Below are 55,079 nucleotides of genomic sequence, written 5' to 3'. Positions count from 1 at the left end.
TTGGACGACTGCCCCGCCTGCATCGCGCGCACGGCCTCCTCAAACTGCAGGAAGCCCGAACGCAGCGCCGATAGCCCGGCCTCACCCTCGGGCGTCAGCTCAAGCCCCTTGGTCGTGCGGCGAAACAGCACGGTGCCGAGCGTATCCTCAAGCGCGCGAATCTGTTGTCCGACCGCCGCCGGCGTCACCGCCAGCTCATCGGCGGCGCGGGTGAAGCTCAAATGACGGGCCGCGGCATCGAGCACGCGCAGCCCATTGAGCGGCAAATGCGTCCGCTTCATCCCATCACCGCCGGGGCGATCAGGGCAAATTTTGGGATATCGACGTCGAAGCCCGATCCGTCACTGCCCATCATGTGATAGCTGCCCTGCATTGAACCCGCCGGGGTCGATAGCGGGCAGCCCGAGACATAATCGAAGCTCGCGCCTGGCTCGATCAGCGGTTGTTCGCCGACCACGCCCTCACCCTCCACCGAATGCCGCTGACCGCGCCCGTCAGTGATGATCCAGTGGCGCGTCAGCAGCTGCACAGCGAACGGCCCCTCATTCTCCAGCCGGATGTGATAGGCCCAGAACCAGCGCCCCCGGGCCGGATCAGATTGTTCGGGCAGATAGCTGACCGATACTCTGACGATCACCCCCCGCGTCTCGGCGACATTGGGGAACAGCGCCTTCATGGCAACCTGCCCCGTTTTGCTCCTGCGCAGGCAGGAGCCCTGGGTCGCGGGTGTCGCGCGTTATTACGCGGCGCTCCTGCCTTCGCAGGAGCACAAGGAGGCAGCATCCTCACAGCCCCACCGTCGTCAATGCCTGGTCGAGATCGTCGATCACGTCGGCGGGGTCCTCCAGCCCGACATTCAGCCGGAGCAGATTTTCGGTCACGCCCATTTCGATCCGCTTCTCCTCGGCCACGCCATAATGCGTCGTGGAGGCCGGATGCGTCATCAGCGATCGCGAATCGCCGATATTGTTTGAGATATCGACGAGCGCCAGCGCATCGAGCAAGCCGTGCGCCTGCGGGCGACCACCGGCCACTTCGAACGCGAAGATCGGCCCGCATGCCGACATCTGGCTCATCGCCAGATTATGCTGCGGGTGGCTGGGCAGGCCCGGGTGAAGGATGCGGGGCACTCGCGCTTCCAGAAACTTGCCCACCTTCAGCGCATTCTCGCTCTGCCGCCGGATGCGCAGGTCAAGTGTTTCCAGCCCCTTGAGCACCACCCAGGCGTTGAACGCGCTGAGCGTTGGTCCCGTGTTGCGGGTGAAGGGCAGCAAAGTGTTGTTGATCCACTCAGCCGTCCCGCACACGGCGCCTGCCAGCACGCGGCCCTGCCCGTCCATCATCTTGGTCGCCGAATAGGCAACGACGTCCGCACCATATTCCATCGGCCGCTGCAGCGCGGGCGTAGCAAAGGCATTGTCCACCACCGAGGTAATGCCGTTGGCGCGCGCGATATCGCAGACCGCCTGCAGATCGACGATATCCATCGTCGGGTTTGCCGGAGTTTCGAAGAAGAACACTTTGGTATTGGGCCGCCGAGCATCCTCAAACGCTTGCGGATCGCGCGCATCGACCACCGTCGTCGCGATGCCGAACTTGGGCAGCAACGTGTCGACCAGCCAGCGGCACGACCCGAACGCCGCCCGCCCCGCTACGACATGATCACCCTGTTGAAGCTGGCAGAGCATTGCCGCCGTCATCGCCGCCATGCCGGTCGCCATCGTCCGGCATGCCTCCGCCCCCTCCATCAGCGCGATCCGCTCTTCGAGCATTTCGACCGTGGGGTTCTGCAGGCGGGAATAGGTCATGCCCTGCTGTTCACCGGCAAAGCGCGCAGCGGCATCGGCCGCACAATCATAGGCATAGCCAGAGGTGAGGAACAGCGCCTCCGACGTTTCGCCCCATTCCGATCGAGCGGTGCCACCCCGCACGGCCTGGGTAGCCGGGCGCCAATGGCGGGTGATTTCGCGATCTTGTCCGGTCCGGCGTTTCATGACCAATGCTTTGCCGGGCGGGGGCACTCCCCGTCAATGGGGCGTAGGCCTTGAACGACCGTTTCGAAGGTGGAAAGGACGGGCTATGAGCCTCGAATCGCGCGCCTCCCGCCCCTGGGCAACCGCCACCGGCATCGGCCTGGCCGCTGCGCTCCTGTTTTTGATCAACATCACCCGCCCCCTCAAGCTGGTATTCGATGAGACGCATTATGTGCCGGCGGCACGCTATCTGCTGACGCTGGCAAGGCCGATCAACACCGAACATCCGCTGCTCGGTAAGGAAATTATCGCGCTCGGTATCCTGTTGTTCGGCGACAACAGCCTGGGCTGGCGTTTCTTTTCCGCAGTTGCGGCGACGGCGGTGGTGGTTGGCGTATTTGCGATTGCCTGGCTGCTGCTCGGCCGACTTCGCCCGGCGATCTTCGCTGCCCTGTTCACGATGCTGAACTTCACCGTGTTTGTGCAGGCGCGGATCGGCATGCTCGATGGGTTTATGGCGGCGTTTGTGGTCACCGGCATCGCTGCAATGATCTGGGCAATGCAGGGGAACGGGCCGCAGCTGATCCACCGGATCGCGCTGGCGGCGGTGCTGTTCGGGCTGGCCGTTGGCACCAAATGGGCGGCGGTGCCCTATGTCGGCCTGGCCGGCCTGGCGATCCTGCTGGCGGACAATCGTGTAGCGCCGGCGCTGGGCGGGCAGCGCGTTTTGGCGGCCGCCTTGTTCGCTGGCGTTAGCCTGCTGACCTATTTCCTCACCTTCCTGCCCGCATTTTTCTACGCCAACGATCCGCTGACCCTGGCCACATTGCTGCCCTTTCAAGCGGCGATGTTCGCGCAGCAAACCTTGCCGCTGCCGCCACACACTTATCAATCGAGCTGGTGGAGCTGGCCGCTCGACATGCGGCCGATTTGGTATCTCTATGAACCCGTTGACGGGGCACAGCGCGGCATATTGCTGATTGGCAATCCGGCAATCCTGTGGGGCGGGCTGATCGCGGTGGCGGCCTGCCTCTATGCGTGGTGGCGAGATCGCGCCGTCGCTGTCGGGGCGATCGCCGGGCTGTGGATCGCCGCCTATCTGCCGTGGATCATCATCCCGAAAAAAATCGGCTTTTTCTATTATTATTATCTGCCGAGCATCTTCCTCTGTCTCGCGCTCGCCGCCGCGTTCGACCATTTCGGCAAGGGCCGACTGCGCCATGCCGACGCCTGGTTCGCAGGGCTGGCGGGGGTATTGTTCATCTATTTCTACCCGATCCTGTCGGCAGCACCGCTCGCCGGGCCAATGAGCTTCCTGAACTGGATGTGGTTCTTCAGCTGGAGATAATCGGGCGGCTAGAGCGTGAAGACGTTAGGTCGCTTCAACCTCATAGCCGTTCGGGCTGAGCGAAGTCGAAGCCCACGCGCTTCGCATGCCCTTCGACTTCGCTCAGGGCGAACGGGGTTTGGGTTGATCCAATCCAAAGTCATCAGACTCTAATACCGCCCCCAAGTGAAGCGCGATGACAGCGCATAGTTCCACACCGCGCCAACCAGCACGCCGACCAACGCCGATGCCGCCCAGGTGCCGCTTTGCACATCATGCAGAAAACCGGCCACGCCGATATTGGCGACCAGCCCGACCGAGCACACCACGCAAAATGATACCCAGCCATCAAGCAGCGGCCTGAAACCCCGCAATCGCCGGTCGCGATAAGTGAGCGCGTTATTGAGGAAGAAGTTCATCGTCATCGCGGCAAAGGCAGCAACAATCTGCCCGCCCAAAAACTCGGCGCCTATCGCCAGCATGATCGCCAAAACCGCCATATGCGCGGCAACGCCGATCGCACCGATCACCGAAAACAGCGCAAAGCGCACGGGCACGTAACGGCCCAACATCCGATCATATAGCGCGATCAGAAATTCCATCGCGACGACATGATCAAGCTTGCTCTCGCCAATCGCGCGGGTGCGAAATGTATAAGGCAGCTCCAGAAAGGTCAGCGGTTTGCGGCTGCCGGTCATGATATCCAGCAATATCTTGAAGCCGATCGCTGCCAGATTTGGCGCGAGCGCGCGCACCAGATCAGTGCGGATCATGAAGAAGCCACTCATCGGATCGCTGAGATCAGCCTTGAGCACGAAGCGCGACAACCGGGTGGCAAAGGCCGATTTGGCGACCCGGTCGCTATCCCACTCGCCCGTTCCGCCATCCCCGGTAAAACGCGACCCGATCACGACATCGAGCGCGGCATCGCGCTGCAACGCGTCGAGCATTTGCGGCAACAACGTCTCGTCATGCTGGAGATCGCCATCGATCACGGCGACCAACGGCGCGGCGGTTGCGCACATCCCCTCGATACAGGCCGACGACAGTCCACGCCGCCCAATCCGCTGGATCACGCGGACCCGGCTGTCGCTGCGGGCAATGGCGCGAGCGGCATTGGCAGTGCCATCGGGGCTGTCGTCATCGACGAAGATCGCCTCCCAGCCGTGCCCCGCCAGCGCAGCGTCAAGCCGCGCCACCAGTAGCGGCACATTTGCCGCCTCGTTAAAGGTCGGGATGACGACCGCCAGTTCAAGCATGTCCGTCTTTGTCGTCAACGCCGGTCCCCGAGCCGCTATTGGCTCGATTCGCCTAGGCGAGGGCTAACCCCTTACGCAACCGCTCTCTTGAGGCGATCGATCAGGCGCGTCCGCGATGTCAGCGCTTCACGACGCCTGTCAACCAGCACGTTGCGCTCCAGAAAATGGCCGGTAATGGCGAGACCGGCCAGAATATCGGGCCAATCGGTCGGCCCGCCGATCCGCAAAAAGGCAGGTAAGGGCAATAATCGCGCTGCATGATCGCCCGCTGCCGCACGGCTCACCGCGCCACCGCTGCGCGGGCTGACAAAGGCAAGATCATCGGCCGATCCCGTCACCACGCAGCTCTCCAGATCAAGGCCAAAACCCAGCTCGGCGAGCAACAATAACTCATAGCGCACCAGGGCGGACGCCCAACCGCGCGCGGCGGGTGCTGCTTCAACCGCCTCAAACAGCCCGGTCAGCGCGTCATGCAACATGGCAAAGGGTTGCGCCTCTGGCAAAGCCGCGGTCGTCAGCACCGTCGCCCAATCAAGCAGCGCGGCGGGCAGCGGCTCTGCAAATAACGGCGCGCGGCTGTGGATCAGCTCCACCGTCAGGCTGCTCAATTGCTCTTCGGTGCGGGCGCGCCATTCCCCCAGCACCAGATTGGCGGGTTGCAGGATTGGTCGCACGCGACGCGACCTGCCGCCGCGCACATATCCAGGCTGTACCCCGTGCGCGCGGGTGAGCGCGCGCACGACGGCGCCATGTTCGCCATGCGCGCGGATCGACAGAATCAGGGCTTCGGCTCGAATATGCACGCCCGCGCTATAGCGGTTGCGCGACCGACGACGAAATCAGCGCCGCAGCCGCCGCGCGACCTTTTGCAACCCCAGCCGATTGGTCGCCCGCTTGCCCAGCGCCATGCTTCGATCAAAGGTGCCCAGCGCGACGGTCGTCAGCCGATTGACGAGTGAAGCGCGCAGCAACAGCATATCGATGCAGGCAACGCCACCGGTCGCGAACTGGCGCTTGTGCTGGCCATCGCCCTCAGTGAAATCGAAGCGCGTCAAATTGCCCTCGGCAAACAGATCGCGGAGCGCCTCCATCTGCAGAACGCCGCCAGGCGACAGATCGTTGAACGCCGGATCATGGCCGACATGATCATAGCGCACGGTCCCCGCACGGACCGTCAGATAGAGATAGGCCGCTGGCTCACCGGCGACATAGAGCAACCAGGCGCGCACCGAGCCGGCCGCCGCCGCGCTATACATCTGGCGCAGAAAAGCTTCGTCGTCGGGCAGACCGCTGCCGAGCAGCCGCTCCTGATAGGTGCGCAGCGAGATGCGCCGCGCGGTATCATGAAACTCGGTCAGCTCGTCCGGAGTGCGGAAGCGGCGCACGTCGAGCATGCCGCCCGATACCGTCGTTACCTTGCGCGCCTTGCGCCGCATCGCCGACCGGGTGTTGGCGGATAACGACGCCTCATAGGCTTCGAACCCCGTCGTCAGGTCAATGAAGTGGCGGGTATAATGCTGACGGACAAAGGCGATCATCCCACCGCCAGCGAAAGCCATCGCATCACGTCGATCGGCAGGGAGCGACGTAATCGCATAGCCATGGGCGGTTCGATCGAGTGGCGGCAGGACCGGCAAGCGCCCCTCCATCGCCTCTTCGAGCGATAGCGGTACCCGCACCAGCTGGCGCTGCACAGCCATCAGCGTGCGCGCGCCAAGCTGGAAACGCAGGGGCAGCGGGGTCGCCGTCATAACGCCCGCTCCGAAACCATGTTCGACCAGAGCTGTTCGGCCTGCCGCCAGCGAAGCCGCGTCATATTGGGGCGCAACGGCGTGTCATCCTGCCCCAGGCGGAGCTCGGGGCGATCGGCAAAATGCTGCGTCGGCAGGACATCGCGGCGTTCGTCGAGCAGCGCGCACAGCATGTCGAAACGGCGAACATGCACCGCATTCGGACGCGTTCCGGCGCGATTGGCAAGTTCAAATCCATGGCTGACGATCGTCACTACGGCATGATCCTGGTCAACCGCATGATCCAGCGCCGCCCGCATCTCGTCGACTGATAGCGCGCAAATCTGGAAATGTCGCAAGGCTCCCTGGCGTTCTTCAATCAACGTTACCGGCACTTCGATCACCCCCCCCCGCGCAATTGGAGCAATCTGGCGCGCCGGCAGACCGATCCCGCTCGGATGCGGATGGACTGACCCATTATGGCTGGTGTCATAGTCAAAGCCAAGCGTGGCGAGCGCCGCCAATGTATCATCATTGCCGGCATAGTTGCCGCCCCGAAACGCAACTGGCGGCAAGGCGCCTGCCGCCACCAGCAAATCACGAGCTTTCTCGATCAACGACAATTGTTCGTTGAAATTATAATCGCTGAGATGAAATCGGCTGAGCGACCCCTGATGATCGCCGCTCGCAATATTCGTCCAATTGGGATGGAGGTGCAGATCAACGTGCTGCCCGGCTGACTGGATCGCATCGATCACGCGGCGAAACGGATCGAGCCCATAGATTAATGCCGGGATCGGATCGACAAAGAACGACCCCTTCAGATCGTGTCGGCGCAGCATTTCAAGTTGATAGGAAAGGCCCACACCCGCTGGTTCGAACGAGCGTTCGAACAAGGTCGCAGGATCGAGCCCGGCAGCATGGTGCCGCCACATAATCTCGACATCGACCGTCAAAAAGACCGGCGTTGGCATGGCACACGGTTTAGGCGCCCACGGTGAAGAAACTGCAAATAAGAGAAATTACATTTTATTGCTGGCAGTTAGTACATTCAACGCGCGTGGAAAAAATCATAAAGGCTCTGTGCCATTGCCGTAGAAACGCCGGGTGCTTTCTGCAGATCCTCAAGGCTTGCATTGCGGACAGCGCGGGCCGTGCCGAAATGCATCAGCAGCGCCTTTTTGCGTGCCGGCCCAATGCCCGGCACCTCATCCAACGGGCTCGCGCCGATTGCCTTGGCGCGTTTCGCGCGGTGCGCCCCGATCGCGAAACGATGCACTTCGTCGCGTAATCGCTGAAGATAGAACAGCACCGGGGCGTTGACCGGCAACTGGAATTCGCGCCCGTCCATCAGGTGGAACACTTCGCGCCCATCACGACCATGATGCGGCCCCTTGGCGATGCCAACCAGGCAGATATCCTCAATCCCCATTTCCTCCAGCGCCCGCCTGACGACATTAAGCTGCCCGCGCCCGCCATCGATCAAGACCAGATCAGGCCAGTCATCGCCATCGCGCTCGGCCACTTCATCCTGACCATTCGCGTCCGAATATTTGGCAAAGCGGCGTTGGAATACCTCGCGCATCATGCCGAAATCATCGCCAGCGATGGTTTCGGGCCGCTTGATGTTGAACTTGCGATACTGGCCCTTGCGGAAGCCCTCTGGCCCAGCGACGACCATTGCACCCAGCGCATTGGTGCCCTGAATATGGCTGTTGTCATAGATTTCTATCCGATCGGGCGGCTCGCCAAGATCGAACAGCTCGGCCACTTCGCGCAACAATTTCGCTTGGGTCGTGCTTTCAGCCAGCCGCCGATCCAGCGCCTCCTCGGCATTGCGCTTGGCCTGATCGAGCAATCGCCGTCGAACCCCGCGTTGCGGCGTCGACAGCGCCACCTTATGGCCAGCTGCGGTGCCCAGTGCCTCGCCCAGTAACGCCCCATCGGCAAGATCGCGATCAATGAAGATCGTTCGCGGCGGCGGCACTTCTTCATAAAACTGGCTGAGAAAACTCATCAGCACTTCGTCTTCGGGGACATCATTGGTATGCGCCGGGAAGAAGCTGCGATGCCCCCAATTCTGGCCGCCGCGAATGAAAAACGCCTGGATACCCATCACCCCGTCACGATTGGCCATCGCGAAGATATCGGCGTCGCCGACCCCATCGGCATTGATCGCCTGCGACCCCTGAATGAAGGTCAGTGCACGCAACCGATCGCGCAGGATTGCCGCCAGTTCAAAGTCCATCGCCTCGGCAGCCGCCTCCATCTGCTTGCCAAGCTTGGTCTGCACCTCGGTCGATTTACCCGCCAGGAACGCCTTGGCGTCATCGACCAGCTCAGCATAATCATCGGCACCGATCCGCCCTACGCACGGCGCGGAGCAACGCTTAATCTGGTAAAGCAGACACGGCCGATCGCGGTTCCGGAAGAAACTATCGCTGCAACTGCGAAGCAAGAACAGCTTTTGCAGCGCATTGAGCGTGGTGTTGACCGATCCCGCACTGGCAAACGGCCCATAATAATTGCCCTTGGCCCGCCGCGCGCCACGATGCTTCTGGATACGCGGAAAATCATGATCGGCACGCAGCAGGATGAAGGGGAAGCTTTTGTCGTCCCGCAGCAGCACATTATAGGCCGGCCGGTACCGCTTGATCAGCTGCGCCTCGAGCAGCAGCGCCTCTGCCTCATTATTGGTCGTCACGATCGTCATCGATCGCGTTTGGGCGACCATCCGCTGCAGGCGGCGCGGGAGCCGATCGACCTGGGTATAGTTGGTCACGCGGTTCTTCAGCGCGCGTGCCTTGCCGACATAGAGCGTGTCACCGCGCGCATCATTCATCCGGTAAACCCCCGGTCGCGCGGGCAAGGTCGCCAGAACATTACGGATTGCCGCAACCCCGGCATCAAGATCAGGCGCATCCGACCCACGAACCGTGTAGGTGGCCTTGTCTTCGTTGAAGCGATCGGGTTGGTTGGGGCCTGTCATTGGCTTCAGTTAGGACGCCGGGCAAGGCGCAACAACGGCTATATTGATCGACAAAGGGCAGAACCGCATGGATGTTAACGGCAAGACGGCCTTGGTGACCGGTGGCACCGATGGCATCGGCCTTGCGCTGGCACGCGCGCTGCGCGCCAAGGGGTGCCGCGTTATCGTCTGCGGCCGCGATCCCGGCCGCCTCGCCGCTGCCCATGCCGAGGGAATGGAAGCGATCGCCGCTGACCTCGCGACTGAAGCCGGCTGCGACAAGATCGTCGATGTCGTTCGGCAATGGCCGATCGACATCCTGGTCAACAATGCTGGCGCTGGGGCGACCTATGACATTGCTGAGTCCGTTGATCTCAACACCGTCGATCAGTGCATCGCACTGAACCTGACCGCGCCTATCCATCTAATCACGCGGTTGATTACCGGGCTACGCGCGCGCCCCGAAGCGATGATCGTCAACGTTACGTCGGGGTTGGCCATCGCGCCCAACAAGGGATCGCCCGTCTATTGCGCGACTAAGGCGGGCCTGCGCGGCTTCACAATGGCGCTGCGCGCGCAGCTTGCCGACACCAGGGTCCATGTCATGGAGGTGCTGCCGCCGGTGGTCGACACGCAGCTAACGGCAAGCCAAACGCGCAAGAAAATGCCCGTCAACGAATGCGCCCGGCAAATATTGGTGGCGATTGAGGCCAATCGCGCCGAAGCCAATATCGGCATGACCAAATTATTAAGCGTGGTGCACAATATCGCGCCGGTGATCGCGCGCAGACTGATGCTGCGATACTGAACAACGCGCCGTCAGCCGAATTGTCGGCAAACGGCGCGTTGCTAAAGCAATGGCTTACTTGATCGCGGCGAGACCGTCGGTGATCTTCTTGATCATCTCATCGGTGATCGCGCCACCCGAATAGGGCTGAACCTGCGCCAGGGTCATCGCTTTGAACTGGTCAAAGCTCGGATGCTGCGAGAGCCCAGGAATCGCGCCTTCAACAACCGCCTTGGCGGCAGGGCTGGCAACAAGCTGCTCAATCGGCGAATCAATGGACAACTTCGCCGGGGCAGTTGCGGCTGCGCCTGGCGTCGCTGGCGCGGGCGCTGCTGGCGTTGCGGGCATCGTCTGGGCAAGAACCGGAGTCGCAGTGAGCGTCAGCAGGGCGACGGCAGCAATCAGCTTCATGAAAAGATCTTTCTCGATGAGGAGGGCGTGATTCGCCCCGAACAATCAAAGCGCAAAATTGCGGCGATAGCTAGGCGGCCAAAGAAGGTCGCCAGGCTATCCTATCCGTATCAATCAGTTAATCCGCGCCAGTCCGGCAATCGTGCGATCGACCAGCGGCTTATCCGCCCCAGCATCATGCCGACTGGCAATGATGTGTTGCGCCGCATGGGTCGCCGCATCGGCGGCCTTGGCGCGCAGATCGGCAATTGCCCCGCGTTCAGCGGCGGCAATCTTGTCTTCCGCCATTTTTGAACGGCGGGCCATCAGATCGGTCGCGTCGGATTCTGCCTTGGCGAGCATCAATTTTGCTTCGGCCTCTGCCTGCGCGATGATCGCGGCAGCGTCGCCAGCACTGGCGGCGCTGCGCTTCTTTGCGTCGGCGAGCAACGCTTCCGCCTCGGCCCGGATCGCGGTTGCCTCGTCAAGCTGACGCTTGGTGTTGGCGATGCGCGCATCGAGTGCTTCGGCAATCTTCTGGGGTGCCTTGGCATAAAAAATCGCGAGCAGCAGGAAGATCGTCAAGCCGACATAAACCCAGCCCTCGGCGCTCAGGCCGAGCAATGTTGGGCCGTGTTCTTCGTGACCGGCGGCTTCCGCAGCGGCGAGAAGGAGAGTGTTCATCGCATCCGCTCCTTAAGCCAGTGCCGCCCGAGCGGCCGAGACCGCATCGGCATCGGCTGGGCGGTTACCCGTCAATTTCTCGACAATGGCGGTCGCCGCCTCTGCCGCGACGGTCTCAATCTCAGCCAGCGCCTTGTTGCGGGCCGCATCGAGTGCGGCCTGTGCCGTTGCTGCCTTTTCATCGAGCGCCGCATTGGCCGCCGCGAGCTTTCCTTCGACGGCCGTCGTTGCAGACAAGCGCGCGGCAACAAGCTGGGCCCGCGCCGCGTCCTGTGCCGCGGCGACGCCCGCATCATAATCCAGGCCAAGCTGGGTTGCTTCGGCCTGTGCCTTTTCTGCGGAGGCGAGATCACCCGTCATCTGGTCTTCACGCGCCGTAATCACCTTGCCCAGCTTGGGCAAAGTGAGCTGGACGACACCAAAATACAGGATCGCGAAAAAGATCGCGAGCCAGATCAGCTGCGGCCAGAAAACGGTGGCAAATTCAAACTGAGGCATTGATCCCGCCCTTTACGGAGAGTGGCGAGTCTTACGAGAAGGCGAGCGCGAGCGCGACAACGGCCGCGATCAGGCCGAGCGCTTCGGTCACAGCGAAACCGAAGATCAGGCGGCCGCCCATCTTGGCGTCAGCTTCTGGATTGCGCAGCGCGCCGTTCAGATACTGGCCGAAGATCGAACCCACGCCGATCGCAGCCAGACCCGCACCAATCGCCGCGAGACCTGCGCCGATAACCTTTGCCGAACCTACGTCCATTGTAAAACCTTTCAAGTTAAATCAGTAGTTTAAGGGTAAACTTAGTGAAGATTGATCGCATCGTTCAGATAGAGCGAGGCGAGCAGCGCGAAAACATAGGCCTGCACCACAGCGATCAGCACCTCGAGCGCCGACAGCGCGACGTTGACCGCCAGCGGCAGCACGCCGAACACATAAGGCAGCGCGCCAAACGAGCCGAGCGCGACGACGAAGGTGCCGAACACCTTCAGCAGGACGTGGCCCGCCGTCATGTTGGCGAACAGTCGGATCGCCAGGGTAAACGGACGGCTGAGGAAGCTCAGAAACTCAATCGCCGCCACGAAGATCGCGAGCGGCAGAAAGGTCTTCTTTGGCCAGAACAGGCTGAAGAAATGCAGGCCGTGCTTGGCGAAGCCAACGATGCAGACGATCACGAAGACGAGCAACGCGAGGCCGAAGGTGACGGCAATATGGCTGGTCGGCGTAAACGCGCCGACCCAAGGGATCAGACCCAGCAGGTTGCAGACCAGCACGAAAATGAAGAGCGAAAACAGCAGGGGAACGAAGCGGCGCCCTTCGGGGCCGACATTTTCGTCGAGCATGTTTCGCACGAAATCATAGAGATATTCTACCGCCGCCTGCATGCGCCCGGGCACGAGTTGCGGCTTGGCGGTGCCGACGAACAGGAAGATGGCGATGCCGACCACCGCAATCGCCATCCAGAGCGACGAATTGGTGAAGGACGCATCGAAACCCGCCACATTCAGCGGCTTGAGCACCTTGAGCGCGAACTGTTCCATCGGGCCGGCCATATCGGTCGCCTTACTTCCTGTTGCCGCTGGTGGGATCGGCGTCAAACTGCGACGATGTTTCCATCGCGCGATAGACGCCGGCGGCAAAGCCAAACACCAGCATGATGATCATGGCCCAGGGCTTTGACCCCAGACCGGTGTAGTTGTCGATGCCCCAGCCAATGGCCGTTGACACCAGAACCAGGCCGACAAATTCAATGCCGATCGCCCAGCCCTTGTTTTCGGATGCTGCCGCTGCCGACGGGCCGGCAATGGCATGCTCTGCTTTCGCACGCGCAATTCGGGCCGCTAAGTCATCCGGTCCGTTCTGGCGATCGTCTGCCAACGCGAGCACATCCTGATAAGAAAACGCCGCCGCGCAACAAGCGGGCGACGCGAAGCACCAGCAAGCCAAGGCCGCCGTTGCGGGGCCCGTTTAGAAAGGGGGGGCTGGCAAGTCAACCGGGCGTGGCCCCGGCTGCAGAACAGCCGGGGTCAGCCGGGTTTGAGCGTGCGCACCGAATTCAGAGACAGCGCGAATCGCGCTCCGGCGGAGCATTGGTGCGGGTTTTCCAGCTGCCATTGGGGGATTGATATTTTTCACCCGGCACCGTCATCGCAATCAAGTTGCAGCCAGAGGCAAAGGCGAATTGCTCAACGGTCGCGCCATCAGCGGCGCTGCGCGTATAAGCGGCCTTGCGTTGAATGTTGATGTTGTTGACCAGCGCGTGCAGGGTCGGCGTATCTTCACCGACAATGCCCAGATAACCGTCGGTCTTTTCGCCGACCTGCCCGGCTGAGCGCGCGGCCTGATAGGCAGGATCACGCTGGGCCAGCGCCGCCGTTGTTACCAGGCCAGTGGCGAGAAGGGCGACAGCGGCAATCGCCAGCGACCGCGTATTGGGCGAAAACTTGATCATCAGAATATCCCTCCGTTGCTCTCAATCAGCGCCTTTGACTTGCCGTCGATGCGATAGACGATGTCCTGGGTGATCTTGATATTCAGATTGATGACAATCGGCTTGTCAGGCGCGGTGACACTCACACAGCCGCCTGCAAACCCAGTGGCGCTCAACAGCGCGATCGTCATCATCGTCCTCATATCACCCTTGGTCGGTCTCCTGGCACCGTTCGTCAATGCGATTTGTGTCATGGCAGGGTCTCGCTTGCAGGGGGCTGAACGGGGTTGTCAGCTTTTGTTGGGGTTGGCGTTGTAGTTCGCGGTGCAGTCGGGCCGGGTTGCGGCGGCGCGCCTGATTGGCGCTGAAGACTTTCATTCTGTTCGCGGATCAGGTCAGGCAGATGGAGCTCGATCAGCCGCTGCGGATCGTAATAGGACTGGGCCGAATCGATCAGCTGCCGGAACGGGGCCTGGATCCGAATATTGAAAATCAGCGGCAATTTCTGCAGCCGCCGAATCAGAAAGTTGCTTTTGCTGCCAGCGCCTTGGTTGACGCCGGCAAAGCTTACTTCGGTGATCATCTCGCCGGCCAGCGGCCCATTCATCTCGATTGCCAGCGATTTATACTGCAATGATTTCAGCGCCTGAAATGCCATATTGCCCCAGAAACCCACATCACGCTGCGAGACTTCACCGACATAGGCGATGGTCCCCCCCGTTTCGCGCACCGTCAGATGGCCACCCTCAATCCGCCCGCCCTGTTCATCGAAAATCATCGGCAGCAGGCCATCAAAAGTGCCGGTCGCGTCGAGATTCTTGAAATCAAACTGCTGCAGGAATTGCGCCGCATCGACGCCTTCAACGCGAAAAGTCAGCCGCCGACCATGGCTTTCGCTGAAATCCAAAATGCTGGGTTCCAGCACCAGAGATCCACCGGCAAAGGGCCAGCGCCCGCCCGCGACCGCCACCCGCGATCCCGACAGCAACTGATAGCGCACTAGCCCGTCGAGCACCGGCACGCCGGGGTTCACATTGGCGATCGTCGCGGACTGGCCCGGCGCGGTTTCCAGGTTGAGCAAATCACTAAACCGTATCTCCCCCGACAGGCCGGTAACCGGGCCAAAGCCAGCGGCAAGATCAGTATTGGTCGTTCGAAATACCCCGGTGCTGGTCACGCCATCGCGCGTCCAGTTGATATGACCGTCGCCTGAAACAAGCCCCCGAACATCGGCGATCACGCCATAGGTAAAACGCGTCAGCTGAGCGGGCTGAAAAGCCTCGCCAAAACGGATGCCGGGAACGCTGAGATCAGCATGGCCAACACCGCTATCGAGATCATGCGCCAGCGCGACATCGCTGACCCGAATACCGGTTTCTGGATTGACCAGCATAGCGCTGGCCGTGATCTGATTGTCTTCCAGCGCGAACGCCATGGCGTTGGCGGCGAGCGGAAAGAATCGCGGATTGGCATCGGCATCTGCCACATTGAGCGTGCCTGCCAGCACCAATTTGCCGCTATCGAACCGCCAATCACCCGCGCTGCCCGACATCAGCAGTGGCACATGCGCGATCTGCCCTGCCCCGCCGCCAAAGCTGCCGCTTGCCCCTGCGCCAGCCAGTCTCCCGCTGACCGACGAGATATCCAGCATTGAGCCGTCATCCGAATCGCCCAATCGGGCGGCGAATTGCGCAATCGAGAAATCGCGATTGGCAACGCCGAAGCGTGCATCAGCCGCCGCCAGGGTAATCGGCGTGCCGCTCAATTGGCCAGCGACACGCAGCCCGGCGATATGGCCGCCACCGCTCAAGCGATTGCCCTCGGCCCGCAACAGCGAATCGCCGCTCGCACATAAGGTGAAGCGACTGGCCGCCAGCACCAGGCCGCTGACCGCCAGACGATCAAACCCCACCGGCGCGCAGCCCGGATTGATCCGCCAACCGGCCTTGCCATCCCAATAGGCCGCGATGCCGATCCGGCCGCCATCGATCCGTCCCGAACCGATCGGCCCTGACAAGCTGGCTCGAGTGGTAATCCGTGTGGCACCGCCCGGCGCGGCGCTGAAATCAAGCGCCTGAAACGCCAGCCGCGCCTTGCCAGCGACATAAGGGCGCACCAGCGCACTGCCAGTGATCGGCGTACCCGCTGCCGCCTGGTTCAGCTGCACTGCCGCCTCTGGCAATCCCCCGCCGACCATCGACAGCAGGCCGTTCACGCGCAGCCCCCGCGAATCGATCTGCACGCCGTCGCCGTCATTCAGGCTGAACTGCCCGCCGCTCACCGATTCGGCACGCACGCGGGCAACCGCGACCCGCACGCTGCCGTCGGTCTGCGTGGCCAGATCAAGATCAGCCGACAAGGTGAGTCCCTGCGACGCCGCGACCGCCGCGCGACCAAATTTGACCATCAGCGGCCCGATCGGCGTGCCGTCTCCCGTCGCGCTGAGATCTGCCAGACGCTTGCGCCAGGCCGGGGTAAGCGCTGCGCCCTTGGCGGAAGCCTGGCCCTGCATCGCCGCACCGTCGCTCCCCAGCGCATATCGGCCGACCAGCACCAGCGAATCACCTGCCAAAGGATCGGTGCGAAACGCTCCGGTGCGCAGATCAACCGCGCCCGTCGTGCGCCGCGCCGATCCCGTGAAATCAATCGTGCCGGCCAATTGCTTGAGCTCTGCTGTCGGATGGCCCAGCCGATCAACCGCGATGCGCGCCTTCCCCTGCCAGCGATCAAGCGGCGATTCGAGCGTGGCATCAAGCAACGCCTCTGCCCCCGATACCCGAGTCTTGCCGCACACCAGCAACCGGGCGCGCAGCGGGCCCGCTAGATGAGGTTGCCGCGCCGTCGCCCGGACCGCCCAAGTGGCAGCGAGCCGATCAATCGCGCAGTCGGCAATATCGAGATGATCGGCAATTACCGCCATCTGTCCGGCAAAGCCGTTGTCCAATCGACCCTGCCCGATCAGCTTGATCCCGATCACGCCTTCGGGCGCTTCAATCCGCATGCGACCATCGGCGATATCGAGATTGATGGCGGGCAGCATGAACGGCGCGCCCGTGGAGGGCGGCAATAATCGGTCAATCGCGCCGAGCGACAGTTTGCCTTCGGTCAGCACCCCACGCACCCGCACCGATCCGGCGCGCAAGCCGGTCACAGTCGGGCCGATTAGTCCGATGCTGGTATCTACCTCGATCCAGTCAGCCACTAAATCGGGGCGCTTCGGATCGCCGATCACCACATTGGTCAGCCGCTGGCGATCGAAACCCAGATCAGCAATGGTGTAGCGCGCGGTAACGCCGCGATCAGCCAGGGCCTGGATAACATAACGATCGGCGATCGGCTTGCGCTGGCTCCAGACGATCAGCAGGCCACCGAGAACGACCACCGCCACACTCAACGCGCGGCGAGACGTGCTGTTCAGCCAATGGCGCCGACGCAGTATCGGCGTGGGTGCGGCATCTGGCGCATTATCGCTGTCAGCCGTCACGGCAATCATCACTCCTCACGCGCCCCAACCGGCAGCAACCAAGCATAAGCCCCGAAACCATCAGCGCAATTGCTTGGCTGACGAAGAATGCGTAACCCTTAGAATAGCATGAGCGTTCCGCACTCCGATATGTCGCTGCCCGCAGCGCCCGAACGCGATCATAGCGGGCATCGCGCCCGCTTGCGCCAGCGATTGCTCACCCATGGCGATGAAGCATTGCTCGATCATGAACTAATCGAATATTTGCTCGCCCTGGCGATCCCCCGACGCGACACCAAGCCGCTTGCCAAGGCACTGCTTGCCGAATTTGGTGGCATTGGCGGGTTGTTCGCTGCCGATCCGGATTCGCTGCTGCGGGTGCAGGGCATGGGGGAAACCGCGGCTGCCGCCATCAAAATCGGTCAGGCGGCGGCGCTGCGCCTGCTGCGCGCCAAAGTCGCGCAACGGCCGGTGCTGGGCAATTGGCAAGCGCTGATCGATTATCTCCACGCCGATATGGCGCATCATGTTAACGAACGCGTCCGCGTGTTGCACCTGAACACCCGCAACATTTTGATCCGCGACGAACTGATTAGCGAAGGGTCGATCGACGAAGCGGCGGTGCATGTCCGCGAAGTCGTGCGGCGAGCGATCGATCTGGGATCGGCGGCGATCATTCTGGTCCATAATCACCCAAGCGGCGACCCAGCGCCAAGTCGCGCCGACATCGATCTGACCCGGCAGATCGCCGAGGCAGGCAAGCGGCTGGGCATTACCTTGCATGATCATATCGTGATCGGCGCGAACGGGCATGTCAGCCTGCGGGCGCAGGGGTTGATCTAGGGCCTGATCGAGCGGCTGATCCAAGCATGGGTTTGGCGGCACGCCAGGTCCCTGCTAGGTGGCGGCACATCTCGAGTCAGTGCTCCTGCTGCAATGACTCATTGCCCGACCCGAGGAACCCCAATGATCCCGCGCTACTCCCGCCCCGACATGGTTGCCCTGTGGACGCCCGAGGCGCGTTTCCGGATCTGGTTCGAGATTGAGGCGCACGCGACCGACGCGCTCGCCGATCTCGGCGTGGTTCCCAAGGAAGCAGCAGCGGCTTTATGGGCTTGGTGGGCGACCAACCCGGTCATCGATGTTCCCGCCATCGATGCGATCGAAGCAGTCACCAAGCATGACGTTATCGCTTTTCTGACCTGGGTTGCCGAACAGGTCGGCGACGAAGCGCGCTTCATGCACCAGGGCATGACCTCTTCGGACGTGCTCGACACCTGCCTTTCAGTGCAACTGGCGCGCGCTGCCGATCTGCTGATCGCCGATATCGATGCGCTGCTGGCTGTGCTGAAGCGCCGCGCGATCGAGCACAAGCTTACCCCGACGATCGGGCGCAGCCACGGCATCCACGCTGAACCTGTCACTTTCGGGCTGAAATTGGCCCAAGCCTATGCAGAGTTTGATCGCAACCGCGCACGGCTGGTCGCAGCGCGCGCGGACATCGCGACCTGCGCGGTTTCGGGTGCCGTCGGCACCTTCGCCAATATCGACCCCGCCGTGGAAGCGCATGTCGCCGCCAAACTGGGCCTGAGCATTGAGCCCGTTTCCACTCAGGTTATCCCGCGCGACCGGCACGCCATGTTCTTTGCAACGCTGGGGGTGATCGCCAGCTCAATCGAGCGGCTCGCCACCGAGATCCGCCATTTGCAGCGCACTGAAGTGCTGGAGGCGGAGGAATATTTCGCGCCCGGGCAAAAAGGCTCCTCGGCGATGCCGCACAAGCGCAACCCGGTGCTGACCGAAAATCTCACGGGCCTCGCCCGCATGGTGCGCGGCTATGTCACGCCTGCGCTGGAGAATGTCGCGCTGTGGCATGAACGCGATATCAGCCATTCATCGGTCGAGCGCTATATTGGCCCCGATGCGACAATCACCCTCGATTTCGCGCTCGCCCGGCTGACGGGCGTGATGGACAAATTGCTCGTCTATCCCGCGCGGATGGAGAAGAACATGAACAAGATGGGCGGGCTGGTTCATTCGCAGCGCGTACTGCTCGCCCTGACCCAAGCGGGCGTCAGCCGCGAGGATTCCTATCGGCTCGTGCAACGCAACGCGATGAAGGTGTGGGAAAGCGACGGGGCCTTATCGCTCCTCGACTTGCTCAAAGCCGACCCCGAAGTCACTGCTGCACTGCCAGCATCCGAGATCGAGGATGAATTCGATCTCGGCTATCACCTGAAACATGTCGACACGATTTTCGACCGGGTATTTGCTCGGTCTTAGCCAACAGACAGTCGATTGGCGCGAGACTGCCCAGCGATCGGCAAGATTTACGGGATCGGCAAGCTCAATTTTTCAAATCCGACGACCTCGTCGTCGCCAATGCGCCGCATCATGACGACGTGCGCCTGTTGCAATCACGATTGCCTGTAATAAAATTGCGCGCATGCGTAACAATTATTAAATCTCCCTGTGCCGGACCTATCCGGCACAGGAGACCAAACCATGCGTCGTTTTGAAGCCGTAGCTACCAGCGTGCTGGCCGTAGCGGCCCAGGCGCTGGTGGTCGGGGTGGTCCTCACCCTCTAATCCATCGGCCCACCGCCCCGCTCACCCGGGGCGGTCAGGCAGCAGTCAAAATCCGCCGCGCCATCACCTTATTCAATCGGTGGACTTCCATCGAAATGGGCCAGGATCGTGGCGCGGGTCTGCCAGAAAAACGGCAAGTTCCACCGGCTTGGGATTTCAATGCCGACAATGGGATCAATCGTAGAATCGATCCGGCGCAGCGACAACAACTGCTTTGAATCGATGCAGTAGAACGGGCTGACCGGCGGCATCAACTCGTCCGGTTCGTTCGCTTCGAGCACGATGGCTAATCGGTTGCTGGTCAACCGCACCATCGACCCGACCGGGAAAATCCCGATCATCGCCGAAAAGGGCGCAACAATCTCTGGGTCATACTGCCCGGGGTTATTGGCGAGATATTCAAGCGATTCAGCCGGTGACCATGCCGCTTTATAAACGCGCGCAGAGGTGGTCGCGTCATAGGTATCGCAAATCGCCGCCATGCGAGCATAAAGAGAAATGCTATTGCCGCGCTGCTGATCGGGATAGCCAGAGCCGTCCATCCGCTCATGATGATGCAGGCACGCATCCAGCACAATCGATGACAGGCGTTCGTTCGTGCTGAGCCCGTCATCTCCCGACATCAGCGTTTCAAAGCCCATGCGGGCATGTTCGCGAACAATGATCTCTTCCTCAACAGTCAACGGGCCCGGCTTGTCGAGCAGCATCGTTGGGACACGCGCTTTCCCAATATCGTGCAACAGCCCAGCAAGGCCGATTTCATGATGCAACGCCGGATCCAGCTTCATCTGGCGGGCGAGCCCAATCATCAGGCCACAAACTGCGACTGAATGAAGATAGGTATATTCATGCCGATCCTTCAGCCGCGTCACGCCCATTAGCGCGCCAGGGTGGCGAGAAATCGATGCGTTAATTCCCGTCACCAGCGGCCAAAGCTGATCGACATTCAACGCCCGGCCGAACCGGAGATCTTCAAAAGCTTTGCCGATCCGCTCCTTGGCAAGCGAAACGATTTGCTGCGCGCGGCGCTTTTCCTGCATGAATGATGCCTTGCGGGCACCAAAGTGCAAAGCAGCAGGCCCCATCGTCGAACGCACCGGGGCGGGTTTAGCGGCTGGTGTGGCGGGTGACGGGCTGCCAGGCGTCCGCCAATCCCCCTGCAGCAAACTTCCGGCTCGTTTGCCAAATCGTCCCTCTGCTTGCATTCCCTGCTCCCGCGATCATCGTCTCGATAGCCCGCTGTGGCGCGAGGAGGTTAGCGAGGCTTAACCCGGCTTGGTAAACGCCAGGTCGAGGGGACGGGAACCAAGGAAGCCCGTGATCCAGACCACCCATTTTGGGCACATGACGATCGGCAAAATGATTTCACCGCCCGTTGGAAACGCAGCAACCGACCGAGAAGCGGCTGATTCAAGGATCAAGCGCAGTGGGTCAGCCGCCTAAGGCGCTCTTCATCTTGGTGAAAAAGCCGCTGGCTTGCGGGCTTTCTTGCCCGGTTTCGGTGGCGCGGAATTCCTCCAGCAATTCGCGTTGGCGCGCTGACAGCTTGGTTGGCGTCTCTACTTCGATGCGGATCACTAGGTCGCCACGCCCGCGCCCTTGCAGCACTGGCATGCCCGCCCCGCGCTGCCGCAATTCCCGGCCGCTTTGCATGCCTGGTGCGATACGGATTGCGTGTCGCTCACCATCCGGGCCGGCGAGAACAATCTCCCCGCCCAATGCTGCTGTGGTAAAGCTGATCGGCGCCCGCGCGAACAGGGTCGTGCCTTCACGTTCGAAGATCGCATGCCGGGCGACGTGCAAAAAGATATACAGATCGCCCGAAGGCGCGCCGCGAGCACCTGCCTCACCCTCACCCGTTAGCCGGACGCGCGTGCCCTCATCAACGCCGGGCGGAATGTTGACGGTCAGCGTCTTGGTTTTGTCGACCCGACCATCGCCGCGGCATGATGGGCATGGATCAGCAATGACCTGGCCGGCGCCATGGCAGGAAGGACAGGTCCGTTCGACCACGAAAAAGCCCTGCTGCGCGCGGACCTTGCCGTGCCCAGCGCAAGTGTTGCAGTGCTTGGCGCTGGTGCCGGGGCGCGCGCCCGTGCCTGAGCAACTGTCGCAGAGCCCGGAAACATCAACGGTGATCTCGCTCGATTTGCCTTGGAACGCCTCTTCAAGCGTGATTTCCATGTCATAGCGCAAATCAGCGCCGCGCCGCGCACTCGACCGCCCCCCGCCGCCGCGACCGCCACCCATGAATTCGCCGAAAATATTCTCGAAAATATCGCTGAACGCGCCGAAATCATCGCCGCCGCCGCCGCCGCCATGCCCAGCACCCTGCCGGAAAGCAGCATGGCCGAACCGATCATAGGCGGCGCGCTTCTGCGGATCCTTCAGCACGTCATAGGCTTCGGAGATCGCCTTGAATCGGCTCTCGGAATCCTTGCAGCCGGCGTTCCTGTCCGGATGATATTTCATCGCCAGCTTGCGATAGGACGATTTGATCGTCGCATCGTCAGCGCCGCGCTCGCATTCGAGCAATTCGTAGAAGTCAATTTCGGTGGTCATTGCCGCCCCGCAAAGTCCTCATCCCCCGTCACGGCATGCGCCGTAACGGGGGCGTGGATGCATCATCTCAAGCCTTGCTGTCGTCGACTTCCGAAAATTCAGCATCGACCACATCTTCGGCAGCGGCTTCGGCTGCAGGCTCACCCCCCGGTGAGGCCTCTTCGGCGGCCTGCTTCTCATAAATCGCCTGGCCCAGCTTCATCGCGACCTGGGCCAATGCATTGGCCTTTTCCTTCATCGCTTCGGGATCGCCGCTTTCGACGGCGGTCTTGGTCACCGCGATGGCCGCCTCAATCTCGCCCTTCAGGCTGGCGTCGACTTTGTCGCCATTGTCGGCGAGCTGGCGCTCGGTGGTGTGGATCAGCGATTCGGCGTTGTTCTTGGCCTCTGCCGCCTCACGCCGCTTCTTGTCTTCCTCGGCGAACTGCTCGGCATCGCGGACCATCTGTTCGATGTCGCGGTCCGACAGGCCACCCGATGCCTGGATGCGGATCTGCTGTTCCTTACCGGTGCCCTTGTCGCGAGCGCTGACATTGACGATGCCGTTCGCGTCGATGTCGAAAGTGACCTCGATCTGCGGCACGCCGCGTGGCGCGGGCGGAATGCCGACCAAGTCAAACTGGCCGAGCATCTTGTTATCGGCCGCCATTTCGCGCTCGCCCTGGAACACGCGGATCGTCACCGCCTGCTGATTGTCATCGGCAGTCGAATAGGTCTGCGACTTCTTGGTCGGGATCGTCGTGTTGCGATCGATCATGCGCGTGAACACACCGCCCAGCGTCTCGATGCCCAGCGACAGCGGCGTCACGTCGAGCAGCAGCACGTCCTTGACGTCACCCTGCAACACGCCCGCCTGAATGGCTGCGCCCATCGCCACAACTTCATCCGGGTTGACACCCGAATGCGGTTCCTTGCCGAAAAATTCCTTCACGACCTGACGTACTTTGGGCATGCGCGTCATGCCGCCGACGAGGACGACCTCATCGATCTGTGCGGTCTTCACGCCGGCATCGGCCATCGCCTTACGGCACGGCTCCAGCGTACGCTGGATCAGGTCTTCCACCAGCCGCTCAAGGTCCGAACGCGTGATCGCCTTTACCAGATGCTTCGGGCCGTTCTGATCTGCGGTAATGAAGGGCAGGTTGACTTCGGTCGAAGCGGCCGATGACAGCTCGATCTTTGCCTTTTCAGCGCCTTCCTTCAGCCGCTGGAGCGCCAGCTTGTCCTTGGTCAGGTCGATACCTTCGGCCTTACGGAAATCCTCGGCCAGGAAGTTGAGCAGCTTGTTGTCGAAATCCTCGCCGCCCAGGAAGGTGTCGCCATTGGTGGCCTTCACTTCGAACACGCCATCGCCAATCTCAAGAATCGAGATGTCGAAGGTGCCGCCGCCCAAGTCATAAACGGCAATCGTCTTGCCGTCCTGCTTGTCCAGGCCATAGGCCAGCGCCGCTGCGGTTGGCTCGTTGATGATGCGCAGCACTTCAAGCCCGGCGATCTTGCCGGCATCCTTGGTCGCCTGACGCTGCGCGTCGTTGAAATAGGCGGGCACAGTGATCACCGCCTGCGTCACGGTTTCGCCCAGATAGCTCTCGGCGGTTTCCTTCATCTTCTGCAGCGTGAAGGCGGAAATTTGTGCAGGCGAATAGTCCTCGCCACCGGCCTTTACCCAGGCATCGCCATTGGGGCCCTTGACGATGTGATAAGGCACCAGTTCGGTGTCCTTCTTGGTGATCGGATCGTCGAAACGGCGGCCAATCAGGCGCTTTACCGCGAACACCGTGTTTTCCGGGTTGGTAACGGCCTGGCGCTTGGCGGGCTGGCCGACCAGCCGCTCGCCATCCTTGGCGAAAGCGACGATCGACGGCGTTGTGCGCGCGCCTTCAGCGTTTTCGATAACCTTGGGCTTGCCGCCCTCCATCACTGAAACGCAGCTATTCGTGGTACCCAGATCGATTCCGATAACTTTAGCCATGATATTGTTCGGCCCCTATCAGTTTGAATAATGCCCAAACGGCAAAGCGCCCGCTCCACCGTTCCAATGTCCGCGATATAGGTGGGCTTTTGCTTGCCGCAAGATTGCAGCCTTTCTAGAATGAAGGCGTTTATCCCATGACGGGCCCATAATGGGAGTGTAGCGATGCGTTTGACGATCAGCCTGGCCATTGCGGCCTGCGTCCTTGGTGCCTGCAGCCAGCCGGCAGAACTGTTTGTGGACAAGGGCTATGTTCGATTGCCCGCGGTGAAGGGCAATCCGGGCGTAGCGTATTTCACGGTGCATGGCGGCGATGCCGATACCAAGTTGCTCAGCGTCACCGCGCCCAGCGTGATCAAAACCGAATTGCACGAAAGCATGATGAGCGGATCAATGGCGTCGATGGCGCCGGTTGCCGACGTGCCTGTTCCCGCCAAGGCCAAGCTGACCTTCGCCCCCGGCGGCAAGCACGTCATGCTGTTCAACATCAACGGCGCGATAAAGCCCGGCGGAACGATGAAGCTGATCTTCACCTTTTCGAACAATCTCAGAATCGAATATGATGCACCGGTAATTGCCGCAGGTGACGCTGCGCCCAAGGGATGAGCGCCGCGGGACGATCGCTGACCAGCGATGAGGTAGCCCTGGCGCGCACCATATTTGGCGCAGAAATTGAGTATGGCCGCGTCCAAATAATCAAGCGCAAATGGGCGTTCTTCCAGCCGCGCGAAACGGTAATGGCGCCGCGCGGCAACATCCATTTTCACCCCGAAGGTTGCCGTTATTGCGCTGATTTCGCGCTGGCTGAGCGCGAGGCGCAAGGGCTCTTCATCCATGAAATGACGCATGTCTGGCAGCATCAGCAGGGCATTTTCCTCCCGCTTCGCCGCCTGCCCTTTGCGCGTTATGATTATAGGATCAGCGCCGACAAGCCCTTTGCGCGCTATGGCATTGAGCAACAGGCGGAAATCGTTCGCCATGCATTCCTCTTGCGATTGGGTGTGCGGCTGGAGGAGCGCCCGCCCCTTGCCCGCTATGAGCAGTTGCTGCCCTTTCGCTAGCCGCAACGCTGGCGGGATCAGCAAGGAGTCGCTAGAGTGGTTTCAATAGAAACTAGTTTGGAGCGGCACGACGATGCATGACCTTGGCCATTTTGGGCTTGCGCGCGAGCGTGGTTTTCTGTCGGCGGTCGAGATTGACGATGTGCTGCTGCCCGACGATTTCGCTGAGGTTGAAGATGCCGCCGCGATCCTTTCCGGCTTGGTCACCACCGGCCGCGTCCGCCACTGGCTGAACGCGTTGCCGCTGCCCGATATTGACGCCTTCCTCGCCAGCGCCGATGAAGCCGCAATCAGCGTGGCGATGGTGCGCTATTCCTTTCTCGTCCAGGCCTATGTCTGGGGTGAGCCGACCCCGCCGGAAAAGCTGCCCGCCAATTTGGCAATTCCTTTTGTCGCGCTGAGCGATGCGATCGGCTTTCCGCCCGTGATGAACTATGCTGGCTATGTGCTGGATAACTGGTTCCGGCTCGACAAATCGGGGCCAATCGCGCTCGACAACCTGGTGATGGACCAGCATTTCGCGGGCGGGCAGGATGAAAATTGGTTCGTGCTGATCCATGTCGCGATTGAGGCAGTAGCGGGTCGTGCGTTAGCACTTGGCGTCGATCTGGTCCGGGCAAGTGATGCCGGCGATGCCGCGCAGGTCGAAGCGCTGCTGATCGAGATGAATAGCGTGTGGGACGAGATTAACGCGATCTTCGACCGTATGGTCGAGAAGTGCGATCCCTATATCTATTTCAACCGCGTCCGCCCCTACATCAACGGTTGGAAGAATAATCCAGCCATGCCCGACGGGCTAATTTATGAAGGCGTCGCCCGGTTTGGCGGCAAGCCCCAGCCCTTTCGCGGCCAGACCGGCTCGCAAAGCTCGATCGTGCCGACGATGGACGCGTTATTCCAGGTCACCCACACCCAGGATGAGCTGCGCGACTTCCTTGCCGAGCTCCATCATTATCGTCCGCGCAAGCACCGCGCATTCATTGAGGAAATGCAGGCGGCCAGCCACTTGCGCGATTTTGCCAAAGGACAGCCGCAGTCGCTGAAGGACGCGTTCAATGCTTGTGTCGAGCAAGTCGCTCGTTTTCGCAGCCGCCACCTGGAATATGCCGCCGCCTATATTAACAAACAGGCGTCGCATGCGGTCGGCAATGATCCCGATGTCGGCACCGGCGGCACGCCGTTCATGAAATATCTGAAAAAGCATCGCGACGAGAACCGGGCCCAAATAATTTAGGCGCACCGACACTCCAAGCTGACGGCCATCGCTCGCCGCGATCGTCAAGAGGATTCCCATTCCCGCCATTTGGCGTTAGCGTTGCTGGCATGATCGGATTTCGGGGGAGGCGCGCGGCCAGCGCGATCGCGGCAACGCTTGCCTTATCGGCGTGTGCGGGCAGCAATATCCGCCCGGTTAGCGACACGCCGGTCAAGATCGGCCAACCCTATCAGGTGCGCGGCAAAACCTATTATCCAGAGGCTGATCAATCTTATGACATGCTCGGCTATGCCAGCTGGTATGGCCGGGAAAGTGGCAACCGCACCAGCAATGGCGAGCAATTCCATATCGCCTGGATCACCGCCGCGCACCGCACGTTGCCGCTGCCTACTTATGCCGAGGTGACGGCGCTCGACACGGGCAAGCGGATCATCGTCCGGATCAATGACCGGGGCCCTTTTGGCCCAAGCCGCCGGATCATCGATCTGTCGCGCGGCGCGGCCGACGACCTCGGCATTATCCGGCAGGGCGAAGCCCCGGTCCGCGTCCGCCGGATCGAACCGTCCGATAAAGACCGCAACCGGCTCCGCAGCGGCAAGCGCGCGCGCGATCTGTCCCCGGTATCGGAACGCATCCTGCGCAACCTGCGCGCGCAATTGGCGCGGGGGCCGCGTTAGAACCGTTTGCAATCACATCGCATCACCTCTTAGCCCCTCCCCTGAAGGGGAGGGGTGAGTTGATTTGATCACAACCAGCTCCAGGGCAGCGGGCAGCACCCTTGAGTCACCGCCCTAACTGTTTTGGATAGTCAATGAGCAGCATTGTTGAGCGCCGGTCGAGGTCTCTACTTACGCCTCACCGATAGCACTTTCGGGCAATCACTCCGCGCTGTCAGAGCGCGTCGAAATCAACCACGCCATCCTTGTCGATGGCATCGTTCGCCTCAGGCATCGGATATTTGAGCCCGGTGGCGCAGTTGAACAACACGACCTTGTCCGCCTCGCTCACCAGCCCGTCCTTTAGCGCCAGTCGGTACGCTGCCAGCGTCGCGCCGCCTTCGGGGCATAGCAGCAACCCGTCTTCGCGGGCACAAAACGCCACCGCTTCTTCGATCAGATCGTCGTCGACTGCCATGGCGATACCGCCGCTCTCGCGTACCGCACGCAGGATCAGGAAATCGCCCACCGCGCGCGGCACACGAATGCCGCTCGCGATCGTATGTGCACCCTCCCAGCGATCAGCATGCTCGACGCCGCCATCGAACGCCTTGACGATCGGCGCGCAGCCGCTGGCCTGCACAGCGATCATCTTGGGGCGCTTGCTGCCGATCCAGCCAAGCTTTTCCAGCTCGTCAAACGCTTTCCACATGCCAATCAACCCCGTGCCGCCACCAGTCGGGTAGAAAATCGCATCGGGCAGCGTCCAGCCGAACTGCGCGGCCAGCTCCAGGCCCATCGTCTTCTTGCCCTCGATCCGATAGGGCTCTTTCAGCGTCGAGAAATCGAACCAGCGTCCTTGCGCCGCGCCCTTGCCCACAATCGCCCCGCAATCGTCGATCAGCCCGTTGACACGGTACACCCGTGCGCCTTGTAGTGCGATTTCGCGCACGTTGATCTCAGGCGTGTCGTCGGGGCAGAAGACGATGGTCTCGATCCCGCAGCGGGTGGCATAGGCGGCGAGCGCCGCGCCTGCATTGCCGTTGGTGGGCATCGCGATCCGCTTCACGCCCAATTCCTTCGCCATGCTGACTGCCATCACCAGCCCGCGCGCCTTGAAAGAGCCCGTCGGCAGCCGCCCCTCATCCTTCACCCAGGTGTTACGCCCGCCCGATGCGGGGATGGGGACCAGCGGTGTCTCGATCTCCCCCAGGCTGACGACATTGTCGGTGTGCCGCACCGGCAGCAATTCGCGCCAGCGCCACATATCGGTCGGCCGCGCCTCGATCAGCGCGCGCGGGATCGCCGCCTTGATGGCACCCAGATCATAACGGACCAGCAACGGCCGGCCGACGCGCGACAGGCCGTGGAGCTGATCGGCCTCGTAGCGCTCGCCTGTCATCGAGCATTCGAGATGGGTGACGAAAGTCGGGCGATCGGTGGTGATGTTGAGGTTCATTCCGTCCTTTAGACGCAGCTAGTCGTCGAATTCCAGCGCTGCCGCCGCGCCACCGGAAAGATTGAGCGGGCGGTTTGGCTCTACAGGGCAGGCCTCGCCCTCTGGATGACCTGGGCCGCGCTTCCTGTTGATCCTGTCGATGACCGATATCAGGGTCAGCCGCAGGCCCGGGGCAAGTTTCAAGTCGACGAGCTTGGAGGAGAAGGCTGGCCGACCCAACGGCATGTCTGCGCGGGGTCGCGAAAACGGACGTTTTGAAAACAATGGGTCGGGATGCGGCATTGCAATCACTCCGGTTTTTTCGCCACTGCCACTAAGGCCGGCCGCAACAACCGGTCGCGAATCATATAACCAGCCTGCATTTCCTGCACGATCGTGCCGGGCGCTTCGTCGCTCGGCATTTCCAGCATCGCCTGGTGGCGATTGGGATCGAGCATCTCACCGACCGAGTGAATCTTGGTGATGCCATTGCGACCAAAAATCGCCTCCAGCTCACGGCCAGTCGCTTCCAGGCCAGCAACCAGGCCCTTCATCTTCTCATCGGTGCGCAGCTCGTCAGGCATCGCCGAAAGCCCGCGGGCGAGATTATCGGCCACCGACAAGATATCGCGCGCAAAAGCCGTCACGGCATAGGCGCGCGCGTCGACAGCTTCCTTCTCGCTGCGGCGACGGACATTCTGCGCTTCGGCGTGCGCATAAAGCACCGCCGCTTTTGATTCGGCGAGTTCAGCCTCAAGCACGGTGATGCGTTCGGCCAGCAATTCGGCCTCTCCAAGGTGCAGCGCTCCATCGGCGACTTCCGCCGACGCTTCGGTTTCTGCCACTTCGATTTTTTCTTCTTCCATCATGCTCGTCATTCTTACCCTGTTCCGTGTCACGACATTAGCCGGGCCAGTGTCGCGGCGGTGAAATCCACCATTGGCACAACGCGCGCATAGTTCAACCGTGTCGGCCCGATGACACCCACCACACCGACAACGCGCCCATCCAGACCGTGGAACGGTCGAGCGATTACCGAAGATCCAGACAACGCGAACAGTTTGTTCTCCGCGCCGATAAAGATCCGCGTCGCATCGCCTTCGCGCGCGCTATCAAGCAATTGGGCAATCTCTTGCTTACCTTCAAGGTCATCGAGCAAATCCCTGATCCGATCGAGATCGGCCGCCGCCGCCGCATCGATCAACCGCCCCTGCCCGCGCACGATCAGCACCGGACGGCGACCGCTATCCTCGCTCCAGATGGCCAGCCCCTGGTCGATCAGCGCCCGCGCCGCGCCATCGAGTTGGGCACGTTCAGCGGCAATCTCCCGCTCAATCTTGGCGCGGGCCTCGGCGAGCGTCATCCCGCTCAGCATCGCGCTCATATAATTGCCGGCCTCGACCAGCGAGGAGGGCGTCACCGCCTGTGGCAAATCGATCACGCGATTTTCGACCGATCCGTCCTCGGCGACGAGCACTGCCAACGCTTGGTGCGCGGCGAGCGGCACGAAGCTGATCTGGCGCAATACCAGCTCGCGCTTGGGCACAAACACCAGCCCCGCACAGGCCGACAGGCCGGAAAGCGCCGCCGTGGTGGCCGCAATCGCCTCCTCCACCGGCCCAGTGCGCGACAGCCGCGATTCGATCGCGGCGCGCTCCTCCATGCTCGGCTCCATCGCCTGCATCATCCCGTCGACGAACAGCCGCAGCCCGATATCGGTGGGCATCCGCCCGGCGCTGGTATGCGGGGCGGCCAGCAGGCCAAGCTCCTCAAGATCCTGCATCACATTGCGGATCGAGGCAGGCGACAGATTGAGCCCGGAGAGCTTGGAAATCGTCCGCGATCCAATCGGCGCGCCCGAATCGATGTAGTTCTCGACAACGGTCCTGAACACATCGCGGGCGCGGTCAGTCAGTTCAAGGATGGGTGGGTTCATGAGTCATAGCTATGGTGTCGCTAGGGTTGCGGCAAGTTTTTCGGTTGGATGGGGCACGCTGAGGCGCGGAGAACGCGGAGGATGTTGCGGTCGGGGAAATCTCGCCGCGCAGCGGCAACCATGAAGTAGACTTGTCCGCTTACGCGGAAGAGCAGTCCCAATCTAGACCCCTCCGCGTCCTCTGCGCCTCTGCGCGAAATCCCCTACTGCCTTTTTCCTCCGCGCGCCCCCGTCTTCGCGTAATCCAAACCCGCCCCCCGGTTGCACCCACCCCCCAATCCGTTAAGGCACCCCCAAATCATCTCCAGGAGACTCCCGACATGCGCCCTTCCGGCCGCGCCCCCGATCAAATGCGCACGATCAGCATCGAACCGCGCTTCACCAAGCATGCTGAAGGATCGGTCCTGATCGGCTTTGGCGACACCAAGGTGCTGGTCACCGCCAGCGTCGAAGAGCGCCTTCCGCCCTGGCTGCGCGGTAAGGGAGAGGGCTGGGTTACCGCTGAATATGGCATGCTCCCCCGCGCCACCCACACCCGCGGCAATCGCGAGGCGGCCAAGGGCAAACAATCGGGCCGCACCCAGGAAATCCAGCGGCTGATCGGTCGCTCCCTGCGCGCGGTCACCGACCTGAAATTGCTCGGCGAGCGCCAGATCACGCTCGATTGCGATGTGATTCAGGCCGATGGCGGCACCCGCACCGCCTCCATCTCGGGTGCCTGGGTCGCGCTGCGCCTCGCCATTGACGGCCTGATGGCGGAAGGAAAACTGACCGCTGATCCGCTGACCCAGAAGGTCGCCGCGATCAGCTGCGGCATCTATCAGGGCACGCCGGTGCTCGATCTTGATTATGATGAGGATTCGAACGCCGACGCCGACGCGAATTTCGTCCTGCTCGAAAACGGCAACATCGCCGAGGCACAGGCCACCGCCGAGGGCGCAACCTATGACGAGGAAGCGCTACTCCGCCTGCTCCGCCTCGCCCGCATCGGCTGTGCCGATATCTTCGCGGCTCAGGCCCGCGCCGTCGCGAAATGACCGATCTGCCCCCGCAGGCGATCCGCAAGCTCGCCCCCGGCAAGCTCGTCATCGCCACGCATAATGCGGGCAAGGTGCGCGAGATGACCGACCTGCTGTCGCGCTATGGCATCGAAACGGTGTCGGCGGCCGAACTCGACCTGCCCGAGCCCGAGGAGACCGGCACGACCTTCGTCGCCAATGCCGAATTGAAGGCACTTGCCGCCGCTGACCTGTCTGGCCTGCCCGCGCTCGCCGACGATAGCGGGTTGTGCGTAGAGGCATTGGGCGGCGACCCCGGCGTCTACACTGCCAATTGGGCCGAGACGGCAGACGGCACCCGCGACTGGATGCTCGCGATGACAAAGGTCGAGGAAAAGCTCGCCGCACTCGGCCCCGACATCAGCCGCTCGGCGCATTTCGTCTCGACGCTCGCGCTCGCCTGGCCCGATGGGCATGTCGAATGGTTCGAAGGGCGGATCGAGGGAAAGATGGTCTGGCCCCCACGCGGGGAACTGGGCTTTGGCTATGATCCAGCGTTCGTCCCCGAAGGCGAAACACGGACCTTTGCCGAGATGAGCTTTGCCGAAAAGCAGGCGAACAACCACCGCTCGCGCGCCTTTGCGAAATTGGTGGCGGCGGTTTTCTAGGCCGGTTCGTGAGTGGGGAGCACGGTTAAGTCGACCATGATCTCCCCCGAAATGGCCTCCAGCGCGGCAATTACGGTGTCGGGGTCGACATCGTCCGGCACCGTCAGGCTGGCGCGTGCGCGGAAGATGCGTTCGCCTGACCAGGCACCGTCATCCACCGTGCTGTCGAAATCCTCGATATTGACGTTCAGTCCCGCCAGCACCGTCGTCACCTCGCGCACGATCCCCGGTCGGTCCGCGCCGACCAGTTCCATCGCCAGCGCATGCCCTTCCACCGCGCCATCGGCGGCTGCGGCGATCACGGTGACGGTCAGCATGCCGGGATCAATCGCGTTGACCGCCGCCTCCAGCCGCGCCGAGTCGCCCTCGGCAATTTCGACCAGCACCGAGCCGACATATTTGCCGCCCAGCCGCGCGAGCTGGCTCTCCAGCCAGTTGCCTCCGGCCGCGTGAACAGCCTCGGCAAGCTTGTTGGTCAGGCCCGGCCGGTCGCTGCCGACCAGTGTCAGGATCACCGAAACCGTCATCTGCCCCTCCGTCGATTCTTTGCGCAACAGTTGCACAGCCGCGCGCAGGACGCCACAGGGCAGCGCGTGACCGACCCCCTTGCCCTTTACGTCCATTGGCCATTTTGCGTGTCGAAATGCCCCTATTGCGACTTTAACAGCCATGTTCGCGAGAGCGTTGATCAGGCGGCGTGGCGTGCGGCGCTGCTGACCGACCTGGCCTATGAAGCGGCGCAGTTGCCGGGGCGGCGGCTGAGCTCGATCTTCTTCGGTGGCGGCACGCCGTCGCTGATGCCGCCCGCTACCGTCGCGGCGATCATTGCGGCCGCCGAGCATGCCTGGGGGTTTGAACCCGGGATCGAGATCACGCTGGAGGCCAACCCGTCCTCCGTCGAGGCCGCGCGCTTTGCCGATCTGGCGGCAGCAGGCGTCAACCGTGTGTCGCTCGGCCTGCAGGCGCTCGACGATTTGGCGTTGAAATTCCTTGGCCGCGCGCATGACGTGGAGGAAGGGCTCGCCGCGCTCGCCACCGCGCAGCGCCATTTTGCGCGCGTCAGCTTCGACCTTATCTATGCCCGCCCCGACCAGACACTGGCCGCCTGGGAAGCTGAACTTGCCCGCGCGATCGGCTTCGGCACCGAACATCTCTCGCTCTATCAGCTCACTATCGAACCCGGCACGCGCTTTGCGACTGACGCCGCGGCCGGGCGATTGCAGGTGCCCGATGCCGATTTCGGGGCCGATCTGTTCGAGCTGACGCGCGCGATGACCAGCGCCGCTGGCCTGCCCGCGTATGAAATTTCCAATCACGCCAGGCCGGGGGCAGAAAGCCGCCATAACCTGATCTATTGGCGGTACACGGACTATGTCGGCATTGGTCCGGGTGCCCATGGCCGACGGGACGGCGTTGCCACGGTAAGGCACAAAAAGCCTGAAAACTGGATGAGCGCGATCACCCGCAACGGCAATGGCGCCGAAAGCGAAACCCCGCTTGCCCCGGCAATGCGCCAGACCGAAGCGATGCTGATGGGATTGCGGCTGGGCGAAGGCGTCGATCTCGCGCGGATCGCCGCGCTTGGCGAGTGCGCGATCGATGCGGTGATCGATGAGAATGCCGCCGCAACGCTTGAACGCGAAGGCCTGATCGTGCGGGACCGGACGCGGCTGCGTGCCACTGATCGCGGCATGCCAGTGCTCAACGCTATCCTGGCGGCGCTCATCGCCTAGGCGATGAGCGCGCTCGCGGCGTTATTTCCCGAATCCTGTCGGCGCGGGTGAGACCGGGCTAGTCGCGCCGGGCCGGATTTCCTGCACCTCCAGCGCGCGTTCGGCAACGCCGTCGCGACCGAAGCGAAAGGCACCATCGATCCCGGCAAAGCCACCGCGATCATCGAGCCGATCCTGTGGGAAGGGCGCACCAATCGGCCAGTTGCGCATGATCCGCACTGTCAACAATACCGCATCATAGCCGAGGCTCGACAAGCGATAAGGAGCCAGGCCGAATCGCGCGCGGTATTTGACGGCATATTGGCGATAGAGATTGTCCGACACGCTGGCGAACCAGGCCCCGTTCAGCGCCGGCTGGCTGGTGATCGAACTTTCTGTGTTCCACAAATCGGTGCCGAGCACCTGCGTCGCCCCGCCGCCATTCTTGCGGATGATTGGGACTGCGACGGCCGCTGTGCCGGCGCTATCGGGGATCAAGACCGCATCGTATGGCGCATTTTTCGCCATCCGGGTGATCGCCGCGGTGATCGCGCCGGGGGTGCGATCATAGGTTTGCAGCGTGACCACCTTGCCGCCAGCGCTTTCTACCGCGCGCAGCAACGCCGTGGAGGCGCGTTCGCCGTACAGGCCGTTGGGCACCAGCCCGGCAAAGCTGTTCAGCCCTCGACTGCGGGCATAACCAACCACACGCTCGATTGACTGAATGGGGGCATAGCCAAGCAGATAGGTGCCATTGCCCGCCACGCTGGTGTCGTTCGAAAAACTGATCAATGGCACCCCCGCCGACCGCGCAATCGGCGCAACGGCGCGCACATCTTCGGCAAGTAACGGGCCCAGAATCAGCGTGTTGCCATCGCTAATCGCCCGGCTTGCGGCATTGGCCGCCCCCAAATTGGTATCGTAGTTGGTGATCCGGATGCGATCATTCTTGGTATCGAGCACCGCCAGCTGTGTCGCATTGGCAATCGAGAGCCCAACCCCGGCATTGCCGCCAGTGAGTGGCACGAGCAGCGCGACGCGCTGTCGCGCGACATCCTGCGGGATGCCGGCATCAACCTTGGGCTGCTGCACGGGGACCGGGCGAGTCGCCGCTGGGCGATCGACCGGCACCACGGGGCCGCGCGGCACCACTGTCTGGCAACCGGCAAGCGCCACCGCCGTGGCAACCACTGCCATTTTGCGAAACAACGATACGAGTCGTTGCGGTTTCCCTGTGGCCTCTGCCATGACTATCCCCAATGAACGCCGAACTTTCACCCGGTCTCTATATCGTTGCCACCCCGATCGGCAATCTCGGCGATTTGTCGCCGCGCGCCGCGCATGTCTTGACGCACGCGGCGGTAATCGCGGTTGAAGACAGTCGCGTGACAGGCAAGCTGCTCAACCATATCGGCGTGAAGCGGCCAATGACGCCGTATCACGATCACAATGCCGAACAGGTCAGGCCCGGATTGGTTGCGCGGATGGCGACTGAAGCAGTGGCGCTAGTGTCCGACGCCGGGACTCCGCTCATCTCCGATCCAGGGTACAAGCTGGTCCGTGATGCGCGCGCGGCGGGACATGCGGTGGTGACGATTCCCGGCCCCTGTGCGGCGGTTGCGGCGTTAACGCTGGCCGGGCTGCCGACTGACCGATTTCTCTATGTCGGCTTCCTGCCGCCCAAGGCGCAGGCGCGCGCCGAAGCGATCGCCGAAATTGCCGGCGTCCGCGCCACGCTCGTCATCTATGAATCGGGGCCAAGGCTGGGGGCGCTGCTGGCGGCGCTTGCCAAGGGGCTTGGCGACCGTGAGGCAGCGGTAACGCGCGAGATCACCAAGCATTTCGAAGAAGCGGTAACGGGCACGCTGCCGATGCTCGCTTCGCGCTATGCCGATGCGCCGCCCAAGGGCGAGATTGTCGTCGTTGTCGCTCCCCCCGGCCCGCCTGAAGCTGCCTCCGCCGCTGATGCTGATTTGGCCCTTGCCGAGGCACTGACCCGCTTGTCGGTATCGCAGGCCGCAGGTGAGGTCGCCAAGACGCTGGGGCTTGATCGCAAGGCCTTATACGCGCGGGCGCTGGAACTGCGGGGATGACCGCCGCCCGCCAAGCCGCCGAAGCGCGCGGGCGACGGGGCGAACGGATCGCGGCGTGGTATCTGCGATTAAAGGGCTGGCGGATCCTTGATCGACGCATTCGGACGCCCGCCGGTGAGGTCGATCTGATCGCGAAGCGCGGCCCCCTAATCGCCTTTGTCGAAGTGAAGGTCCGCGCGACTGCTGCTGAACTTGATTTCGCGATTGACGAGCGTCGGCTTGCCCGCGTTGCTGCTGCGGCCGAAATCCTGATGCCGCGTTATGCCACCGGCGGCGAGGATATCCGCATCGACGTGATCCTGATCGCGCCCGGCACGCGCCCCCGCCATATCGAAAATGCGTGGATCGGATGACTTCCGGCTAAAGCCGCCCTAGATACGCCCAATCCCCCCGCAGGAACGCAAGCGCATGACCCTTACCGTCGCCGTCCAGATGGACCCGCTCGACAGCATCAACATTGCGGGCGATTCAAGCTTCGCGCTGATGCTGGCAGCGCAGAAGCGGGGGCATCGGCTGTTCCATTACACCGCCGAGGACCTGAATTATGCGGACGGCCATGTCTGGACGCATGCTCATCCGGTGACTGTCCAGCGCGAGGTGGGCAATCATTTCAGCTTTGGCGAGGGGATAAGCCTCGATCTTGGCGAGCAGGTCGATGTCGTGCTGATGCGTCAGGACCCGCCCTTTGATCTCGGCTATATCACCGCCACCCATCTGCTCGAACGGATCGCGCACCGCACCCTGGTGGTCAACGATCCCGTCAGCGTCCGAAACGCGCCCGAAAAGGTTTTCGTGCTCGATTACGCTCAGTTCATGCCGCCAACGCTCGTCACCCGCTCGCTTGACGAGGCACGCAAATTCCTGGCGCAGCACGGCGAAATCGTCGTCAAACCGCTCCACGGCAACGGCGGCAAGGCGATCTTCAAGGTCGGCAGCGACGGCGCGAACCTCTCCGCGCTGATCGAGGTATTTAACACCGCCTGGCGAGAACCGCATATGGTGCAGGCCTTCCTCCCAGATGTGGCAAAGGGCGACAAACGCATCGTGCTGGTCGATGGCGAGATTGCAGGCGCGATCAACCGGTTGCCTGGCGAAGGAGAGATTCGCTCCAATCTCGCGGTTGGTGGCTCGGCGGTGAAGACCGACCTGACACCCGAAGAACATGAAATCTGCGCGGTGCTCGGCCCAGAACTCAAGAAGCGCGGCTTGCTGTTCGTCGGCATCGATGTGATCGGCGGCAAATGGCTGACCGAGATCAACGTCACCTCCCCCACGGGCATCGTCGCGATCGAGAATTTCAACGGGACGGATGTCGCGGGCATGATCTGGGATGCCATTGAACGCAAAGTCCTGACAGCGGGCTGACGCCAGCGCTGCCATCCCGCGATGACCGAATTGCTCATGCACTTGCTCGATACCGGCGGCTATCTGGGCATCTTCCTGCTGATGGTGCTGGAAAATATCATCCCGCCGGTTCCCTCTGAAGTCATCATGGGGCTGGGCGGGATTGCGGTTGCGCAGGGCCGGATGCACATCGTGCCGCTGATGATCGCGGGCACCGTCGGCAGCGTCCTCGGCAATGCCTTTTGGTACGAAATTGGCCACCGGCTTGGCCATGAACGCTTCCGCCCGTTCATCGATCGCTATGGCCGCTGGCTGGCGGTGGAGTGGCGCGATGTGGAATCGCTCCAGCGCTTTTTCGCGAAGCACGGGCAATGGGTCGTGTTCGTTTTCCGCTTCATGCCAATCGGGCGAACCGTGGTGTCGATTCCCGCCGGGCTATCCCGGATGACGCGCACGCGATTCCTGCTGTGGTCAACCGCCGGCATCACCGTCTGGAACGCCGTGCTGGTTGGCGCGGGATATTGGCTCGGCACGCGGTTCCAAGATCTTGATCGCTATCTTGGCCCCGCTGCGACGGCGCTGCTGGTGCTGGCGGTGCTGGCCTATGCATACCGGGTGGTGACCTGGCGGCACTGATCCGGAAAGCAGCTGATCAGGAATCGCTCGTCAGGTCGGCAAGCACGGGGCAAGGCCGGTCGGCAGGTCGGCTGGCGCAGCGTTGCAGAAAAGCGCCGAGTTCGTCGCGTGTCACGATGAGCTTTGCAATCTCACTTTCCACTTCGCCCAGCCTTTGCGCGACGATATCGCGCGTGGCGGCGCAAAATTGTGGGCCGATTGCCAGCTTTTGTCGCAGCGCCAGAATGTCCTTCAAGCTCAGCCGCAGGTTCTTTGCGTTACGAATGTAATGAAGTTGGCGCAGGTGCAACGCGCCGTAAACGCGTGCCCCGCCGGGCTTTGCCGGTCGGTCGATCAAGCCCATCCGCTCATAATAGCGAATGGTTTCCACGCCCACGCCGGCGGCTTTCGCAAGCACGCCGATTGTCATCTGACGACCAGCCATGGCTAATGATTACGGAAATGCCGTGCCACATGCCAGCGCGGACTCGCTGAATGTCGCGATTCGCCAAAGGCCATTGCGCAACGTGATCGTCGCAATGAATCGGGCACAAAACGGCTTAGCTACCTGTCCGCCTGCGGCGGCGGGGGTGATGCGCGACACGCCCCGCACGAAGCGAACCGTTGGCGCAAGCAGGCGTTCGCTGTCGATGCGCGTCTCTAATCGGCTGCCGCTCAGCCCTTGAGCGAAGGCACCGACATACAGCGCCCTGATCTCCGCCTTCCCGTTTGCAACCATGTTGCCATCGGCCAGTTCGGCATCCGGCGAGAACAATGCCGTCAGCGCATCGGCATCGTCATGTTCAAGCGCGATCCGATAGTCGGCCAATAATTTTGCGCTTGCCGATACCGGCTTCACCGGGGCGGCATTGGTGGCCAGAGCCAGCAGGGAAAGCGCGGCAATCATCGTCATCGGGGCACTCCTTCATTGGAAACCCCACTGCCCTTAGCCGCCGTAGCCAAGTACGGAGTCAAGCCCTTGGATGCGCGTTCCGATAGACGTCGAGCAGATGCGCGGCATCGACCTGCGTATAAATCTGCGTCGAGCTCAAACTCGCATGACCAAGCAGCTCCTGCAGCGAGCGTAAATCGGCGCCGCGCCCCAGCAGATGCGTGGCGAAGCTGTGGCGCAGCGCATGCGGCGTGGTCCGTTCGGATAGGCCCAGGCGGGTGCGTGCGGCCTGCACCGCGCGGCGGATAATCGCGGGCGACAGCGGGCCGCCCTTCGCGCCGCGAAACAGCATTTCATCGCGACCGACCGGCCAGGGTGTCAGTTTGACATAGTCTTCAATCGCGGCGCGTACTTGCGGCAACAGCGGCACGATCCGCGTCTTGTCGCGCTTGCCGGTCACCGCCATTGCCTCACCCAGCGGCAGGATCGCGCCCGTCAGCCCGACCGCCTCGCCAATCCGCAAGCCAGCGCCATAGAGCAGCATCAAAACCGCCCAGTCGCGCGCCGCAATCCAGGGCTCCGTCGCGCTATCGGACACATCCTCGGCCAGCGCGACCGCTTCGTCCGGCGAAATGGGGCGCGGCACGCCCTTCTTGACGCGCGGCCCCTTGATCGTCGTCATCGCTGCGCCGCCAGTCGCGAACTTCAAGAACCCGCGTACCGCCGATAATTCGCGCGCGGCCGAGGCATTTGTGAGGCCATCGGTGCGGCGGAAGGCCAGATAGGCGCGCAGATCGGCGGTCGTAACCTTCGCCAGCGCGGTGGCATCAGGATCTGCCCCCCAATGTGCGCCCAGAAACGCGATCAACCGCTCGGCAGTCGCCTGATAAGCGCGCACCGTATGCACCGATCGCCGCCGGTCGCGATGAAGATGATCGGCAAAGGCCTGGGGCAGCGACATGCGCCGAGCTTAGCCCAGCTTCTCCCCAATGGGGAGAAGCTGGGCTAACGCCATCACCCGATCGTTTGGCCGGTCTTTGCCCAGTCAGCCATGAAGCCCTCGATACCCTTGTCGGTCAGCGGGTGCTTCACCAGCTGACGGATAACCGACGGCGGCGCCGTCATCACGTCGGCGCCGATGCGGGCGCTTTCCAGAATGTGGACGGGGTGCCGGACGCTCGCGACCAGAATCTCGGTGTCGAAAGCATAATTGTCATAGATCAAGCGGATGTCGCGAATCAGGTCGAGCCCGTCGAGGCCGATATCGTCGAGCCGACCGACGAACGGCGAAATAAAGGTCGCGCCCGCCTTGGCCGCCAGCAGCGCCTGATTGGCCGAAAAGCAAAGCGTGACATTGACCATCGTGCCATCGTCAGTCAGCGCCTTGCAGGTCTTCAGTCCGTCAATCGTGAGGGGCACCTTCACCGCGATATTGTCGGCGATCTTGCGCACGATTTCAGCCTCACGCATCATGCCGGCATGATCGAGCGCGACGACTTCGGCGGAGACCGGCCCATCGACGATGCCGCAAATTTCAGCAACGACCTCAAGAAAATTGCGGCCCGATTTGGCGATCAGCGACGGGTTGGTGGTGACCCCATCGACCAGCCCCGAATCGGCAAGATCGCGAATTTCGGCGGTGTCTGCGGTATCGACGAAGAATTTCATGGCGGTGTCGTCCCCTGGTTCAATTGGCGCGGCTCGTAAATCAAAGATTGGCGCGAGGCTAGCCTTGCGGGTGATGCGACTAAACGAGCGCTGGTGCATTATGCTGGCTGGAACTGGCCAATAACGGCCCAACCGATGAAGAGGCCCATCATGAAGAAATTTTTCATTGCTGTCGCGGTAAGCGCATTGACGCTGAGTAGTGTTGCCTATGCCGATATCGGCATCGACCTGCGCCAGGCCGAATTGTCCCGCCAAGTCGATGCCGGCAAACGCTCCGGCAAGCTCAGCATCCGTGAGCGCCGCGTGCTCAATAACGAACTGCGCAAAGTCGCCGCCACCGAGGCACAGCTTAGGGCACGCGGCGATAATCTGAGCGAGCGCGACGAACGTCGCATCGGGGTAATGCTCGATAAGGTTGAGGCGCATATCCGCCAGCTCAAGCGGAACCGTGAGCGCGGCCGCAACGGCATTCACTTCTAGGGCAGGCATTTCTAGGGTCACTCGCCAGCCCGGCACATTCCTGTCGGGCTGGCCCCTGGATCGGGTGCACTGTCGATTGCTGGTGAGCGACACCTTCCCTGTCGCGGCCGAATGCCCATAAAGGGCGCATGTCCCGCGCCCGCGTTATCATCATGAATGCCGCCCTGGGGCCGCTCGATTACCGAGTGCCACAAGGAATGGTGGTATCGCCGGGGTCAATCGTGATCGCACCGCTCGGCCCGCGCCAGTTGATCGGCGTGGTTTGGGAAGCGGAACGGATGCCGTCCGACGCCGAGGTTGGCGACAATCGGCTGCGCAATCTGGTGGCTGTGCTGGATGCGCCGCCGATCCCGGCCCCCTTGCGCCGCCTAATCGAATGGACCGCCAATTACTATCTGGCGCCACCGGCCTCAGTGCTGCGGATGGCGCTCGCCTCGACATCGGCGCTCGACGGCGCGCGCACCGTCACCGAATATCGCGCGACTGGCGAGCTACCGCCCCGCATGACGCCGCAGCGCGAACAGGCAATCGAGCGGATCGGTGATCGCCAGGGCCTGATTCGTGAGCTGGCAATAGCAGCCGGCGTTTCAGATGCGGTGATCCGGGGGTTGGTCAAAGCCGGCGCGATCGAGCCGGTCGAGGTGGATATCGACAGCCCCTTCCCGCGCCCCGATCCCAATTTCCATTTGCCCGCGCTTTCGGCGGATCAGGCCAACGCAGCGGCGGCACTGGTGGAAGATGTCGATACGCACCGCTTTGCACCAACCTTGCTCGACGGGGTGACCGGATCGGGCAAGACCGAGGTCTATTTCGAAGCGATTGCTGCCGCGATCCGCGCCGGGCGGCAAACCCTTGTTCTGCTCCCCGAAATCGCGCTGACCGAACCATTTTTGCGCCGATTTGAGGCCCGATTCGGCACTGCGCCCGTCGCCTGGCATTCGGACTTGCGCCAGTCGCAGCGCCGCCACGCCTGGCGCGCGATTGCCAGCGGCGAGGCATTGGTGACGGTCGGCGCGCGCTCCGCCCTGTTCCTGCCCTATGCCAATCTTGGCTTGATCGTGGTCGATGAAGCGCATGAAACCAGCTTCAAACAGGAAGAGGGGGTTCATTACCACGCCCGCGATGTGGCGGTGATGCGTGGGCTGTTCGAAACCTGCCCGGTGGTGCTCGCCTCCGCTACCCCGGCGATCGAAACGCGCCAACAGGTCGCCCTTGGTCGTTATACCGAACTCAAGCTGCCCGGCCGCTATGGCGCCGCGCAGCTGCCGACGATCGAGGCGATCGATCTGATCGCCGAACCGCCGATGCGGGGGCGCTGGATCGCGCCGACGCTTGTCAAAGCGATCGATGCCGCGCGCGACCGCGGTGAACAGGCGCTGCTGTTCCTCAACCGGCGCGGCTATGCGCCGCTCACTTTGTGCCGCACCTGCGGGCACCGGTTCCAGTGCCCCAATTGCACCGCCTGGATGGTCGAGCACCGGCTGATCCGCCGACTCGCCTGCCATCATTGCGGCCATGTCGAGCCCGTGCCGGAGAAATGCCCCGAATGCGGCAATGAAGACACATTGGTCGCCTGCGGCCCCGGCGTCGAGCGGATCGCCGATGAGGTGGCACTCCTGTGGCCCGATGCACGGCGCGCTGTCGTCACGTCGGACACGATCTGGTCACCCGCCAAGGCGGCGGAATTCGTCGCCCGGATGGAGGGCGGCGATATCGATATCGTGATCGGCACCCAACTCGTCACCAAAGGCTATCATTTCCCGAATCTAACCGTGGTGGGGGTGATTGATGCCGATCTCGGGCTTGGCGGTGGCGATCTGCGTGCCGCCGAGCGGACCTTTCAGCAAATTTCGCAGGTTGCCGGCCGCGCCGGGCGCAGCGTGAAACCGGGGCATGTCTATATTCAGACGCACAGTCCGCAGGCATCGGTGATGCAGGCGCTGGTAAAGGGCGAGGCGGATAGCTTCTACGAAGCTGAAACGGCAGCGCGCCGGGAGGCGGATGCGCCGCCCTTTGGCCGCTATGCGGCAATCATCATTTCCGCCGAAGATCGGGCCGCCGCCGACGATACCGCCCGCGAAATCAAACGATCCGCGCCAGGGGTTGAGGGCATGTATGTCTATGGCCCCGCCCCCGCCCCGCTTGCCATGCTGCGTGGGCGCCACCGCTTTCGCCTGTTGGTTCACGCCCGCCGCGCCCTTGATGTGCAGGAAGTGATTCGCGCCTGGCTAGGGGCGCTGGCCTGGCCACCCAAGGTGCGCGTTACAGTGGATGTCGATCCCTATAACTTCCTATAACCCTCTGCACTGCCCCGCCAGGGTCGCGGATCGGCTGACCTATCGAACGACAACCAAAAGGGCTAATTGCCGGTATCGTGAAATTGCGCTGACAGCGCTTGAATGAAAGCCACTTTCCTGAAAGAGAGTCGGCCTCACAATTGGGCTGATGGCATGCTGATTTCGCGCCTTATTGCAGGATTGGCGTTGCTGATGTTCAGCACAATGCCCGCCCGAGCCGACGATATTTCCGCCGCCGGGCGCGGGGTTGTTCGGATAGTCACGATCGCCTCCGCTGAAAGCGAAGTGGTCGGGTTTGGGCACGGCAGCGGCTTTGCCATCGCCCCCAATCGGGTCGTCACCAATGCCCATGTCGTCGAACTGGCAGCGCGCTATCCCGACAATGTCGTGATCGGCGTTGTGCCATCAGAAGGCGACAAAAGCTATCAGGGCAAGCTGATCGCCTATGATGCCCAGCGCGATCTGGCGCTGATTGAATTTACCGGCACAAGGCTGCCTCCGCTTACCCTGTTCCCTGGGGCAGTAACGGATGGCGAATCCGTGATTGCGCTTGGCTATCCCGGTAATGTCGATGTCGCCACGGCGCAGAGTGCGGCTGATTTCATCAAGCCGCTGGGCCCGGTCCGATCACAGGGCGGCTTTGCGGGCATTCGCAAGCTGACCGGGGTTCAGGTGCTGCTCCACACCGCCGGCATTGCGCGCGGCAATTCGGGTGGGCCGCTGCTCGATACATGCGGTCGCGTGATTGGGGCCAATTCGGCCATCACCAAAGCGGAAGAAGGCGATTCAAGCTTTGGCTTCGCGGTCGCCGACAGCGAGCTCGTCGCCTTTCTGCAAGAAGCAAAGCAGCCCTTCGCGCAAACAGCCGCACCGTGCATCAGCGCCGACGAACGCCTGCGCCAGGGCCGGGACGCGCAATTGCGCTCTGCCGAAGCCCGCGCCGCCGATGCCCAGGCCAATGCGGCGCGCGAAGCGCTGCAACAGCAATTGGCGCTCGACAAGGCGCAGGTCGCCGCCGAGCGCAAGCGGGAGAATGTAATCGCCATCGCCGGGGTGCTGCTGGTGATGGGCGCGATGATGATTGGCGGCGCCGGACTGCTTGAATCGCGGCGGCGGCGACAAGGGGCGATCTGGTCAGCGGCCGGTGGCGGCGTGTTGATCATAGCCGCCGCAATCGTTTTTCTCACCCGCCCCTTTGGCGACGTGAAACTGCCACCGCCTGAACCCAGCCCCACGCCAATCGTCCAGGCCACGTTCGGCAAGATGGTTTGTCGAATCGCCCCGGACCGCAGCCGGATCAACCTTTCCAACCCTGGCGATGTCCTGATCGATTGGCAGCCCGATGGGTGCATGAACGGGCGTACCCAATATGCCGAAAACGGCGCGAAATGGGATCGGATCCTGGTGCCCAATGACGAGCAGACCGTTTCCATCCTGGAATATGATCTGGCGACGCGCAGCTATTCGGAAAGCCGCTATCTGCTGACGGCAGCGCAGATGAAGCAAGCGCGCGCGCTGCGCGGTGCGGTCAAGCAAAAGGCGTGCACACCAAGCGAGGCGGATCGCCAATTGCTCGCCCGCCAGCAAACCGCGATCCGCGATGCGCTGCCGTCACGCCCCGATGAGTGGCTGGTTTATGATTGCAACCCGGCGCCGGAAGCCGCCCCTGCGGCCACGTCTTCGCCCGCCGCAGCCGAGCCACGCCGCGCCCAATAGGGTTTGATCACCTGCCCGCGGCGGCTGGCGAGCACCAATAGCCCAATGCCAAAAGCGGTGCAGATCAGCATCGCCGGCAGTGACGCTTCAGCACCAAAGTCTCCACCGGTCAGCAATTCGGGGCCGGAGATGCGCGGCACCAGGATCCCCTGCACATCGGTGCCCGATACCGGGATGCCGAAAATGCCGCCCTGGGTGAAGTTCCACGCCGCGTGCAGGCCAATTGCCGCCCAGAGCCGCCGCGTGACCATGTAAATCGCCGCCAGCATCACCCCGGCTTCAATCGCGATCGCCCCGCCAGCCACCAATGTTGCGTTGGGATTGCCGAGATGCAGTGCACCAAACAAGGCCGCCGACAACACCAGCGCCACCCAGCTGCCCAGCCATCCTTCGATGATCCGGAAAAACAGGCCGCGCAGCATGATCTCTTCGGTCACGCCTGAAACGATCGAGATGCCGATGATCGGATAAAGCACGTCAGCCGGCTGAGTACCGATCACTTCATAGCCGCCGAGTAGCGCAATCACGCCGACTACAGCGCAGAACAGCCCGGCACCGATCGCCAGGCCCATGAGCAGTTCGAGCGCAGCCCCCTTCAGCGCCAGATCGGTGACCCGGCGATGCTCAAAAAATCGCCCAAAGCCGATATAGGCGATCACAAATACTCCAGCGACCAGGCTGCCGCCGACAATCGCCCAATTACTGTCGCTCCGTGCGCCCACCACGGCGGCCAGGCTGGTCGCAACGATACTGGCGCCCATCATCACGCCGATCGCGACCACCAACGTGATCAGGGGAAAATGCAGGATGCGCCACAGCAGGGTCTTGCCACGCGGCTTGGCGATGCTCGGATTCATAATCGGCGTTCCCCTGGTTCAATCGTTCTGCATAGCAAGCATTGACCCAGGATGCAGCGCAATTCAGCCGCGGTCGATCCGGGCGGCGAAGCAGCCATGCGCCGCATTATGGGCGTGCAGATAAGCAATCGTCGGATCGGCAAACAATTGCGCGATCTTGTCGTCGACGTCGTTTGCCAGCGCAAGCGTCGCCCCACGCAACATGCCATCGCTGTCAAAGGCCCTTAAAGCGATTGGGCGGTTCGCGAAGACTTGAGGCAGCTTGCCGCGCAGCGACGCAGACTCGATCGCGTTTTCACGCACATAAATGGCATAGCTGTGCCGGTAGGGCGACGCGACCCGGTGATCCTCATAATTGATCAGCAACAGCGTCTCGCCGGGTTCGGCATCTTCCAGCGTAACCCGGCAGGGATAGCCAGGCTTGTGGTCCGCCGTCACGCGCACGGCATTGCATTTGGCAAGATCGGCATCGTCTCGCCCGAACAGCGCGGCAAATTGATCGATCGGCAGGCCCTTGATTTGATACTGGTTCATTTCACCCCCTCCCGGTCGCGCAGCGCGATCTTGCGATCGACGCCGTAAGCATAGCCGCCCATCGTCCCGTCGCTGCGCTGCGCGCGGTGGCAGGGAATGACGATCGAGACATGATTTGCGCCACACGCGGTACCAGCCGCGCGAACCGCCTTTGGGTTGCCCGCGACGGCGGCGAGTTCGGCATAGCTGCGCGTTTCGCCCAGCGGAATTTGCCGCAGCGCCTGCCAGATCGCTTCCTGAAAGGCAGTGCCCTGCACGTCGATCGGCAGATCCTGATCGCGATCGGGGCTCTCGACACTCGCCACCACGCGCGCTGCCAGATCGGCCAAAGCCGCGCCACCGGGCGTGATCTCCGCGTTGGGGAAGCGCGCCCTGAGCGCCGCTTCGCCCTCATCAAAGGACACGCGACACAATCCCTTGTCGGTCGCGGCCACCAGCATCGGCCCCAGGCTGGTCTCGGCGATCGTCCAGCGAATCGTCACCCCGGCCCCGCCGCGCTTCCAGATGCTCGGCGTCATCCCCAGCCTTTTGCCCGCCCCTTCATAAAAACGGCTCGGGGCGGAATAGCCCGCTTCATAAATTGCCTCGGTCACGCTCGCCTCTTTCATTAATGCCTGCGCGGCCGCCCGCGCTTTCAGTCCACGCGCATAGGCGGCCGGCGTCACCCCGGTCGCGCGCTTGAACAACCGGTGAAAATGATGCGGCGCATAGCCAATCATCGCGGCCAGCTCGTCCAGCCCCAGCGTCTCCTCCGCTCCCTCGATCAGCGCGACCGCTCGCGCCACAGCGACCCGGTCTCGCCCGACCTCATCGGGCTTGCAGCGCAGACATGCCCGAAACCCCGCCGCTGCCGCCGCCGCACCGTCACGGTAAAACACGACATTCTCGCGCTTGGGGTGCCGAGCCGGGCAGCTTGGTTTGCAGTAAATGCCCGTGGTCAGCACCGCGCCAACAAAGCGGCCATCGCTATGCCGATCGCGGGCGATGAAGGCGGCCCAGGCTGCGTCCGGATCGATTGGCTGGGTTGGGATGTGGGTGTTGCTCATGGCACCGATATACGCACCGGCCCGCGCCGTCACATCCCAGGAGTTGCGATCAAAACAATTGATACCGCGACATGAAAAAGCGTCGGGATTCAAAACGATCAAGGGGGCAACGCGCCGCGCACTGCCATTAGATAAATCTATTGACGTATGTCGTATTTAAATTTATGTTTCACGTAAATTATACGCGAATCATTGAAAGGACCCATATGCTACCCTTAACCGCGCTTCTGCGCATCGTTCCGCGATTGGCGGCGCACATCGTGTTTGCGACGGGGATCGCTATTGTCGCGGCCCTTGGCTGGTCGAGCGCGAACCGCGCCACTGCGTCGATGGTCGATCGATCCATGCCATCCACCATTTCCACCGAAATCGCGGTTGGCAGCGTCGTGCTGCTCGTCCGCGTCACCGCACGCTGAGGAGGTTTTTCGTGCAGACCACCCAAATCGAAGCGCTCCAGCGCCAAAGCCAATCATTGCAGAAAGCCTTTGAATGGGCGTTCAGCATTTCCTGTTTCCTGCTGTTCAGCCAAGTCAGCTATGTGCCGATCAAGGCCGTGTTGTTCAGCGTTGGCACGCCTGACGCGATATCAGCGATTGCCCATCTGGGTGAAATCGCGGCGCGTTCACTGCCGAGCGTCGCCTTGCTCGGCGCGGTATGGACCGCGCGCGGACTGTTTAAGGCATATGGCAGCGGCGCGGTGCTGACGCCCCAAAGCGGGCGCGCTGTCGGGCGTCTGGGCGACTGGCTTACCGCGAGCGGGGTGCTCGCGCTGTTCGTTGGGCCGGCCAGTGATACAATGGACGCGGTGACCGGCGCCTATATCTCCACCCAGATTGCACTGATCGGGGTCGGACTTGCGATTCGGCTGCTTGGCCAGGTTCAGGCGGTCGCAGCGGCGATCAAGGCCGATAACGAGCAGATCGTCTGATGCCTATCATCGTCACTCTCGATGTGATGCTCGCGCGCCGCAAAATGCGCAGCAAGGATCTCGCCCAGCGCATCGGTATCAGCGAGACCAACCTGTCGCTGCTGCGATCGGGCAAGGTGAAGGGCGTGCGCTTCGAAACGCTCGAGAAACTATGCCAGGAGCTTGATTGCAAACCTGCCGACCTGCTCGATTATGCGGATGAGGGCGGGATCGTCTGACCCTATGGTCGATTCGGGACGATCGTCTCGTCCTGATGGCGCGCCATCGCAATGATCAGCACCGCCCATCCAACGCAGAACAGCATGGCTGACAGCAGGAAGGGCGCGCCGGGAAAATACACCCCCTGCGCATCGGCATAAGCCCCGAACACGCCGGTCATCAGCGGCGGGCCGACGATCGCTGTCAGGCTGGCGACGCTGGCAATCGCCCCCTGCAGCTCGCCTTGCGCATCCTCCGAAACGCGCCGGGTCATCAACTGCTGCATCGCCGGAAAGGCGACACCAGAGCACGCGCCGACCACCATGCCCGTCATGATGATCCCAGTGTTGGGGGCCGTCGCCAAAATGAGATAGGAGGGAATGCCACAGGCGGCCCCAACCACCGCCACGCGTTGTGCACCGAACCTGGTGACCAAAGGCCCAACCGCAAATCCCTGCGCGACGATCAGCAGCACCCCGTATGACGCGATGGTCAGACCGATCACCAGCGGGCTCCAGCCGAAGCGGGCAATCCCCTGAAAACTCCAGACCGCCAGCTGCGATTGTGCAGCCAATTGCATGAAAAGGATCGCCACCAAACAGCCAAGGACCAGCGGCACTTTGGCCATGTGCACCATACTGCCGATGGGATTGGCGCGCAGCATCGAAAAAGCGCGCCGCCGCTCTGGCGGCAGCGTTTCCTGTAACACGAACCACCCGATCAGCGCCCCGCCCAGCGCCAGGCCGCTCGCCGCCATGAACGGCACGCGTTCACCAAACCCGCCAAGCAGACCGCCAATCCCTGGCCCGAGGACAAACCCTGCCGCCCCAACCCCGCCAATCGCGCCAAACGCCCGGCCACGATCCTCGGCCGGCACGATATCAGCAATGCAGCTATTGGCGGCGGCAAAGGTCGCGCCCATCACGCCCGAAATCACGCGGCCAACGAACAACCATTCCAGAGTCGGTGCCCAGGCCATCAGCGCATAATCGATACCCAGCGCAAACAATGTCAGCAGCAACACCGGCCGTCGGCCAAACCGATCGCTCAGACCACCGATCACCGGCGCGAACAGGAATTGCATCACCGCATAGGCAAAGAGCAGCCAGCCGCCGAGCTCCGCCGCGCGATCGATCGTCACGCCCGTCAGCGAGATGATCAGCCGCGGCATGACAGGCACGATCAGGCCAATGCCCGCGATATCGAGAAACACGATCATCGCCACCAGCGCGAGCATCGATCGGGTTGATCCCCGGGCCTTTGCCCCCTCAGGCGTCATCGCTTCTCCTTTGGCGCGCGCCCATGCGGCCCGCCTTTTATTGCTTTGGTCCCGTCGACGATATGTTTCGAAGCCAGTCAAGTGGCTTGGACAGCTGCCGCCGGGCTATCAGTGATGTTCTGGGCTTGGCAATCAGCGCTTGGCCAAAGAACCGTCGTCAATCCCACTAATCGGACCAGCATCATCGACGACAGCGAATGCGCCGCGTTTCAGCCGCTGCAATTTGGGCGTCACGATGGGTACCGTCAGCATCGTGCTCGCCACCGCCATCAGCAGCAGCGCCGTGAAGGTCGCCCCGGTGATGATGTGCCGATCGAGGAGGACGTTGGCGAAGATGATCATGATCAGCGCCTTGGTCTGCAACAGCCAGCCGACCGCAGACGCCTCCCCCGGTGCCCATTTCAGCAGGCGACCGGCCAAGTGGACTCCGGCCAGCTTGCCCGCCACCGATGCCGCCAGCAGCAACGCTGCCGCGCCAAACACGGCCGCGCCGCCGACGTCCCAGTTTGTGCGCAAGCCCGTGCTCAGGAAAAACACGGGCATGACCGCCAGCAGGATATTGTCGCGAAACCCGTCCATCGCCTTGCGATCGAACCAACGCGCGTCGAGCACCGCGCCCGACAGGAACGCGCCGACCATGAAGTGCAGCCCGGACCAATCCGCCGCGAATCCGCATGCGGCCAGCCAAATCAGCCCGACATACCAGCGGTCGCGCGCCGGGATGCGCGGCATCAGCCACCGGATCAGCCAGGCAGCGACCGCAAAGCCGATCAGGAACCCGCCCTGCCGCCCCATCCGCTGCCAGTCGAGCAGGATCAGGGCGAGCACGCCCCAAATCGCGACATCGTCCGCGCTGGCATAGCGCAGGATCCGCTGGCCGATCGGCTCACGCAGAATGTCGAGCTTTTCAAGGAACAACACCAGGATCGGCAATGCCGTGACCGCGCAGGCCATGCCGATGCCCAGCACGACCTGCCACGGCTGGCCCGCCTCGCCGATCCAGCCGGTCCCCAATGTCAGCATCACCACCGCCGCTGCGCCACCCGCCACCAGCGGCGCGATCAGCGCGAGGCCAGCCGTCAGCGCGGTCTCGCCCCGCCGGGCCCAGGCCTGCGAAACGTCGAGCTCGATGCCAGCGATCCAGACGAAAATCATCACCGCCCACCAGGCGATGCCGTTAAGCGCACCGATCACCTGCGGATCGAAGACGGCGGCATAATAGCCCGGATACACAGCGCCCAGCACACCCGGCCCCAGCAGGATGCCGCCGATGATCTGCACCACGACCAACGGCGCATAATGCTCGGTCCGCCCCAGCCGCCAGACAAGATAGGGCACGCTGTAAATCAGCAGCATCGCGATCAGGAAAACTTCGGATGTGTTCATGAGGAATGCCGCAACTTTCGTTCGGGCTTCGTTACCCCCCATTCGCCTCAAAGAATTCCAGCGTGCGTTCGCGCGCCAGATCGGCGCTGGGTTCGTGATAATCCTTGCGCCGGTCCGAGTTGAAGCCGTGCCCGGCTTCATAGACATAGACCGTCGCGTTGGGCCAATCCTTGGCGATCACCTTGTCAACACCCTCCATCGGGATGCCGCTATCGTAGCGGCCGAAATGGAGCAGCACGGGGATTTTGGGCTCCTCATCGGCGGCCGCCGGAATCAGGCCGCCATAATAGCCCGATGTCGCCGCGAGACCGTGCATCCGCGTCGCGCCAAACCAGCAGATCGATCCGCCATAGCAATAGCCCACCATGAAAACCGGCCCTGTGGGGACGAGTAAATCGATACAGGTCTGCACGTCGCTCAGGCTGAGATCGAAGGGATGTAGATCACGCGCCAGCTCGACCGCGCGGGCGAAATCCTCGCCGGTATAGTCAGCCTCGAAGCCGGGATGTTCGCGATCGTAAAGCGCGGGGGCGAGCACCTCATAGCCATCCTGCGCATATTCATCGCACAACTCGCGGATATGATCGGTCACGCCGAAGATTTCCTGGACCAGCACCAGCCCACCCCGCCGAGTACCGATTGGCTCGACATGATAAACGGCGATCTCAGCGCCATCGGCCATTGCCATTTTCTTCATCTGACCGTTCGACATCGCGCCCTCCGCCTGCCTTCCCGCAACAGGGATATTGCCGATGCGTCTTAGCGCAGCAAGGACAAGGCACCAGTCAAAGAATGACGCGCCCGGACTTTATCATTTACGCTGCCCGAACATCCGCAATCAGCTGGTTGATTTGCGCCCGGAGCTGATCGACATTCCCGGCAACATCATCGGCCGTGTGCGCCAGATCGCCAGCGGTACCGCGCGCGCGCTCTGCCCGACCATGCAGCGTTTGCATATTGGTGGCGGCGTTGGCGGTACCATCCTCCACCTCTGCAATGGCACGCGCAATGCGCCGCGTCATGTCGCGTTGTTGTTCGACCGCATCAGCGACATTGGTGGCCGACTGATCAAGCCCGGCGACCAGCGTATCGATCGATTCTATGGTGGTCAGCACCGTGGCACTCGCCGCCCGCACGGCGGCCAGCCGGGACTCGATCTTGCCCGCGGCTGCCTGGGTCTGCCGCGCCAGCCCCTTCACTTCTTCCGCAACAACGGCAAAACCACGACCGGCGGCCCCGGCCCGCGCCGCCTCTATCGTCGCATTCAGCGCCAGCAAATTCGTCTGGCCAGCAATCACCGCGATAAAATCAAGCACCGAGGCGATTTCACTCACCAGCGCACCAAGCGATTCGGCATGATCGCGCGCCGCAATTGTCCGCACACGAACCGTGCCGACCCCGCCCCGCGAATCATGCGCCGCCCGGCTGATATGATCAATTGCGGTGGCAAGCGCGCTGCTCGATTGTGCAATGGTCCGCACGCTGGCGGCGCTTTGGTCGGTCAGTGATGCGGTGGCGAGCGCGTGATGTTCAGCCTCAGCCGCTTCATCGGACATGGCAGCTGCGGCGTCGCGCAGGCGCGGCCCGGCTGATTTCAACCCGGCGACAACCACGCCCGCCTCCCGTTCGAACACCGCGAACAACGCGTCGAGATCCGCTGCACGCTTGGCGTCGGCGGCATGCGCCTTCATCTGGTTGCGATGGAGCGTGTCCTCGACGCGGCGGCCGTCCTCACTGAGTCGGCGGGCATCGATCGAGCGTTGGCGGGCAAAAGCCAGCGCTCGCGCAATTGCCCCAATCTCATCAGTGCGATCGAGCCCGGGAATGGCAGCGTCGAGCTGATCGTCCGTGATATATTGTGTAACGACGGCAATTTCAGCGAGCGGCTGGGTAATCCGCCGTGCCACGATCTGCATCCCCCACCAGCCGACCACGACCGCCAGCAGCGTCAAGACAAATACGATCGCATAAGTGCGAAACACCCGGTGACGGACAAATCCCTGTTTCAGCGCCGCATCGTCGCGCAGCTTGTCCATCAAGGAATTGGTCGATTCGGTTAGCGGATCGATCGCCGCGTAAAGCGGCCCGCTCACGAAAAATTCGAGCTGGTCGACATGCCCTTCTTGCAGCAACGACTGGAGCTTAGCGATCGCGCGATCGGCGTTGCCCCGCGCTGCCACGATATCGGCGATATCACTGCGGTAAGCCGGGTCCGCCGAATGCTGGCGAAATTTGGCCCAGTTAAGCTGGATCGTCGCCTGCGATGCCGCAATCGTTGTCAGCGCACCCGATGCCGACAGGTTGCCGCTTTCCACCTTGTGCGCGGTCGCCAGCGACCCGGCATAGCCGTCCATGACATGCTGCAATTCGGCGATTGGCTTCAGGCGATCGTCGATCAGCTGGCGGACTGTGCCGGTCGTCATAAAGGCACCGATGACCAGCGACAGCGCCAGAACCGCCTGGATACCCAGCATCGCGATCAGCACTCGGCGCAGGACCGCACCGATCGTGTCCGCTCGTCCGTTGAGCCGGTCAATCCACCGGGTCCAATTCGATGCCATGTAGATCGTCCAACGATGAAATTGCCCAAACATCATGGCCGGGCAGGCGACAATAAGTGGTTAACCCAATGTGTCAGATATATGAAAACAGACAGTTTTCGGTCGATTCAGCGCCAATTGCCCCGCCACCTACACCCGGCTTGCATCAACGCGGCACCGATGCTAGCAGCCGCGCAACCCAAGTGAGGGCGCTTTGTCGCCCTGTTTGTGCATGGGGCCAATTTTCCTGTTCCCAAGAGGATTTCAATCGCGTGGAGACTTCCGGCGGTATTCAAGCGAGCTTACCGGGACGCTATGCAACGGCGCTGTTCGAACTGGCGCGCGATGCAAAGGCGATCGATAAGGTCGAAGCAAGCTTGGCAACGGTCCGCGCGGCACTCGATCAGTCGCCTGATTTCAGGCAGCTGACGACAAGCCCGCTGATCGCGCGTGGTGCCGCGACCAAAGCGGTTGCGGCGGTTGCAAAAAAGCTGAAACTCGACGCGACGACGAGCAAGTTTCTCGGCGTGCTCGCTGACAATCGTCGGCTCGGCCAGCTGCCCGCGATCATCCGCGCCTTTCGCCAGCTTGCTGCCGGTTTCCGGGGCGAGACCAGCGCAGAGGTCACTTCGGCGCACCCGCTTTCCAACGATCAGGTCACCGCGCTGAAGCAATCGCTTCGCCAGCGGATTGGCCGTGAAGTTTCCGTCGACCTGTCGGTCGATCCATCGCTGCTGGGCGGGCTCGTTGTCCGCATCGGCAGCCAGATGATCGATTCGTCGATCAAGACCCGTCTCAATACCCTCGCGCACGCGATGAAAGGCTAAAAGGTTCATTCCATGGATATCCGCGCCGCTGAAATCTCGAAGGTCATTAAGGACCAGATCGCCAGCTTCGGCACCGAGGCTGAAGTCTCCGAAACCGGCCAGGTGCTGTCGGTCGGTGACGGCATCGCCCGCATCTTTGGCCTCGACAATGTCCAGGCCGGTGAGATGGTCGAATTCTCGAACGGCGTGCAGGGCATGGCGCTCAACCTGGAGGCCGACAATGTCGGCGTCGTGATCTTTGGATCGGACAGCCAGATCAAGGAAGGCGATGTCGTCAAGCGCACCGGCACGATCGTCGACGTGCCAATCGGCAAGGGCCTGCTCGGCCGCGTGGTCGATGGCCTTGGCAATCCGATCGACGGCAAGGGCCCGATCGTTTCCGACCAGCGCAGCCGCGTTGAGGTCAAGGCGCCGGGCATCATCCCGCGCACCTCGGTCCACGAACCCGTCCAGACCGGCCTGAAGGCCATCGACGCGCTCGTCCCCGTCGGCCGTGGCCAGCGCGAGCTGATCATCGGCGATCGCCAGACCGGCAAGACCGCCGTCGCGATCGACACCTTCATCAAC

General features: G+C 62.4%; 59 protein-coding genes and 1 pseudogene (1 of these 60 running past the window's edge). 23 read left to right on the top strand and 37 right to left on the bottom strand.

All coding sequences use genetic code 11. From position 1 onward, the window contains the following. The 3 genes from B7Y43_RS08240 to B7Y43_RS08230 form a co-directional block, all read right to left on the bottom strand. Positions 1–281, bottom strand: the 5' end (the start) of a protein-coding gene (locus B7Y43_RS08240) for a LysR family transcriptional regulator (RefSeq protein ID WP_374131156.1). 511 nt of this gene lie to the left of the window's left edge; only the first 281 of its 792 coding nucleotides appear in the window; the start codon lies at positions 279–281; its stop codon lies off the left edge, out of view. After that, positions 278–676: a Co(2+)/Mg(2+) efflux protein ApaG gene (apaG, locus tag B7Y43_RS08235; RefSeq protein ID WP_374131155.1), complete on the bottom strand. Its 399-nt coding sequence runs from the start codon at positions 674–676 to the stop codon at positions 278–280. The genes B7Y43_RS08240 and apaG overlap by 4 nt, the downstream gene beginning before the upstream one ends. A 109-nt stretch (positions 677–785) precedes the next feature. Then, positions 786–1,994: a PLP-dependent aspartate aminotransferase family protein gene (locus tag B7Y43_RS08230; protein WP_374131154.1), complete on the bottom strand. Its 1,209-nt coding sequence runs from the start codon at positions 1,992–1,994 to the stop codon at positions 786–788. A gap of 85 nt (positions 1,995–2,079) precedes the next feature. On the opposite strand from B7Y43_RS08230, the gene B7Y43_RS08225 reads away from it, so the two are divergent. After that, positions 2,080–3,321, top strand: a complete 1,242-nt coding sequence (locus B7Y43_RS08225; RefSeq protein ID WP_374131153.1) for a phospholipid carrier-dependent glycosyltransferase — start codon at positions 2,080–2,082, stop codon at positions 3,319–3,321. A 149-nt stretch (positions 3,322–3,470) separates the two neighbouring features. On the opposite strand, the gene B7Y43_RS08220 is transcribed toward B7Y43_RS08225, so the two are convergent. The 5 genes from B7Y43_RS08220 to uvrC all read right to left on the bottom strand — a co-directional run bounded on the left by B7Y43_RS08220 (position 3,471) and on the right by uvrC (position 9,278). Further along, complete coding sequence (locus B7Y43_RS08220; protein WP_374131294.1) at positions 3,471–4,559, bottom strand: glycosyltransferase family 2 protein; 1,089 nt, start codon at positions 4,557–4,559, stop codon at positions 3,471–3,473. Positions 4,560–4,630: 71 nt separating this feature from the next. Further along, complete coding sequence (gene recO, locus B7Y43_RS08215) at positions 4,631–5,362, bottom strand: DNA repair protein RecO (protein ID WP_374131152.1); 732 nt, start codon at positions 5,360–5,362, stop codon at positions 4,631–4,633. Positions 5,363–5,398: 36 nt separating this feature from the next. Continuing rightward, positions 5,399–6,310 carry a GNAT family N-acetyltransferase gene (locus tag B7Y43_RS08210; RefSeq protein ID WP_374131151.1) on the bottom strand — a complete coding sequence of 304 codons (912 nt, stop codon included), beginning with the start codon at positions 6,308–6,310 and terminating at the stop codon, positions 5,399–5,401. After that, positions 6,307–7,263, bottom strand: coding sequence for a polysaccharide deacetylase (locus B7Y43_RS08205; protein WP_374131150.1), 957 nt, complete (start codon positions 7,261–7,263; stop codon positions 6,307–6,309). Before B7Y43_RS08205 ends, B7Y43_RS08210 begins: the two co-directional genes overlap by 4 nt. 77 nt (positions 7,264–7,340) lie before the next feature. Continuing rightward, entirely contained in the window at positions 7,341–9,278 is a 1,938-nt protein-coding gene (gene uvrC, locus B7Y43_RS08200) for an excinuclease ABC subunit UvrC (RefSeq protein WP_374131149.1), read from the bottom strand. Between the two features lie 67 nt (positions 9,279–9,345). Here uvrC and B7Y43_RS08195 point away from each other — a divergent pair, with 67 nt between their 5' ends. Next, complete coding sequence (locus tag B7Y43_RS08195) at positions 9,346–10,065, top strand: SDR family oxidoreductase (RefSeq protein WP_374131148.1); 720 nt, start codon at positions 9,346–9,348, stop codon at positions 10,063–10,065. 54 nt (positions 10,066–10,119) lie between these two features. Here B7Y43_RS08195 and B7Y43_RS08190 read toward each other — a convergent pair whose 3' ends face one another. From B7Y43_RS08190 to B7Y43_RS08150, 9 genes are all read right to left on the bottom strand, one after another. Next, on the bottom strand, positions 10,120–10,455 hold the full coding sequence (locus tag B7Y43_RS08190) for a hypothetical protein (RefSeq protein WP_374131147.1): 336 nt from the start codon (positions 10,453–10,455) through the stop codon (positions 10,120–10,122). Between the two features lie 114 nt (positions 10,456–10,569). After that, positions 10,570–11,118, bottom strand: a complete 549-nt coding sequence (locus tag B7Y43_RS08185; protein WP_374131146.1) for a hypothetical protein — start codon at positions 11,116–11,118, stop codon at positions 10,570–10,572. Positions 11,119–11,130: 12 nt separating this feature from the next. After that, complete coding sequence (locus B7Y43_RS08180; protein WP_374131145.1) at positions 11,131–11,616, bottom strand: ATPase; 486 nt, start codon at positions 11,614–11,616, stop codon at positions 11,131–11,133. 31 nt (positions 11,617–11,647) lie between these two features. Continuing rightward, positions 11,648–11,872 carry a F0F1 ATP synthase subunit C gene (locus B7Y43_RS08175; protein ID WP_066649790.1) on the bottom strand — a complete coding sequence of 75 codons (225 nt, stop codon included), beginning with the start codon at positions 11,870–11,872 and terminating at the stop codon, positions 11,648–11,650. Positions 11,873–11,913: 41 nt separating this feature from the next. After that, positions 11,914–12,663, bottom strand: coding sequence for a F0F1 ATP synthase subunit A (locus B7Y43_RS08170; protein WP_374131144.1), 750 nt, complete (start codon positions 12,661–12,663; stop codon positions 11,914–11,916). 10 nt (positions 12,664–12,673) lie between these two features. Then, a complete protein-coding gene (locus B7Y43_RS08165) occupies positions 12,674–12,988 on the bottom strand; it encodes an AtpZ/AtpI family protein (protein ID WP_374131143.1) in 315 nt (104 codons plus the stop codon). Positions 12,989–13,166: 178 nt separating this feature from the next. Next, positions 13,167–13,562, bottom strand: coding sequence for a YdbL family protein (locus B7Y43_RS08160; RefSeq protein WP_374131142.1), 396 nt, complete (start codon positions 13,560–13,562; stop codon positions 13,167–13,169). Beyond that, positions 13,562–13,732: a YnbE family lipoprotein gene (locus B7Y43_RS08155; RefSeq protein ID WP_374131141.1), complete on the bottom strand. Its 171-nt coding sequence runs from the start codon at positions 13,730–13,732 to the stop codon at positions 13,562–13,564. The genes B7Y43_RS08160 and B7Y43_RS08155 overlap by 1 nt, the downstream gene beginning before the upstream one ends. A 59-nt stretch (positions 13,733–13,791) precedes the next feature. Continuing rightward, the gene (locus tag B7Y43_RS08150; protein WP_374131140.1) at positions 13,792–17,034 is read right to left on the bottom strand and encodes a YdbH domain-containing protein; all 3,243 of its coding nucleotides are present in this window, start codon (positions 17,032–17,034) and stop codon (positions 13,792–13,794) included. Between the two features lie 99 nt (positions 17,035–17,133). On the opposite strand from B7Y43_RS08150, the gene radC reads away from it, so the two are divergent. Further along, positions 17,134–17,847: a DNA repair protein RadC gene (radC, locus tag B7Y43_RS08145; RefSeq protein ID WP_374131139.1), complete on the top strand. Its 714-nt coding sequence runs from the start codon at positions 17,134–17,136 to the stop codon at positions 17,845–17,847. Positions 17,848–17,970: 123 nt separating this feature from the next. After that, on the top strand, positions 17,971–19,287 hold the full coding sequence (gene purB / locus B7Y43_RS08140; RefSeq protein ID WP_374131138.1) for an adenylosuccinate lyase: 1,317 nt from the start codon (positions 17,971–17,973) through the stop codon (positions 19,285–19,287). A gap of 374 nt (positions 19,288–19,661) precedes the next feature. Here the strand turns inward: purB and B7Y43_RS08135 are convergent, their stop codons facing one another. The 3 genes from B7Y43_RS08135 to dnaK all read right to left on the bottom strand — a co-directional run bounded on the left by B7Y43_RS08135 (position 19,662) and on the right by dnaK (position 24,127). Beyond that, on the bottom strand, positions 19,662–20,633 hold the full coding sequence (locus tag B7Y43_RS08135; protein WP_374131137.1) for an HD-GYP domain-containing protein: 972 nt from the start codon (positions 20,631–20,633) through the stop codon (positions 19,662–19,664). Positions 20,634–21,024: 391 nt separating this feature from the next. Continuing rightward, positions 21,025–22,155: a molecular chaperone DnaJ gene (dnaJ, locus tag B7Y43_RS08130; protein WP_374131136.1), complete on the bottom strand. Its 1,131-nt coding sequence runs from the start codon at positions 22,153–22,155 to the stop codon at positions 21,025–21,027. Between the two features lie 67 nt (positions 22,156–22,222). Further along, the gene (gene dnaK / locus B7Y43_RS08125; protein ID WP_374131135.1) at positions 22,223–24,127 is read right to left on the bottom strand and encodes a molecular chaperone DnaK; all 1,905 of its coding nucleotides are present in this window, start codon (positions 24,125–24,127) and stop codon (positions 22,223–22,225) included. 165 nt (positions 24,128–24,292) lie between these two features. Here dnaK and B7Y43_RS08120 point away from each other — a divergent pair, with 165 nt between their 5' ends. From B7Y43_RS08120 to B7Y43_RS08105, 4 genes are all read left to right on the top strand, one after another. Beyond that, entirely contained in the window at positions 24,293–24,733 is a 441-nt protein-coding gene (locus tag B7Y43_RS08120; protein WP_374131134.1) for a copper chaperone PCu(A)C, read from the top strand. Further along, complete coding sequence (locus tag B7Y43_RS08115) at positions 24,730–25,188, top strand: vgr related protein (protein ID WP_374131133.1); 459 nt, start codon at positions 24,730–24,732, stop codon at positions 25,186–25,188. Before B7Y43_RS08120 ends, B7Y43_RS08115 begins: the two co-directional genes overlap by 4 nt. 73 nt (positions 25,189–25,261) lie before the next feature. Further along, on the top strand, positions 25,262–26,422 hold the full coding sequence (locus B7Y43_RS08110) for an indoleamine 2,3-dioxygenase (RefSeq protein WP_374131132.1): 1,161 nt from the start codon (positions 25,262–25,264) through the stop codon (positions 26,420–26,422). Positions 26,423–26,511: 89 nt separating this feature from the next. Then, positions 26,512–27,081 carry a septal ring lytic transglycosylase RlpA family protein gene (locus B7Y43_RS08105; protein WP_374131131.1) on the top strand — a complete coding sequence of 190 codons (570 nt, stop codon included), beginning with the start codon at positions 26,512–26,514 and terminating at the stop codon, positions 27,079–27,081. A 214-nt stretch (positions 27,082–27,295) separates the two neighbouring features. Here B7Y43_RS08105 and B7Y43_RS08100 read toward each other — a convergent pair whose 3' ends face one another. The 4 genes from B7Y43_RS08100 to hrcA are packed head-to-tail and all read right to left on the bottom strand — an operon-like array spanning position 27,296 to position 30,434. After that, entirely contained in the window at positions 27,296–28,519 is a 1,224-nt protein-coding gene (locus tag B7Y43_RS08100; protein ID WP_374131130.1) for a threonine synthase, read from the bottom strand. A gap of 18 nt (positions 28,520–28,537) precedes the next feature. Continuing rightward, positions 28,538–28,801: a hypothetical protein gene (locus B7Y43_RS08095; RefSeq protein ID WP_374131129.1), complete on the bottom strand. Its 264-nt coding sequence runs from the start codon at positions 28,799–28,801 to the stop codon at positions 28,538–28,540. A gap of 5 nt (positions 28,802–28,806) precedes the next feature. Further along, the gene (locus B7Y43_RS08090) at positions 28,807–29,367 is read right to left on the bottom strand and encodes a nucleotide exchange factor GrpE (RefSeq protein ID WP_374131293.1); all 561 of its coding nucleotides are present in this window, start codon (positions 29,365–29,367) and stop codon (positions 28,807–28,809) included. 26 nt (positions 29,368–29,393) lie between these two features. After that, a complete protein-coding gene (gene hrcA / locus B7Y43_RS08085; protein ID WP_374131128.1) occupies positions 29,394–30,434 on the bottom strand; it encodes a heat-inducible transcriptional repressor HrcA in 1,041 nt (346 codons plus the stop codon). A gap of 320 nt (positions 30,435–30,754) precedes the next feature. On the opposite strand from hrcA, the gene rph reads away from it, so the two are divergent. Together rph and rdgB are read left to right on the top strand one after the other, a co-directional pair. Then, on the top strand, positions 30,755–31,471 hold the full coding sequence (gene rph / locus B7Y43_RS08080) for a ribonuclease PH (protein WP_374131127.1): 717 nt from the start codon (positions 30,755–30,757) through the stop codon (positions 31,469–31,471). Next, entirely contained in the window at positions 31,468–32,100 is a 633-nt protein-coding gene (gene rdgB / locus B7Y43_RS08075) for a non-canonical purine NTP pyrophosphatase (RefSeq protein ID WP_374131126.1), read from the top strand. The genes rph and rdgB overlap by 4 nt, the downstream gene beginning before the upstream one ends. On the opposite strand, the gene B7Y43_RS08070 is transcribed toward rdgB, so the two are convergent. After that, positions 32,097–32,627, bottom strand: a complete 531-nt coding sequence (locus B7Y43_RS08070) for a glycine cleavage system protein R (protein ID WP_374131125.1) — start codon at positions 32,625–32,627, stop codon at positions 32,097–32,099. The genes rdgB and B7Y43_RS08070 overlap by 4 nt on opposite strands. Positions 32,628–32,693: 66 nt before the next feature. Between B7Y43_RS08070 and hemW the strand changes: the two genes are divergently transcribed. Next, a complete protein-coding gene (gene hemW / locus B7Y43_RS08065) occupies positions 32,694–33,833 on the top strand; it encodes a coproporphyrinogen-III oxidase family protein (protein ID WP_374131124.1) in 1,140 nt (379 codons plus the stop codon). 21 nt (positions 33,834–33,854) lie between these two features. Here hemW and B7Y43_RS08060 read toward each other — a convergent pair whose 3' ends face one another. After that, complete coding sequence (locus B7Y43_RS08060; protein ID WP_374131123.1) at positions 33,855–35,060, bottom strand: penicillin-binding protein activator; 1,206 nt, start codon at positions 35,058–35,060, stop codon at positions 33,855–33,857. 11 nt (positions 35,061–35,071) lie between these two features. Between B7Y43_RS08060 and rsmI the strand changes: the two genes are divergently transcribed. The 4 genes from rsmI to B7Y43_RS08040 are packed head-to-tail and all read left to right on the top strand — an operon-like array spanning position 35,072 to position 37,885. Beyond that, complete coding sequence (rsmI, locus tag B7Y43_RS08055; RefSeq protein ID WP_374131122.1) at positions 35,072–35,905, top strand: ribosomal RNA small subunit methyltransferase I; 834 nt, start codon at positions 35,072–35,074, stop codon at positions 35,903–35,905. Next, positions 35,902–36,258, top strand: coding sequence for a YraN family protein (locus tag B7Y43_RS08050; RefSeq protein ID WP_374131121.1), 357 nt, complete (start codon positions 35,902–35,904; stop codon positions 36,256–36,258). The genes rsmI and B7Y43_RS08050 overlap by 4 nt, the downstream gene beginning before the upstream one ends. A 55-nt stretch (positions 36,259–36,313) precedes the next feature. Further along, a complete protein-coding gene (gshB, locus tag B7Y43_RS08045; protein WP_374131120.1) occupies positions 36,314–37,270 on the top strand; it encodes a glutathione synthase in 957 nt (318 codons plus the stop codon). Between the two features lie 21 nt (positions 37,271–37,291). Beyond that, positions 37,292–37,885, top strand: coding sequence for a DedA family protein (locus B7Y43_RS08040; protein ID WP_374131119.1), 594 nt, complete (start codon positions 37,292–37,294; stop codon positions 37,883–37,885). 16 nt (positions 37,886–37,901) lie between these two features. Here B7Y43_RS08040 and B7Y43_RS08035 read toward each other — a convergent pair whose 3' ends face one another. From B7Y43_RS08035 to fsa, 4 genes are read right to left on the bottom strand one after another with little or no spacing between them, the layout of a single operon-like run. Continuing rightward, positions 37,902–38,309: a MerR family transcriptional regulator gene (locus tag B7Y43_RS08035; RefSeq protein ID WP_374131118.1), complete on the bottom strand. Its 408-nt coding sequence runs from the start codon at positions 38,307–38,309 to the stop codon at positions 37,902–37,904. Between the two features lie 9 nt (positions 38,310–38,318). Beyond that, positions 38,319–38,777: an SgcJ/EcaC family oxidoreductase gene (locus tag B7Y43_RS08030; protein ID WP_374131117.1), complete on the bottom strand. Its 459-nt coding sequence runs from the start codon at positions 38,775–38,777 to the stop codon at positions 38,319–38,321. A gap of 58 nt (positions 38,778–38,835) precedes the next feature. Further along, the gene (locus B7Y43_RS08025; protein ID WP_374131116.1) at positions 38,836–39,717 is read right to left on the bottom strand and encodes a tyrosine recombinase XerC; all 882 of its coding nucleotides are present in this window, start codon (positions 39,715–39,717) and stop codon (positions 38,836–38,838) included. Between the two features lie 53 nt (positions 39,718–39,770). Continuing rightward, positions 39,771–40,424, bottom strand: coding sequence for a transaldolase family protein (gene fsa / locus B7Y43_RS08020; RefSeq protein ID WP_374131115.1), 654 nt, complete (start codon positions 40,422–40,424; stop codon positions 39,771–39,773). A 150-nt stretch (positions 40,425–40,574) separates the two neighbouring features. Here fsa and B7Y43_RS08015 point away from each other — a divergent pair, with 150 nt between their 5' ends. The 3 genes from B7Y43_RS08015 (at position 40,575) to B7Y43_RS08005 (ending at position 44,917) form a co-directional block, all read left to right on the top strand. Then, positions 40,575–40,904, top strand: a complete 330-nt coding sequence (locus B7Y43_RS08015) for a hypothetical protein (RefSeq protein WP_374131114.1) — start codon at positions 40,575–40,577, stop codon at positions 40,902–40,904. A gap of 128 nt (positions 40,905–41,032) precedes the next feature. Beyond that, the gene (locus B7Y43_RS08010) at positions 41,033–43,201 is read left to right on the top strand and encodes a primosomal protein N' (RefSeq protein WP_374131113.1); all 2,169 of its coding nucleotides are present in this window, start codon (positions 41,033–41,035) and stop codon (positions 43,199–43,201) included. Between the two features lie 153 nt (positions 43,202–43,354). Next, positions 43,355–44,917: a S1C family serine protease gene (locus B7Y43_RS08005; RefSeq protein ID WP_374131112.1), complete on the top strand. Its 1,563-nt coding sequence runs from the start codon at positions 43,355–43,357 to the stop codon at positions 44,915–44,917. Here the strand turns inward: B7Y43_RS08005 and B7Y43_RS08000 are convergent. The 3 genes from B7Y43_RS08000 to ada form a co-directional block, all read right to left on the bottom strand. Next, positions 44,836–45,774: a CPBP family intramembrane glutamic endopeptidase gene (locus B7Y43_RS08000; protein ID WP_374131111.1), complete on the bottom strand. Its 939-nt coding sequence runs from the start codon at positions 45,772–45,774 to the stop codon at positions 44,836–44,838. The two genes, B7Y43_RS08005 and B7Y43_RS08000, sit on opposite strands and share 82 nt — an antisense overlap. A 63-nt stretch (positions 45,775–45,837) precedes the next feature. After that, positions 45,838–46,308, bottom strand: a complete 471-nt coding sequence (locus tag B7Y43_RS07995) for a DUF1203 domain-containing protein (protein ID WP_374131110.1) — start codon at positions 46,306–46,308, stop codon at positions 45,838–45,840. Further along, positions 46,305–47,354: a bifunctional transcriptional activator/DNA repair enzyme AdaA gene (gene ada / locus B7Y43_RS07990; protein ID WP_374131109.1), complete on the bottom strand. Its 1,050-nt coding sequence runs from the start codon at positions 47,352–47,354 to the stop codon at positions 46,305–46,307. Before ada ends, B7Y43_RS07995 begins: the two co-directional genes overlap by 4 nt. A 206-nt stretch (positions 47,355–47,560) precedes the next feature. Here ada and B7Y43_RS07985 point away from each other — a divergent pair, with 206 nt between their 5' ends. Genes B7Y43_RS07985 through B7Y43_RS07975 form a run of 3 tightly spaced genes read left to right on the top strand, consistent with a single transcriptional unit; the run spans position 47,561 to position 48,500 of the window. Next, entirely contained in the window at positions 47,561–47,770 is a 210-nt protein-coding gene (locus tag B7Y43_RS07985) for a hypothetical protein (protein ID WP_374131108.1), read from the top strand. 11 nt (positions 47,771–47,781) lie between these two features. Continuing rightward, on the top strand, positions 47,782–48,282 hold the full coding sequence (locus B7Y43_RS07980) for a hypothetical protein (protein WP_374131107.1): 501 nt from the start codon (positions 47,782–47,784) through the stop codon (positions 48,280–48,282). Further along, a complete protein-coding gene (locus B7Y43_RS07975; RefSeq protein ID WP_374131106.1) occupies positions 48,282–48,500 on the top strand; it encodes a helix-turn-helix transcriptional regulator in 219 nt (72 codons plus the stop codon). The genes B7Y43_RS07980 and B7Y43_RS07975 overlap by 1 nt, the downstream gene beginning before the upstream one ends. A 2-nt stretch (positions 48,501–48,502) precedes the next feature. On the opposite strand, the gene B7Y43_RS07970 is transcribed toward B7Y43_RS07975, so the two are convergent. The 4 genes from B7Y43_RS07970 to B7Y43_RS07955 all read right to left on the bottom strand — a co-directional run bounded on the left by B7Y43_RS07970 (position 48,503) and on the right by B7Y43_RS07955 (position 53,706). Next, entirely contained in the window at positions 48,503–49,759 is a 1,257-nt protein-coding gene (locus tag B7Y43_RS07970; RefSeq protein WP_374131105.1) for an MFS transporter, read from the bottom strand. Positions 49,760–49,891: 132 nt separating this feature from the next. Beyond that, on the bottom strand, positions 49,892–51,145 hold the full coding sequence (locus tag B7Y43_RS07965; RefSeq protein ID WP_374131104.1) for a cation:proton antiporter: 1,254 nt from the start codon (positions 51,143–51,145) through the stop codon (positions 49,892–49,894). Between the two features lie 31 nt (positions 51,146–51,176). Next, positions 51,177–51,857 carry a dienelactone hydrolase family protein gene (locus B7Y43_RS07960; RefSeq protein ID WP_374131103.1) on the bottom strand — a complete coding sequence of 227 codons (681 nt, stop codon included), beginning with the start codon at positions 51,855–51,857 and terminating at the stop codon, positions 51,177–51,179. Positions 51,858–51,960: 103 nt separating this feature from the next. Further along, positions 51,961–53,706 (bottom strand): methyl-accepting chemotaxis protein, encoded by a 1,746-nt coding sequence (locus B7Y43_RS07955; RefSeq protein WP_374131102.1) that lies wholly within the window; start codon positions 53,704–53,706, stop codon positions 51,961–51,963. A 251-nt stretch (positions 53,707–53,957) separates the two neighbouring features. Here B7Y43_RS07955 and B7Y43_RS07950 point away from each other — a divergent pair, with 251 nt between their 5' ends. Together B7Y43_RS07950 and B7Y43_RS07945 are read left to right on the top strand one after the other, a co-directional pair. Beyond that, entirely contained in the window at positions 53,958–54,512 is a 555-nt protein-coding gene (locus B7Y43_RS07950) for a FoF1 ATP synthase subunit delta (RefSeq protein ID WP_374131101.1), read from the top strand. A 12-nt stretch (positions 54,513–54,524) separates the two neighbouring features. Continuing rightward, positions 54,525–55,079, top strand: a pseudogene (locus B7Y43_RS07945) (F0F1 ATP synthase subunit alpha); the annotation flags it as partial.

The sequence above is a fragment of the Sphingomonas sp. 28-62-20 genome, assembly GCF_002281505.1.
This window is presented reverse-complemented; position numbering and strand designations above follow the sequence as displayed.

Coding starts and splice junctions, on each gene's coding strand:
- B7Y43_RS08105 (WP_374131131.1), top strand. CDS start 26,512: ATGATCGGATTTCGGGGGAGGCGCGCGGCCAGCGCGATCGCGGCAACG.
- B7Y43_RS08175 (WP_066649790.1), bottom strand. CDS start 11,872: ATGGACGTAGGTTCGGCAAAGGTTATCGGCGCAGGTCTCGCGGCGATT.
- purB (WP_374131138.1), top strand. CDS start 17,971: ATGATCCCGCGCTACTCCCGCCCCGACATGGTTGCCCTGTGGACGCCC.
- B7Y43_RS08170 (WP_374131144.1), bottom strand. CDS start 12,663: ATGGCCGGCCCGATGGAACAGTTCGCGCTCAAGGTGCTCAAGCCGCTG.
- B7Y43_RS08155 (WP_374131141.1), bottom strand. CDS start 13,732: ATGACGATCGCGCTGTTGAGCGCCACTGGGTTTGCAGGCGGCTGTGTG.
- B7Y43_RS08210 (WP_374131151.1), bottom strand. CDS start 6,310: ATGACGGCGACCCCGCTGCCCCTGCGTTTCCAGCTTGGCGCGCGCACG.
- B7Y43_RS08230 (WP_374131154.1), bottom strand. CDS start 1,994: ATGAAACGCCGGACCGGACAAGATCGCGAAATCACCCGCCATTGGCGC.
- B7Y43_RS08120 (WP_374131134.1), top strand. CDS start 24,293: ATGCGTTTGACGATCAGCCTGGCCATTGCGGCCTGCGTCCTTGGTGCC.
- B7Y43_RS08160 (WP_374131142.1), bottom strand. CDS start 13,562: ATGATCAAGTTTTCGCCCAATACGCGGTCGCTGGCGATTGCCGCTGTC.
- rsmI (WP_374131122.1), top strand. CDS start 35,072: ATGAACGCCGAACTTTCACCCGGTCTCTATATCGTTGCCACCCCGATC.
- B7Y43_RS07975 (WP_374131106.1), top strand. CDS start 48,282: ATGCCTATCATCGTCACTCTCGATGTGATGCTCGCGCGCCGCAAAATG.
- B7Y43_RS08025 (WP_374131116.1), bottom strand. CDS start 39,717: ATGTCGCTGCCCCAGGCCTTTGCCGATCATCTTCATCGCGACCGGCGG.
- rph (WP_374131127.1), top strand. CDS start 30,755: ATGCGCCCTTCCGGCCGCGCCCCCGATCAAATGCGCACGATCAGCATC.
- uvrC (WP_374131149.1), bottom strand. CDS start 9,278: ATGACAGGCCCCAACCAACCCGATCGCTTCAACGAAGACAAGGCCACC.
- B7Y43_RS08040 (WP_374131119.1), top strand. CDS start 37,292: ATGACCGAATTGCTCATGCACTTGCTCGATACCGGCGGCTATCTGGGC.
- B7Y43_RS07985 (WP_374131108.1), top strand. CDS start 47,561: ATGCTACCCTTAACCGCGCTTCTGCGCATCGTTCCGCGATTGGCGGCG.
- B7Y43_RS07970 (WP_374131105.1), bottom strand. CDS start 49,759: ATGACGCCTGAGGGGGCAAAGGCCCGGGGATCAACCCGATCGATGCTC.
- B7Y43_RS08220 (WP_374131294.1), bottom strand. CDS start 4,559: ATGCTTGAACTGGCGGTCGTCATCCCGACCTTTAACGAGGCGGCAAAT.
- B7Y43_RS07965 (WP_374131104.1), bottom strand. CDS start 51,145: ATGAACACATCCGAAGTTTTCCTGATCGCGATGCTGCTGATTTACAGC.
- B7Y43_RS08190 (WP_374131147.1), bottom strand. CDS start 10,455: ATGAAGCTGATTGCTGCCGTCGCCCTGCTGACGCTCACTGCGACTCCG.
- radC (WP_374131139.1), top strand. CDS start 17,134: ATGAGCGTTCCGCACTCCGATATGTCGCTGCCCGCAGCGCCCGAACGC.
- B7Y43_RS08000 (WP_374131111.1), bottom strand. CDS start 45,774: ATGAATCCGAGCATCGCCAAGCCGCGTGGCAAGACCCTGCTGTGGCGC.
- B7Y43_RS08005 (WP_374131112.1), top strand. CDS start 43,355: ATGCTGATTTCGCGCCTTATTGCAGGATTGGCGTTGCTGATGTTCAGC.
- B7Y43_RS08050 (WP_374131121.1), top strand. CDS start 35,902: ATGACCGCCGCCCGCCAAGCCGCCGAAGCGCGCGGGCGACGGGGCGAA.
- B7Y43_RS08010 (WP_374131113.1), top strand. CDS start 41,033: ATGTCCCGCGCCCGCGTTATCATCATGAATGCCGCCCTGGGGCCGCTC.
- dnaJ (WP_374131136.1), bottom strand. CDS start 22,155: ATGACCACCGAAATTGACTTCTACGAATTGCTCGAATGCGAGCGCGGC.
- apaG (WP_374131155.1), bottom strand. CDS start 676: ATGAAGGCGCTGTTCCCCAATGTCGCCGAGACGCGGGGGGTGATCGTC.
- B7Y43_RS07960 (WP_374131103.1), bottom strand. CDS start 51,857: ATGTCGAACGGTCAGATGAAGAAAATGGCAATGGCCGATGGCGCTGAG.
- B7Y43_RS08115 (WP_374131133.1), top strand. CDS start 24,730: ATGAGCGCCGCGGGACGATCGCTGACCAGCGATGAGGTAGCCCTGGCG.
- B7Y43_RS08195 (WP_374131148.1), top strand. CDS start 9,346: ATGGATGTTAACGGCAAGACGGCCTTGGTGACCGGTGGCACCGATGGC.
- B7Y43_RS08070 (WP_374131125.1), bottom strand. CDS start 32,627: ATGACGGTTTCGGTGATCCTGACACTGGTCGGCAGCGACCGGCCGGGC.
- B7Y43_RS08110 (WP_374131132.1), top strand. CDS start 25,262: ATGCATGACCTTGGCCATTTTGGGCTTGCGCGCGAGCGTGGTTTTCTG.
- B7Y43_RS08100 (WP_374131130.1), bottom strand. CDS start 28,519: ATGAACCTCAACATCACCACCGATCGCCCGACTTTCGTCACCCATCTC.
- B7Y43_RS07995 (WP_374131110.1), bottom strand. CDS start 46,308: ATGAACCAGTATCAAATCAAGGGCCTGCCGATCGATCAATTTGCCGCG.
- B7Y43_RS07955 (WP_374131102.1), bottom strand. CDS start 53,706: ATGGCATCGAATTGGACCCGGTGGATTGACCGGCTCAACGGACGAGCG.
- B7Y43_RS08225 (WP_374131153.1), top strand. CDS start 2,080: ATGAGCCTCGAATCGCGCGCCTCCCGCCCCTGGGCAACCGCCACCGGC.
- gshB (WP_374131120.1), top strand. CDS start 36,314: ATGACCCTTACCGTCGCCGTCCAGATGGACCCGCTCGACAGCATCAAC.
- ada (WP_374131109.1), bottom strand. CDS start 47,354: ATGAGCAACACCCACATCCCAACCCAGCCAATCGATCCGGACGCAGCC.
- B7Y43_RS08060 (WP_374131123.1), bottom strand. CDS start 35,060: ATGGCAGAGGCCACAGGGAAACCGCAACGACTCGTATCGTTGTTTCGC.
- fsa (WP_374131115.1), bottom strand. CDS start 40,424: ATGAAATTCTTCGTCGATACCGCAGACACCGCCGAAATTCGCGATCTT.
- B7Y43_RS08180 (WP_374131145.1), bottom strand. CDS start 11,616: ATGCCTCAGTTTGAATTTGCCACCGTTTTCTGGCCGCAGCTGATCTGG.
- hrcA (WP_374131128.1), bottom strand. CDS start 30,434: ATGAACCCACCCATCCTTGAACTGACTGACCGCGCCCGCGATGTGTTC.
- B7Y43_RS08030 (WP_374131117.1), bottom strand. CDS start 38,777: ATGACGATGATTGCCGCGCTTTCCCTGCTGGCTCTGGCCACCAATGCC.
- B7Y43_RS08090 (WP_374131293.1), bottom strand. CDS start 29,367: ATGATGGAAGAAGAAAAAATCGAAGTGGCAGAAACCGAAGCGTCGGCG.
- B7Y43_RS08185 (WP_374131146.1), bottom strand. CDS start 11,118: ATGAACACTCTCCTTCTCGCCGCTGCGGAAGCCGCCGGTCACGAAGAA.
- B7Y43_RS08135 (WP_374131137.1), bottom strand. CDS start 20,633: ATGCAGGAAAAGCGCCGCGCGCAGCAAATCGTTTCGCTTGCCAAGGAG.
- B7Y43_RS08150 (WP_374131140.1), bottom strand. CDS start 17,034: ATGATTGCCGTGACGGCTGACAGCGATAATGCGCCAGATGCCGCACCC.
- B7Y43_RS08205 (WP_374131150.1), bottom strand. CDS start 7,263: ATGCCAACGCCGGTCTTTTTGACGGTCGATGTCGAGATTATGTGGCGG.
- B7Y43_RS08035 (WP_374131118.1), bottom strand. CDS start 38,309: ATGGCTGGTCGTCAGATGACAATCGGCGTGCTTGCGAAAGCCGCCGGC.
- dnaK (WP_374131135.1), bottom strand. CDS start 24,127: ATGGCTAAAGTTATCGGAATCGATCTGGGTACCACGAATAGCTGCGTT.
- B7Y43_RS08095 (WP_374131129.1), bottom strand. CDS start 28,801: ATGCCGCATCCCGACCCATTGTTTTCAAAACGTCCGTTTTCGCGACCC.
- rdgB (WP_374131126.1), top strand. CDS start 31,468: ATGACCGATCTGCCCCCGCAGGCGATCCGCAAGCTCGCCCCCGGCAAG.
- B7Y43_RS08015 (WP_374131114.1), top strand. CDS start 40,575: ATGAAGAAATTTTTCATTGCTGTCGCGGTAAGCGCATTGACGCTGAGT.